Source organism: Acrocarpospora catenulata, from assembly GCF_018476525.1.
Classification (GTDB): Bacteria; Actinomycetota; Actinomycetes; order Streptosporangiales; family Streptosporangiaceae; genus Acrocarpospora; species Acrocarpospora catenulata.
Genome location: NZ_JAHCST010000060.1, coordinates 1 through 46,726, shown reverse-complemented (window position 1 = coordinate 46,726; position 46,726 = coordinate 1). Strand labels below are relative to the sequence as shown.

Annotated in this window: 55 protein-coding genes and 1 tRNA gene; 15 read left to right on the top strand and 41 right to left on the bottom strand. The window is 68.2% G+C overall.

Going from position 1 to position 46,726, the window contains the following annotated elements:
• Positions 1–100 precede the first annotated feature (100 nt).
• Complete coding sequence (locus tag KIP79_RS37615) at positions 101–436, top strand: DUF2516 family protein (protein WP_250214473.1); 336 nt, start codon at positions 101–103, stop codon at positions 434–436.
• On the opposite strand, the gene KIP79_RS37610 is transcribed toward KIP79_RS37615, so the two are convergent.
• Together KIP79_RS37610 and KIP79_RS37605 are read right to left on the bottom strand one after the other, a co-directional pair.
• Complete coding sequence (locus KIP79_RS37610; RefSeq protein ID WP_214109770.1) at positions 421–1,131, bottom strand: SGNH/GDSL hydrolase family protein; 711 nt, start codon at positions 1,129–1,131, stop codon at positions 421–423. The two genes, KIP79_RS37615 and KIP79_RS37610, sit on opposite strands and share 16 nt — an antisense overlap.
• A 17-nt stretch (positions 1,132–1,148) precedes the next feature.
• Positions 1,149–2,135, bottom strand: a complete 987-nt coding sequence (locus tag KIP79_RS37605; RefSeq protein WP_214109769.1) for a magnesium transporter CorA family protein — start codon at positions 2,133–2,135, stop codon at positions 1,149–1,151.
• Between the two features lie 36 nt (positions 2,136–2,171).
• Between KIP79_RS37605 and KIP79_RS37600 the strand changes: the two genes are divergently transcribed.
• Positions 2,172–3,746: a DUF2207 domain-containing protein gene (locus tag KIP79_RS37600; protein ID WP_250214472.1), complete on the top strand. Its 1,575-nt coding sequence runs from the start codon at positions 2,172–2,174 to the stop codon at positions 3,744–3,746.
• On the opposite strand, the gene KIP79_RS37595 is transcribed toward KIP79_RS37600, so the two are convergent.
• Positions 3,733–4,650, bottom strand: a complete 918-nt coding sequence (locus tag KIP79_RS37595) for an asparaginase (protein WP_214109768.1) — start codon at positions 4,648–4,650, stop codon at positions 3,733–3,735. The genes KIP79_RS37600 and KIP79_RS37595 overlap by 14 nt on opposite strands.
• Before the next feature lie 80 nt (positions 4,651–4,730).
• On the opposite strand from KIP79_RS37595, the gene dtd reads away from it, so the two are divergent.
• Positions 4,731–5,156, top strand: a complete 426-nt coding sequence (gene dtd, locus KIP79_RS37590; protein WP_214109767.1) for a D-aminoacyl-tRNA deacylase — start codon at positions 4,731–4,733, stop codon at positions 5,154–5,156.
• 8 nt (positions 5,157–5,164) lie between these two features.
• Here the strand turns inward: dtd and ygfZ are convergent, their stop codons facing one another.
• From ygfZ to KIP79_RS37565, 5 genes are all read right to left on the bottom strand, one after another.
• Complete coding sequence (gene ygfZ, locus KIP79_RS37585; RefSeq protein ID WP_214109766.1) at positions 5,165–6,241, bottom strand: CAF17-like 4Fe-4S cluster assembly/insertion protein YgfZ; 1,077 nt, start codon at positions 6,239–6,241, stop codon at positions 5,165–5,167.
• Between the two features lie 31 nt (positions 6,242–6,272).
• Entirely contained in the window at positions 6,273–6,683 is a 411-nt protein-coding gene (locus KIP79_RS37580) for a Fur family transcriptional regulator (RefSeq protein WP_214109765.1), read from the bottom strand.
• A 284-nt stretch (positions 6,684–6,967) separates the two neighbouring features.
• Entirely contained in the window at positions 6,968–8,134 is a 1,167-nt protein-coding gene (locus tag KIP79_RS37575; protein ID WP_214109764.1) for a hypothetical protein, read from the bottom strand.
• A 29-nt stretch (positions 8,135–8,163) separates the two neighbouring features.
• Positions 8,164–8,448, bottom strand: a complete 285-nt coding sequence (locus KIP79_RS37570; RefSeq protein WP_214109763.1) for a DUF2470 domain-containing protein — start codon at positions 8,446–8,448, stop codon at positions 8,164–8,166.
• 11 nt (positions 8,449–8,459) lie between these two features.
• A complete protein-coding gene (locus KIP79_RS37565) occupies positions 8,460–8,954 on the bottom strand; it encodes a heme-binding beta-barrel domain-containing protein (RefSeq protein ID WP_214109762.1) in 495 nt (164 codons plus the stop codon).
• Between the two features lie 50 nt (positions 8,955–9,004).
• Between KIP79_RS37565 and KIP79_RS37560 the strand changes: the two genes are divergently transcribed.
• Positions 9,005–9,367 (top strand): DsrE family protein, encoded by a 363-nt coding sequence (locus KIP79_RS37560; RefSeq protein ID WP_214109761.1) that lies wholly within the window; start codon positions 9,005–9,007, stop codon positions 9,365–9,367.
• Positions 9,368–9,484: 117 nt separating this feature from the next.
• On the top strand, positions 9,485–9,889 hold the full coding sequence (locus KIP79_RS37555; RefSeq protein WP_214109760.1) for a hypothetical protein: 405 nt from the start codon (positions 9,485–9,487) through the stop codon (positions 9,887–9,889).
• A 63-nt stretch (positions 9,890–9,952) separates the two neighbouring features.
• On the opposite strand, the gene KIP79_RS37550 is transcribed toward KIP79_RS37555, so the two are convergent.
• The 4 genes from KIP79_RS37550 to KIP79_RS37535 form a co-directional block, all read right to left on the bottom strand.
• Positions 9,953–10,654: a type 1 glutamine amidotransferase gene (locus KIP79_RS37550; protein ID WP_214109759.1), complete on the bottom strand. Its 702-nt coding sequence runs from the start codon at positions 10,652–10,654 to the stop codon at positions 9,953–9,955.
• Positions 10,644–11,873, bottom strand: a complete 1,230-nt coding sequence (locus KIP79_RS37545; RefSeq protein WP_214109758.1) for a Mur ligase family protein — start codon at positions 11,871–11,873, stop codon at positions 10,644–10,646. Before KIP79_RS37545 ends, KIP79_RS37550 begins: the two co-directional genes overlap by 11 nt.
• Positions 11,874–11,928: 55 nt before the next feature.
• Positions 11,929–14,967 (bottom strand): ATP-binding protein, encoded by a 3,039-nt coding sequence (locus KIP79_RS37540; protein WP_214109757.1) that lies wholly within the window; start codon positions 14,965–14,967, stop codon positions 11,929–11,931.
• Positions 14,968–15,058: 91 nt separating this feature from the next.
• Positions 15,059–16,981 (bottom strand): hypothetical protein, encoded by a 1,923-nt coding sequence (locus KIP79_RS37535; RefSeq protein ID WP_214109756.1) that lies wholly within the window; start codon positions 16,979–16,981, stop codon positions 15,059–15,061.
• Between the two features lie 146 nt (positions 16,982–17,127).
• Here KIP79_RS37535 and KIP79_RS37530 point away from each other — a divergent pair, with 146 nt between their 5' ends.
• Genes KIP79_RS37530 through KIP79_RS37520 form a run of 3 tightly spaced genes read left to right on the top strand, consistent with a single transcriptional unit; the run spans position 17,128 to position 19,345 of the window.
• On the top strand, positions 17,128–17,793 hold the full coding sequence (locus KIP79_RS37530) for a hypothetical protein (RefSeq protein ID WP_214109755.1): 666 nt from the start codon (positions 17,128–17,130) through the stop codon (positions 17,791–17,793).
• Positions 17,793–18,452 (top strand): DUF4352 domain-containing protein, encoded by a 660-nt coding sequence (locus KIP79_RS37525; protein WP_214109754.1) that lies wholly within the window; start codon positions 17,793–17,795, stop codon positions 18,450–18,452. The genes KIP79_RS37530 and KIP79_RS37525 overlap by 1 nt, the downstream gene beginning before the upstream one ends.
• Positions 18,453–18,463: 11 nt before the next feature.
• On the top strand, positions 18,464–19,345 hold the full coding sequence (locus KIP79_RS37520; protein WP_214109753.1) for a hypothetical protein: 882 nt from the start codon (positions 18,464–18,466) through the stop codon (positions 19,343–19,345).
• On the opposite strand, the gene KIP79_RS37515 is transcribed toward KIP79_RS37520, so the two are convergent.
• Positions 19,342–20,604, bottom strand: coding sequence for a hypothetical protein (locus KIP79_RS37515; RefSeq protein WP_214109752.1), 1,263 nt, complete (start codon positions 20,602–20,604; stop codon positions 19,342–19,344). The two genes, KIP79_RS37520 and KIP79_RS37515, sit on opposite strands and share 4 nt — an antisense overlap.
• A gap of 109 nt (positions 20,605–20,713) precedes the next feature.
• Here KIP79_RS37515 and KIP79_RS37510 point away from each other — a divergent pair, with 109 nt between their 5' ends.
• Positions 20,714–21,196 carry a MarR family winged helix-turn-helix transcriptional regulator gene (locus KIP79_RS37510; RefSeq protein WP_308170082.1) on the top strand — a complete coding sequence of 161 codons (483 nt, stop codon included), beginning with the start codon at positions 20,714–20,716 and terminating at the stop codon, positions 21,194–21,196.
• Here the strand turns inward: KIP79_RS37510 and KIP79_RS37505 are convergent.
• The 9 genes from KIP79_RS37505 to KIP79_RS37470 all read right to left on the bottom strand — a co-directional run bounded on the left by KIP79_RS37505 (position 21,179) and on the right by KIP79_RS37470 (position 25,751).
• Positions 21,179–21,478, bottom strand: a complete 300-nt coding sequence (locus KIP79_RS37505; RefSeq protein ID WP_214109750.1) for a DUF1416 domain-containing protein — start codon at positions 21,476–21,478, stop codon at positions 21,179–21,181. The two genes, KIP79_RS37510 and KIP79_RS37505, sit on opposite strands and share 18 nt — an antisense overlap.
• A complete protein-coding gene (locus tag KIP79_RS37500) occupies positions 21,475–22,314 on the bottom strand; it encodes a sulfurtransferase (RefSeq protein ID WP_214109749.1) in 840 nt (279 codons plus the stop codon). Before KIP79_RS37500 ends, KIP79_RS37505 begins: the two co-directional genes overlap by 4 nt.
• A complete protein-coding gene (locus KIP79_RS37495; RefSeq protein ID WP_214109748.1) occupies positions 22,311–22,721 on the bottom strand; it encodes a DUF4395 domain-containing protein in 411 nt (136 codons plus the stop codon). The genes KIP79_RS37500 and KIP79_RS37495 overlap by 4 nt, the downstream gene beginning before the upstream one ends.
• 61 nt (positions 22,722–22,782) lie before the next feature.
• Positions 22,783–22,848 (bottom strand): putative leader peptide, encoded by a 66-nt coding sequence (locus KIP79_RS50270; protein ID WP_372453743.1) that lies wholly within the window; start codon positions 22,846–22,848, stop codon positions 22,783–22,785.
• Positions 22,849–22,899: 51 nt separating this feature from the next.
• The gene (locus KIP79_RS37490) at positions 22,900–23,334 is read right to left on the bottom strand and encodes a TlpA family protein disulfide reductase (RefSeq protein WP_214109747.1); all 435 of its coding nucleotides are present in this window, start codon (positions 23,332–23,334) and stop codon (positions 22,900–22,902) included.
• Positions 23,335–23,414: 80 nt separating this feature from the next.
• Positions 23,415–24,251 (bottom strand): anti-sigma factor family protein, encoded by an 837-nt coding sequence (locus KIP79_RS37485; protein WP_214109746.1) that lies wholly within the window; start codon positions 24,249–24,251, stop codon positions 23,415–23,417.
• On the bottom strand, positions 24,248–24,805 hold the full coding sequence (locus KIP79_RS37480) for a sigma-70 family RNA polymerase sigma factor (protein WP_214109745.1): 558 nt from the start codon (positions 24,803–24,805) through the stop codon (positions 24,248–24,250). Before KIP79_RS37480 ends, KIP79_RS37485 begins: the two co-directional genes overlap by 4 nt.
• Positions 24,786–25,466 carry an LmeA family phospholipid-binding protein gene (locus tag KIP79_RS37475; protein WP_214109744.1) on the bottom strand — a complete coding sequence of 227 codons (681 nt, stop codon included), beginning with the start codon at positions 25,464–25,466 and terminating at the stop codon, positions 24,786–24,788. The genes KIP79_RS37480 and KIP79_RS37475 overlap by 20 nt, the downstream gene beginning before the upstream one ends.
• 36 nt (positions 25,467–25,502) lie before the next feature.
• Complete coding sequence (locus KIP79_RS37470) at positions 25,503–25,751, bottom strand: MoaD/ThiS family protein (RefSeq protein ID WP_214109743.1); 249 nt, start codon at positions 25,749–25,751, stop codon at positions 25,503–25,505.
• A gap of 289 nt (positions 25,752–26,040) precedes the next feature.
• On the opposite strand from KIP79_RS37470, the gene KIP79_RS37465 reads away from it, so the two are divergent.
• Positions 26,041–26,754 (top strand): winged helix-turn-helix transcriptional regulator, encoded by a 714-nt coding sequence (locus tag KIP79_RS37465; protein WP_214109742.1) that lies wholly within the window; start codon positions 26,041–26,043, stop codon positions 26,752–26,754.
• Positions 26,755–26,816: 62 nt separating this feature from the next.
• On the opposite strand, the gene KIP79_RS37460 is transcribed toward KIP79_RS37465, so the two are convergent.
• Positions 26,817–28,580, bottom strand: coding sequence for a bifunctional metallophosphatase/5'-nucleotidase (locus tag KIP79_RS37460; RefSeq protein ID WP_214109741.1), 1,764 nt, complete (start codon positions 28,578–28,580; stop codon positions 26,817–26,819).
• A gap of 110 nt (positions 28,581–28,690) precedes the next feature.
• On the opposite strand from KIP79_RS37460, the gene mshD reads away from it, so the two are divergent.
• Positions 28,691–29,605, top strand: a complete 915-nt coding sequence (mshD, locus tag KIP79_RS37455) for a mycothiol synthase (RefSeq protein ID WP_214109740.1) — start codon at positions 28,691–28,693, stop codon at positions 29,603–29,605.
• A gap of 13 nt (positions 29,606–29,618) precedes the next feature.
• On the opposite strand, the gene KIP79_RS37450 is transcribed toward mshD, so the two are convergent.
• From KIP79_RS37450 to dcd, 3 genes are all read right to left on the bottom strand, one after another.
• A complete protein-coding gene (locus tag KIP79_RS37450; RefSeq protein WP_214109739.1) occupies positions 29,619–30,617 on the bottom strand; it encodes an inorganic phosphate transporter in 999 nt (332 codons plus the stop codon).
• Positions 30,618–31,235, bottom strand: coding sequence for a DUF47 domain-containing protein (locus KIP79_RS37445; protein WP_214109738.1), 618 nt, complete (start codon positions 31,233–31,235; stop codon positions 30,618–30,620). It lies immediately after the preceding gene.
• Between the two features lie 143 nt (positions 31,236–31,378).
• The gene (dcd, locus tag KIP79_RS37440) at positions 31,379–31,954 is read right to left on the bottom strand and encodes a dCTP deaminase (protein WP_214109737.1); all 576 of its coding nucleotides are present in this window, start codon (positions 31,952–31,954) and stop codon (positions 31,379–31,381) included.
• 137 nt (positions 31,955–32,091) lie between these two features.
• Between dcd and KIP79_RS37435 the strand changes: the two genes are divergently transcribed.
• Positions 32,092–32,165 (top strand) — tRNA-Gly (locus KIP79_RS37435).
• A 202-nt stretch (positions 32,166–32,367) separates the two neighbouring features.
• Here KIP79_RS37435 and KIP79_RS37430 read toward each other — a convergent pair.
• The 10 genes from KIP79_RS37430 to KIP79_RS37385 all read right to left on the bottom strand — a co-directional run bounded on the left by KIP79_RS37430 (position 32,368) and on the right by KIP79_RS37385 (position 39,050).
• The gene (locus KIP79_RS37430) at positions 32,368–32,535 is read right to left on the bottom strand and encodes a hypothetical protein (RefSeq protein ID WP_214109736.1); all 168 of its coding nucleotides are present in this window, start codon (positions 32,533–32,535) and stop codon (positions 32,368–32,370) included.
• Between the two features lie 356 nt (positions 32,536–32,891).
• Complete coding sequence (locus tag KIP79_RS37425) at positions 32,892–34,193, bottom strand: tyrosine-type recombinase/integrase (RefSeq protein ID WP_250214477.1); 1,302 nt, start codon at positions 34,191–34,193, stop codon at positions 32,892–32,894.
• Positions 34,193–34,399 (bottom strand): helix-turn-helix domain-containing protein, encoded by a 207-nt coding sequence (locus KIP79_RS37420; RefSeq protein WP_214109783.1) that lies wholly within the window; start codon positions 34,397–34,399, stop codon positions 34,193–34,195. Before KIP79_RS37420 ends, KIP79_RS37425 begins: the two co-directional genes overlap by 1 nt.
• A complete protein-coding gene (locus KIP79_RS37415) occupies positions 34,399–35,973 on the bottom strand; it encodes a replication initiator (RefSeq protein WP_250214476.1) in 1,575 nt (524 codons plus the stop codon). The genes KIP79_RS37420 and KIP79_RS37415 overlap by 1 nt, the downstream gene beginning before the upstream one ends.
• A gap of 38 nt (positions 35,974–36,011) precedes the next feature.
• Complete coding sequence (locus KIP79_RS37410) at positions 36,012–36,167, bottom strand: hypothetical protein (RefSeq protein ID WP_214109733.1); 156 nt, start codon at positions 36,165–36,167, stop codon at positions 36,012–36,014.
• Positions 36,160–36,444, bottom strand: a complete 285-nt coding sequence (locus tag KIP79_RS37405; RefSeq protein ID WP_214109732.1) for a hypothetical protein — start codon at positions 36,442–36,444, stop codon at positions 36,160–36,162. The genes KIP79_RS37410 and KIP79_RS37405 overlap by 8 nt, the downstream gene beginning before the upstream one ends.
• Positions 36,441–37,862 (bottom strand): FtsK/SpoIIIE domain-containing protein, encoded by a 1,422-nt coding sequence (locus KIP79_RS37400; RefSeq protein WP_214109731.1) that lies wholly within the window; start codon positions 37,860–37,862, stop codon positions 36,441–36,443. The genes KIP79_RS37405 and KIP79_RS37400 overlap by 4 nt, the downstream gene beginning before the upstream one ends.
• A 113-nt stretch (positions 37,863–37,975) precedes the next feature.
• Positions 37,976–38,347 (bottom strand): hypothetical protein, encoded by a 372-nt coding sequence (locus tag KIP79_RS37395; RefSeq protein ID WP_214109730.1) that lies wholly within the window; start codon positions 38,345–38,347, stop codon positions 37,976–37,978.
• Entirely contained in the window at positions 38,344–38,598 is a 255-nt protein-coding gene (locus KIP79_RS37390; RefSeq protein WP_214109729.1) for a hypothetical protein, read from the bottom strand. The genes KIP79_RS37395 and KIP79_RS37390 overlap by 4 nt, the downstream gene beginning before the upstream one ends.
• Positions 38,598–39,050, bottom strand: coding sequence for a plasmid replication, integration and excision activator (locus tag KIP79_RS37385; RefSeq protein ID WP_250214471.1), 453 nt, complete (start codon positions 39,048–39,050; stop codon positions 38,598–38,600). The genes KIP79_RS37390 and KIP79_RS37385 overlap by 1 nt, the downstream gene beginning before the upstream one ends.
• A gap of 237 nt (positions 39,051–39,287) precedes the next feature.
• Here KIP79_RS37385 and KIP79_RS37380 point away from each other — a divergent pair.
• Positions 39,288–40,081 (top strand): IS5 family transposase gene (locus KIP79_RS37380; protein WP_308170084.1). Its coding sequence is split into 2 segments (ribosomal slippage): positions 39,288–39,621 and positions 39,621–40,081, totalling 795 coding nucleotides; the frame shifts between segments, so codons are not numbered across the junction.
• A gap of 18 nt (positions 40,082–40,099) precedes the next feature.
• Here the strand turns inward: KIP79_RS37380 and KIP79_RS37375 are convergent.
• From KIP79_RS37375 to KIP79_RS37365, 3 genes are all read right to left on the bottom strand, one after another.
• A complete protein-coding gene (locus tag KIP79_RS37375) occupies positions 40,100–40,828 on the bottom strand; it encodes a GntR family transcriptional regulator (RefSeq protein WP_214109728.1) in 729 nt (242 codons plus the stop codon).
• 122 nt (positions 40,829–40,950) lie between these two features.
• On the bottom strand, positions 40,951–41,493 hold the full coding sequence (locus KIP79_RS37370) for a GntR family transcriptional regulator (RefSeq protein ID WP_214109727.1): 543 nt from the start codon (positions 41,491–41,493) through the stop codon (positions 40,951–40,953).
• Positions 41,494–41,642: 149 nt separating this feature from the next.
• Positions 41,643–41,897, bottom strand: coding sequence for a hypothetical protein (locus KIP79_RS37365; protein WP_214109726.1), 255 nt, complete (start codon positions 41,895–41,897; stop codon positions 41,643–41,645).
• 414 nt (positions 41,898–42,311) lie between these two features.
• On the opposite strand from KIP79_RS37365, the gene KIP79_RS37360 reads away from it, so the two are divergent.
• Both KIP79_RS37360 and KIP79_RS37355 read left to right on the top strand, forming a co-directional pair.
• On the top strand, positions 42,312–43,181 hold the full coding sequence (locus tag KIP79_RS37360) for a DUF5919 domain-containing protein (RefSeq protein ID WP_214109725.1): 870 nt from the start codon (positions 42,312–42,314) through the stop codon (positions 43,179–43,181).
• Positions 43,178–43,984 (top strand): inositol monophosphatase family protein, encoded by an 807-nt coding sequence (locus KIP79_RS37355; protein ID WP_214109724.1) that lies wholly within the window; start codon positions 43,178–43,180, stop codon positions 43,982–43,984. The genes KIP79_RS37360 and KIP79_RS37355 overlap by 4 nt, the downstream gene beginning before the upstream one ends.
• Before the next feature lie 163 nt (positions 43,985–44,147).
• Here KIP79_RS37355 and KIP79_RS37350 read toward each other — a convergent pair whose 3' ends face one another.
• Positions 44,148–45,143: a RelA/SpoT-related domain-containing protein gene (locus KIP79_RS37350; RefSeq protein ID WP_214109723.1), complete on the bottom strand. Its 996-nt coding sequence runs from the start codon at positions 45,141–45,143 to the stop codon at positions 44,148–44,150.
• Positions 45,144–46,181 (bottom strand): DUF262 domain-containing protein, encoded by a 1,038-nt coding sequence (locus KIP79_RS37345; RefSeq protein ID WP_214109722.1) that lies wholly within the window; start codon positions 46,179–46,181, stop codon positions 45,144–45,146. It lies immediately after the preceding gene.
• Positions 46,182–46,726 lie beyond the last annotated feature (545 nt).

Here is a 46,726-nt window from a genome sequence, read left to right as displayed (position 1 = left end):
CGGCCCGCGGCGGCGCCGCGGGCCGTTTCTTGCTGCTGTACGCCTTCCGCCCACGCATTAGGCTGGACAGCGTCCCGCCCGTGACAACGCTGGAGTGACCATGCTCTACAGCCTCCTGGACTACATCTTCTGGGGCCTGGCCATCGCGGCGTTCGGCATGTCCGTGTGGGCGCTGGTCCACGCGATCCGGACCCCGGCCCGCGCCTTCCCAGCAGCGGGCAAGCTGTCCAAGAACCTCTGGCTCGTCTTCACCGGCCTGGCCACCATCTTCACCCTCGCCTCGGCCAGCGGCTACCTCGGCGTGGGGTTCGCGATGCTGAACATCTTCACCATCGCCTCGGTGATCGCCTCCGGCATCTATCTGGCCGACGTGAAGCCGGCCGTCAACGAGTACCGGGGCGGCGGCAGCAGCCAGGGCCCCTACGGCCCCTGGTAGGCCCCGTAGAGCGGCGCAGGCTCCGGCACCTCGGGGACCACGCTCCGGGCCCGCAGCGTGCTCACCAGCCAGGCGGCCAGTTTCCGGTGTCCCGCCTCGGTGGGGTGGGTGCCGTCCGGGAGCAGCAGCCGGTCGCCGGCCCATTTCTCGGTGAGCGGGTCCAGGAACGGCACCCCGGCCAGCCAGGCGGCCCGGGCGATCGCGTCCCTGGTCCGGTAGACCGCCTTGGGCGGGTGGCGTAGCCAGATCGGCCCGACCACGACCAGCTTGGCCCGGGGCCAGCGCTGCCGCACCCGATGGATCAACTGGGTGGCGGCGTCGCGCACCTTGGTGGCGGATCTGCCCCGGTCGTTGTGGCCACCGGAGAGCAGCACCAGGTCGGGCTCGGGGCGCCAGGACAGTTCCTGGACGAAGGACTGCTGGAAGCTCCGGTTCACCTTGCCGTCGGCCACGAAGCCGATGCCCTTGGCCCCGGCCGTGATCAGCTGCCAGCCGAGGGTGCGGGCGGCCAGGGCCGGATAGGTCTGCCAGGCCGGGACGGGCCCGGAGCCCACCGCGAAGCTGTCCCCCACCACCATCACCACGGCCGGCCGCTCCGGGGGCGGCACCGGCCAGGCCGGGTCGGGCACGTCGGCGGCGGCGCCCGCGCAGCCGGTGAGCAGGATCGCCGCCATCAGAATTCCCGCCGCGCGCATGCCGTGAAGTCTAGCGATTACAGCCAGTCACGTTTGCGGAACTGCCAGTAGAGCGCGCCCGCGGCGGCCGCCCAGATCAGGGTGGACGCCCAGAATCCCCAGATCTGCTGCGCCCCCGGGTAGGGCACGTTCTGCCCGTAGAAGCCGGTGATCGCGGTGGGCACCGCGATGATCGCCGCCCAGCTGGTCACCCGCTTCATGATCAGGTTCATCCGGTTGTTCTGCATGGTCATATGGGCCTCCCGGATGTTGCCCACCAGGTCGCGGAGCGAGTCCGTCCACTCCGCGACGCGGAGCGCGTGGTCGTACACATCCTGGAAGTACGGCGCGAGGGTGCTGTCTCTGACCAGGTCGTTGCGCCGGAACAGGCTGGTCACGATCTCCCGCATCGGCATCGCCACCCGGCGGAAGGTGACCAGGCTCCGGCGCAGCTCGAAGGTGCGGCGCACTTCGGCCTGGTCGGGGACCTGCTCGTCGAAGAGCTTGTCCTCCAGGCGCTCGATCTTCTCGTCCATGGCCTGCACCACGTCGAACTGGTTGTCCACCACGTAGTCGAGCAGGCCGTGCAGCAGGAACATGACCCCGTGCTCGGCGAGACCGGCCGAGGCGTCCCACCGCCGGGCGATCTCCTCGATCGAGAACCGGTCCGAGTCGCGGACGGTGACCAGGGCGTTGGAGGTGATGAAGGCCGAGCCCTGGACCATGTCCAGGCCGCCGGTTTCGGGGTCGAAGAACGTGGCGTACACGTTGAGGAACATGTGCGAGTCGTACATGTCCAGCTTGGGGCGCTGGTTGGGGGTGAGCACACTGCGGATGGCCAGCTCGTGCAGGCCGAGCTCCTCGCTGATCATGTCCAGTTCGTGCTCGTCCGGGCTGCACAGGTCGAACCAGACCACCGCGTCCCGCTCGGCCAGATGGTCGGAGATCTCGGCGATGGGGAAGCCCTCGGCCTCCAGCTTCCCATTCCGGTAGAGCCGGGTCAGGGGGACGGTGCTCGGCGCCATCCGCTCAGCGTACTCCGGCCGCTATCGTGGCGGCCCATGGGGAAAATCGCCCGGTTACTGGGGCCGATGCTACTTCTGCTGGTCTTCGCCCGCCCGGCCGCCGCGGACACCGCCGCCGTGACCCTCACGCTGGGCCGGGACGGCGTGCTGCACGTGCGCGAGGAGGTGACGCTGGCGGGCGGCGCGGTGACCAGGACGCCGCCGCTGCGGGCGCGGCTGGACGACAGCAACGACCGCGTCTACCGGATCAGCAACGTCAAGGGCGCCACCTTCGACGGGACCACGCTCACCATCGCCGCCAGCGGGACCGTGGAGTACGACGTGACCGGCGCGGTCACCCCCGTGGCCGGGGGCGAGGAACTGCGCTGGTTCGCCGCCTCGGGGCCGCTGGAGACGGTCACCGTCCGGGTGACCGGACCGGCCCAGGTGCGCAGCCTGGCCTGCTTCGCCGGGGACCTGACCGGCGCCATCGGCTGCACCGCCGCCGCCATGGACGAGGCCGCCGAGTACGCCGAGTTCGAGCAGCAGGGGCTGGCCGCCGGTCAGCTGCTCACCGTCGTGGTCGGCTTCCCCGCCGGGACCACCGGCGCCACCCCGCTGCTGGAGCACCGTTTCTCGCTGGCCACCGCGTTCACCCTCGACGTGGTCACCGGCGGGTCGCTGGTGCTGCTGCTGGTGCTGCTGCTCGGCGGGCTCTGGCTGGTCTACTGGACGCGCGGCCGGGACGCCCGGGTGATCGGCGCCGAGTCCGGGTCGCACGCCGCGCGGGAGGGCGGCAGGTTCACCCCGCCCGACGGGGTACGGCCGGGGCAGATCGGCACCCTCATCGACGAGCAGGCCGACGTGATCGACGTCACGGCCACCGTCGTGGACCTGGCGGTGCGCGGGTACCTGCGCGTCGACGAGCAGCCCAGGCAGGCCTACGACGCGCCGGACTGGCTGCTGGTGAAGCTGCCGAAGGCGCCGGTGGCGGAGCTCCTGCCGTACGAGCGGGAGCTGTACGAGGCGATCTTCGACCTGCGGGACGCGGTGCTCCTCTCCCAGCTGGCCGGCGGGTTCAGCGCCGGTCTCGGACGGGTAAGGGACGCCCTCTACCGGGATGTCGTCAAGCAGGGCTGGTTCGCGCGGCGGCCGGACGCGGTGCGGTCGCGGTGGACGGTGCTCGGCATCCTGGTGACCGTGCTCGGCCTGGCGGGGACGGTGGCGCTCGCCCTCTTCACCACCTACGGCCTGCTGGGGCTCGCCGTGATCATCGCGGGTGCGGCGATCACCGTGGGCGGCCAGTACATGCCCGCCAAGACCGCGCTCGGGGCCACCGCGCTCGCGCACACCCTGGGCTTCCGGGAGTACCTGGCCTCCGGCGACGTCGGGGACGTACCCGCCGCCGAACGTACCGAACTGTTCTCCCGCTACCTGCCGTACGCGGTGATCTTCGACAGCGTGGACCGGTGGGCGCGGGTGGTGGCGTCGATCACCACCGAGGGCGACAACCTGTACTGGTACCACGGGCCCGCCGAGTGGGACCTGTCCAAGTTCGCCGCTTCGATGCGGACCTTCGTCATGACCACCTCGGGAGCGATCTCCCCCGCCCGTCAGTTCAGGACGTTCTGACCCGGATCTCGCCCACGGGCAGGCCCCCGCCGAGCACGGGCGGGCGTTCCAGCTCGGCGAGCTCCGGGGCGTCGAAGCCCAGGGCGCGGAGCGCGGCGATCGTGACGGGGACGCGGGCCCGGTAGGCGCCGTCCACGACCTTGACGACCGCCGCCCGGCCGTCCTCGTGCGCCAGCGCGTGGTACGCCTCCGCGCCCTCCTTGACCATCAGGCCGGGCACGGCGCGCATCAGGCGGGTCTCGGGGCTGGCGGTGCCGCTGGTGTACTCGGGGTGGGCGCGTACCGCGTCGGCCACGCGGCGCTCCAGGGAGCCGGGACTGGCCAGGGTGAGGCGGCGGAAGGCGCGGGCCAGGCCGGTCATCGAGCAGAAGAACAGGGGCGCGCCGCAGCCGTCCACGCCGGTGGCGGGCACCCGCTCGGAGGTGAACTCCTCCACGACGGCTCTGATCGTCTTCTGCAGGGGGTGCGTCGGGTCGCGGTAGTCGTCCAGCGGCCAGTCGTTGGCGGCGCAGGTGGCGAGCATGGCGGCGTGCTTGCCTGAGCAGTTCATCGCCACTCTGGACCGTTGCTGGACCGCCCGGTCGTGGGGGAAGTCCTCCGGGCAGCGCAGCGCCGACTCCTCCAGGCCGGCGTCGGCCAGGATCTTCCGTGTCCCCTGGAGGTGGAAGTCCTCCCCGTAGTGGCTGCCGCAGGCCAGCGCCAGCAGTTCGGGTTCCAGGCTGAGGCCCGCGCTCAGCATGCCCAGGGCCTGGAGCGGCTTCATGGAGGACCTTGGGGAGGAGGGGGTGTCCACCTCGCCGTGTACCCGTACCGGCCTGCCGTCGGCGTCCACGGCGATCATCCGCGCCCGGTGCACCGACTCGACGAAGCCGGAGCGGACCACCTCCACGATCAGTTCTGACATGCCCGAAAGTCTACGGAGTCCGAATTGGCCCCACGCCCGGGAACCTGTGGGAGTGCGCTGGGCCGGATATCATCCGGCCCATGCGTGCGGTGGTTCAGCGGGTGAGTTCGGCGTCGGTGACGGTGGACGGGGCTACGGTCGGCGCGATCGACTCCCCCGGTCTCCTGGTTCTCGTCGGGGTCACCCACACCGACACGCCGGCCGAAGCCGTCAAGCTGGCGGGCAAACTCTGGGGTCTGCGCATCCTGGACGGCGAGAAGTCCTGCTCGGACATCGCGGCGCCGCTCCTGGTCATCAGCCAGTTCACCCTCTACGGCGACACCCGCAAGGGCCGCCGCCCGACCTGGCAGGCAGCAGCCCCCGGCCCGGTCGCCGAACCCCTGGTGGAGGCGGTCGTCGCCGCGTTGCGCTCGCTCGGCGCGCACGTCGAGACCGGCAGGTTCGGGGCCGACATGAAGGTCAGCCTCGTCAACGACGGCCCCATCACCCTCGTGCTCGACGTCTGACCCGCCGCCTATTTGATCCTTCTGCGCAGCGCGGGATCGATGGTGACATTGCGGCCCGCGTCCGGCGGCACGATGACCTCCTGGGTGGCCGGCACGCCGCCCGCCACCAGTTCGGCGTCGACCGGGACCGTGCGCTTGACCAGGGCCAGGGCGATGGGGCCGAGCTCGTAGTGGCGGGCCGAGCTGCCGATGAAGCCGATCTGGCCGGGCGTGGCGGAGCCTTCGGTGGCGCCTTCCATCGCGGTGGCCGGATCCGCCTCCGCCGGGCTGCTCACGCCGAGGGTGACCGGGGTTCCGTGCGGCGGGAGGGTGTCGGCGCTGCCGTCGAGGTGGAGGAAGACCAGGCGGCGGGGCGGATGGCCGAGGTTGTGCACCCGGGCCACCGTTTCCTGGCCGCGGTAGCAGCCCTTGGACAGGTGCACGGCGCTGTCGATCCAGCCGACCTCGTGCGGAATCGCCTTGTGGTCGGTGTCGAAGCCGAGCCGGGGAATGTGGGCCTCGATCCGCAGCGCCTCGTACGCCCAGAGGCCGGCAGGCCGGCTGACGACGTTCGCCAGTTCGGCGCGGGGCACGAGGACGTCGGCGCCCATCAGGATGGAGCCCTCCGGGAAGGCGACGTCCCCCTTGTCCGTGGGGGCCGCGCTGACCTTGCCGTTGGGCGCGCCGGAAACGACCGCGTACGCCTCGGTGAGATCGTCGATCTCAACCCGAAGCATGAAGCGCATCTTCTCCAGGTACGCCACGAGCTGCGCGGCGGTGCCGGGTTCGACATGCATCCAGACCGCGTCACCGTCATCCACCAGGGTGAGGTGATGTTCGACCCGCCCCTGCGGGTCAAGGATCAGCGACTGGGTGACCGTGCCCGGGGGGAGATTGTCCAGCTTCTGCGAGCTCAGATTGTTGAGCCAGCTCAGCCGGTCGACCCCCGACACCCGGACGACTTCCCGGTTACTCCGGTCGACCAGCGCCGCACCCCGCAGCAGCGCCCGCTGCTCCCCATAAAGATCACCATAATGAGCGGCCACCGCCTCGTCGGGCGCCTGCCCGGCCACCGCTCCGGCCACATCCAGCAAAGGGCTACGCATGCCTCAAGGCTATGCCCTGTGCCATGCGCACTCAGCGGCAGCGGGTGCAGCGGCCGAAGATGGTCAGGTGGTGGACGTCGGTGGCGAAGCCGAGCTGGGTGTCGAGGGCGTCGACCATGGTCTGCACCAGGTGGGGCGGGGCTTCGACGATGTCGCCGCAGCCTCGGCAGACGAGGTGGATGTGGTCGGCGTCGGCGGCCAGGTGGTAGGTGGGGGCGCCGTGGGACAGGTGGGTGTGGGTGACCAGGCCCAGCTCTTCCAGGAGTTCCAGGGTGCGGTAGACCGTGGAGATGTTCACGCCTCTGGCGGTCTGCTGGACCTTGGCGCTGATGTCCTCCGGCGTGGCGTGACCGAGCTCGCCGACCGCCTCCAGGACCAGTTGCCGCTGGGGGGTGACGCGATATCCCTTTGCCCTCAGTTCTTCATGCCACGTCTCCGTCATGACCGGATTTTATTCGCTTGCCCGCCCCGGAGAGCTCGCATAACGTGTGGATCACGCAGAGAGGAGGTGGTCCAGACAATGGTTGATCATGAATGGGCTAGCGAGGTGGCTGCCCGCTAGGGCCTCATGAACCCGGACCAGCTCCGGATTCACGCGGTCCAGCGTAAATCCAGCAGACACCGGAACCCCGGGCAGTCGGCGGCGGAGGATGTGTTCCTCGGCCATTGGTCCAGCCGACCCGCGTGACGGCTCCAGCCGATATCCGCGGAGAACGCCCGGGGTTCTCACATGTGCAACGTGTATCCGCGGGTGTCGAGGTCGAGCGCGAGCGTCTCCCGGCGGTCGAAGCCGGCGAAGACCACCTCCGGCCAGTCTTCGAACCGCGCCGGAGTTCCCGCCGGAATGCCGTGACCGGGAACGATGATCTGCTCCAGGTGGGCCAGGTCCCCCCGATGCCGCAGCAGTCCGGAGAAATCGAACCGATCAGCGCCGTTGACCTTCCACAGGTCAAGCGTGGCCAACTGCCCGACGATCGGGGACCCACTCAGCTCTGCCGGATCCACCTCCGTCTCCCATAGCGCGAGATGACGAAGGGCAGGCAGGGAGAGACCCGCCAGCAGGCCGTCCGAGCCGGCCCCGTACGTCACGAGTGTGCGCAACCGCGGCGCCCCATCCCGGAGAAGTCCGGCGACCTCCCCCGCCTGGCACTCCAACGCCCGCAGACCGGGATACCGCCCCGCCACCGGCGCCTCGGCGACATCGTCCCGCTGGGTCCACAGACACAGATGGGTGAGCCGGTCGGCGGCGGAGTACTCCCGCAGAACCGGGTCGAGATGCCCCGTACCGCTCCAGGTACGAACCCGCAGCGACCGCAACCGACTCATGTGCCCACTCGCCAGCAGGCTCCGCAGCCGGTGCCGTCCCATGAGATCGGCCCGCCACGGCTCCCGCCTCGCGTCGAAACCCAGACGGCTCGGCGACATGCCCTTGGCGGTGGCCAGACCATCCACGATCGAGACCACGTCGTGGCCCTCAACGTAGGCGTGCACCGCCGGCCCATCCGGAACCAGCAGAAGATGTTCGTCGAAGAGGGTGTGCCGAGCCACCTGCACTTGCCGGTCCTCGCCCGGCGCCGCCTGATCGAACCCCCACAGCCGCAGCGCCTGCTCCTCGATCACCGCGCCGCTCACGCCCCCCACCATCGCGGCGAACGCGAACGCGAACCCGGAGTCATCCACCGGAGTACCGAGCACACTGCGCGCGGCCGCCCGCGTACGCGGCGCGTACCCGTCGGCGACATGCCTCTCCAGCGCCAACTCGAAGTGCACGGCCGCGACGTCCTGATCCACCTCGTCGATCAGGACGTCAACCCGGCTCCCCCACCGCTCACTGACCCGCGCCCCCTGCCGGCGTAACTCCAGACGGCCACCATCCGGCCCAACCAGCGGCACCGTCACATCGGGGGGAATCACGACCGCGGTCAGTGGCCTCTGGCGGGGATTCCGAGGAGGTCGCAGGACTCTTTGTAGAGGCGGACGACCTCCTGGCGGACCTGGGCGCGTTCGGTCAGCGTGGTGCTCCAGGGGATGCGGATCTCCTCGCCGTCCGCCTCGAAGTAGATGGCCTCGGCGTCGATGTCGCTGGTACGGGCGGAAGTGGCGTCGGGACGCCCGCCGAGCGCCCGGACGATGAGGAGACCGTCCTCGGCATGGTCCTCATTCATATGACGTTTGATGGCTTCGACGACTTCAGCACTGAATGTCATGAAAAATCACCTTATTCGCCGGTGAACTCGGCGACCTTCTTGAGCTCGGCGGAAGCGTGGGACTGCAACGGCTGGCCCACCGCCGCCATGTCGTAGGCGTACATGAGGTTGCCGTTGACCAGGCCGTACAACCGCCGCCCTGCGGAGTACTCCTTGGCCGTCGCGGTCCGCGCCACCACGTCCGTCTGAAGCTCGATCTTGTGGAACACCACCTCCCCGACGTAGATCTCCACGATCCCGGTCGGATGCGCCAGGCACACCTCAAGCTGCCGCCCCGGCTGGATCCGCCAGAACCCGGTCTCCCGCGACAACGGCCGCACCTTGCCGCCGTCCGTGTCCAGCAGCCAGGTCCGGCTCTGGTACGTCAGGAACGGCTTGCCGTTGTGCCCGAAGACGATCTCCTGCCCGAAGTTGGCGCTCTCGATGGTGGGGTAACCGATGACCCCGGCGCCCTCCCAGTGCCCGAGCAGGAAGGCGATCGGTTCAAGATCAGGGTGCACGTCCATAACAAATAACCCTAGTTCTCCCCTGACGTACCCGGCGTTAGGCTGCCAGCATGGCACGCCAACTAGTGATCAAGGTGACAGCGGGCGCGGACGCGCCCGAGAGGTGTAACCAGGCGTTCACGGTGGCCACCGCGGCCCTGGTCAGCGGTGTCCCGGTATCGCTCTGGCTGACCGGAGAGTCGGCCTGGTTCGCCCTGCCCGGGCGGGCCAAGGAGTTCGACCTGGCCGAGGCCGCCCCGCTGGAGGATCTCCTCAGCGCGGTCCTGGCAGGTGGCAGGGTGACCCTCTGCACCCAGTGCGCCGCCCGTCGCGGCATCACGGTGGACGACGTGATCGAGGGCGTCCGCATCGCCGGCGCTCCCACCTTCGTGGAGGAGATCCTCCAAGAAGGCGCCCAAGCGCTCGTCTACTAGCCGCACCCCCTCAAACGGGGGGATCTCCTCGTCCGACCGCACCCCTGCTCAAGGGATACCTTCCTTCGTTCCCCGGCCCGAAAGTTAACGGCATCGGCAAGAACGAAGGAGAGAGAAATGAAGGAAAAGATCGGGCGGGGAATCCTCGCGGGCGCGGCAGTGATCGTCGCCATGACGGCCGCGCTGCTCGTGCCCGCCGCGGCCGCGAACGCCGCCGCGCCCTGCAACCTGCTGGAGGGCTGGTGCGACAAGGAGAGCTACGTCAACCTGGACCCGAAGAAGGCGCTGGAACCCACGCTCGCGTGCCCGAGCCGAGCCCCGTACATCACGAGCCTGAGCTACCAGAACACCGCTGGGTTCGGGCAGGTCGATCCCGTCCGGATTCTCGAGCTGTCGGCCGACCACACGCGCCTGAACCTGCGGCTGGAGAACCCGCTGGAGCGCCAGAAGGTCATCGGCACGCTCTACTGGACCTGCAGGAACGTGGCCACCGCGGATGTCCCCTACAGCTTCCTGGGCTAGAAAACCCGCCCGGACGACGAAGACCGGCGGCAACCGCCGCCGGTCTCTCCGCTGCCACCGCGGTCACAACACGGCTGCGAGGCGTTCCTGCCGCAGGCGTTCGTACCAGGTGTCGTCGATCGGGGGCAGCGGCCCCATCGCCCAGGTCAGCAGGAGGTCGGCGAGTGCGGGGTTGCGCGCCAGGGCCGGCCCGTGCAGGTACGTGCCGACCACCTTGCCGGCGTAGCAGCCCTCGGTGCCGTCGCCGTTTCCGGTGCCCACCACGGTCCGGGAGAGCGGCCGGACGCCCGGCCCAAGCCGGGTGACGCCCATGTGGTTCTCGAAGCCGGTCAGCGTCGGCAGCCCCAGGCCGGGGTCCACCTCGGCCGCGAGTTCGCCCACCGCGCGCCGCTCGCCACGGCCGGAGCTGATGTCAATCAGTTCGATTCCGGCCACCGGCTGGCCTTCCTCGCCGCCGAACACCGAGCCCATGATCTGGTAGCCGGCGCAGACGGCCAGCAGCGCCGCCCCGCGCTCGATGGCCCGGTGCAGGCCACCGTCCCGGCGCAACCGCTCGGCGCCCAGGATCTGCGGCCGGTCCTCGCCGCCGCCGATCAGGTAGATGTCGCCCTGCTCCGGCACCGGGTCGGAGGAGCGGACGTGCACGGTCTCCACGGGGATGCCCCGCCGCCTGGCCCGCTGCTCCAGCACGAGCACGTTGCCCTGGTCCCCGTACGTGCTCAACAAGTCCGGATAAATCCAGACGATTCGCAGGTTACTCTGCACGGCCGAACTCCGTCCGGATCGCCTGGAAGGCGGTGTAGTTGGCAATCACGTCGATGTCCCCGGGCGGCAGCGCGGCCACCGCCTGCGCGAACGACTCGGCCAGCGTGAACGGCACCTCGGCCACGTCCAGCCGGAGCGCCAGGTCCAGCCGCCGCTCCCCGGTCACGTAGACCGGGCGCCCGCCCAGGATGCGGTAGTCCACGTCCCAGAGCCAGGAGGTGTCCCGCCCGTCCGGGCCCTGCGCGTTCACCGACAGGATGATCGGCCGCTCGGCGCTGGACACGTCGAACGCCTCCAGCCAACCGGCCGGGTTCTTGGCCAGCAGCAGCCGCAGCGAGCGCCCGTCGCGCGCCACCGTGGTGTAACGCCCGGCCACCGAGGTGACCTCGCGCAGCCGGGGCAGCGCCTGGTGCGGCAGCAGGCCGAACGCCTCGGCGGTGGCCAGCGCGATGACCGCGTTGGACCGGTTGGCCTGGCCGGGCAGCTTCAGGTTGAGCCGCCAGCGCTCGCCGCGCGGGTCGATCGCGTCCTCGTCGTCCAGCACCCAGTTGGGCTCGGGGCGGTGGAAGGTGCACTCCCGGCAGGCCCAGTCGGCGCCCTTGCGGTCCAGCGGGCCACCGCACTCGGGGCAGCACCAGGAGTCCTCCCGCCAGCGCTGCCCCCCGGCCACCCAGGTCACCCGCGCGGCGGTGGAGGCCCCCCAGGTCACCAGCGGATCGTCGCAGTTGGCGATCACGTGCGCGGGCTTGCCGGCCAGGGCGCGGCGCCACTTCTGGGCCAGCAGCCAGATCTCGGCCGCCCGGTCCATCTGGTCCCGGCTCAGGTTCATCAGCACGACCACGCCGGCCCCGGTGTTGTCCAGCACCTCCGGCAGGTACTTCTCGTCCACCTCGAGCACCGCGTACGGCGCGTCCTTGGCGGCCGACAGAGCCGAGACGTGACCGGCGGGCATGTTGGCGCCGAACGCGTTGCTGGCCACATCGCCCAGCTCGCGGAGCGCCGCCGTGATCAACCGGGTGGTGGTGGTCTTGCCGTTGGTGGCGCTGACCAGGGCCAGGCGGCGGTCGGCCGCCAGTTTGCGGAGCAGGTCGGGTTCCAGCAACAGGCTGACCCGCCCGCCGATCACCGATCCGTCGCCCCGCCCGGTGGCCCGGGAGAGCGTCGCGGCCGTCCGGCCGAGGGCACTGGCGAGCTGCGCCCGCAGCGGCAACTGGCTCACGCGGCCCTCATCTCATCACGCTGCCTCATGCCGAGATCCTAGCCGCGTCAGAAGGTCAGGAAACGGGCGCCTCGATGAAGGACAGCTCAGCGGGGGTGTCTCCGTCGAACGGCAGCACGAACCGGCGCGGCCAGGACAGCACCGTCTCCAGCCAGCCCGCGCCCATGGTCTGCGCCACGTGACGCACCCGGTCCCGAGGCTCCACCCCGATGGCCACGGTGGCGATGTCCCGCTCGAAGCCCTCGTGCTCGTCGTCGCCGAGGATGACCCGCCAGGCCAGCGCCCGGTTCCGGTCCACCTCCATGGACAGCGGGTGGTGCCGCAGCGCCTTGGCCCGGTGCCCGAGCAGTTCGGTCCGCGCCGTGCCCTCCCCGCCGCCGTTCACCCCTTGGTGCGGGTACGGCCGGCCCGCCGCGTCCGTCCCGAACAGCGCGTACTCCATGGTCGGCGCCGGGCTGCGCAGGTTCGGCGCCGGATGCCCGAACGGGAACAGCCGGTCCACCTCGTGCAGCCACCGCATCTGCGGGATCACCCAGGCCGGGCCCGGCCGCTCCCCCGCCTGGAGCGGCGGGTCCTCGCCGCCGAGCAGCCCGGCCGCCACCTCGGCGGCCTTCTCGGTGAGCAGCGCCGGGTCGAACCAGGTCCGCAGCGACCAGGAGCGGCGCGCCACGCTCCGCTCCACCAGCGTGGCCAGCAGGCACTCCCGCCGCCGTGGCGGCAGCTCCGACCAGATGTCGGCCAGGATGCGCGGCACCCCGGGCAGCGACCGGTTGCTCACGAACGCCAGCACCACGGTGTCGGTCCAGATCCGCAGCCAGGCCCACTCCGGCGCCGCCGCCAGCAGGTCGGCCTCGCGTACCTCGAAGAGCGTGCACGCCTTCCCCGTGCGGCACTCGTGTCCGCAGGCGGCCGACCGCCGCGCGCAGATCGGCGGGGTGGGCCCGAGCAGCACGTGCTCCCGGTCCTCCCCCAGCGGCACCTGGACCCGGAGCGGCCGGTCCATGCCGTCGGCGAAGACCGCCGCGAACCCGGGCTGCAACGAGACCACCTGCCGGGACTGCTCCTCGCTGAGGTTCATCGCCGCCCCGACCAGCCGCCGGTCGTCCTCGGCTGGCAGCCGGTGCATGACCTTGAGCGCGGTGTTCTTGACCACGTCGGAGACCAGCTTGGTGGGGATCTGCTCGGCCACCACGATGCCGGTGCCGTACGCGCGGATCTCGGCGAGCATGCCGGCCAGCAGCTCCACCGCGTGCGTGGAGGCGCGCTGGGCGCCCCGGTCGCGGAGCAGCCGGTGCGCCTCCTCGATGACGATCACGTGCTGCAGGCCGGTGGAGCGCTCCTGCCTGGCCCGCATCCGCAGGTGCTCCACGATCCGGATGATCAGCGTGCCCATCAGGAACGCCTTGTCCTCGTCGTTGGCCACGTCCTCGATGGCCAGCACCACGTTCCGCTGGAGCAGGCCGCCGATGTCGGCCGGGTGGCCGCCCTCGAAGAACCGCCCGGCCGAGCCGACCCGCAGCGAGCGCAGCCGGAGCGTGATGAAGCCCTCCACGTCGGCCTGGACCTCGTTGCCGTACCCGATCTCCTGGATCACCTCCAGGGCGTGCTGCTGGAGCTGCTCCAGGGTGGGGATGGCGGGTTGCACGGCCGCGCCGGGGATGCCGCCGCCGGTCACCACGTCCCAGCCGTTGGCCTCGTAGACGCGTTGCAGGGCCAGCGACATGATCTGCGGGAACGGCTCCTCGGCGTCGAAGGCGGCCATGAACAGCGCCCTGACCATGTCGATGTGCGCCTGTACGGGATACCCCGGCTCTGGCGCCAGCGGGTTGACGCTGAACGGCACATTGTCCGGCGCGGACGGATTGATCACCGTGAGCGGGGCCAGTTGCTCCACCCGCCCGGCCATGGCCGCGTACTCCGACTTGGCCGGCTCGATGGCCAGCCACGGGATGCCCGCCCGGGTGAGCTGCTCAAGCAGGTGCCGTACGGTCTGCGACTTGCCGGACCCGGTGGCGCCGGTGACGAAGGCGTGCCGGTTGAGGGTGGCCAGCGGGACCCGGAAGGTGCCGACCGCGCGCTCCTGGCCGTCCATGATGGAACCCAGGTCGATCACCTCGCCGGTGCTGCTGTCGGCCTCGCTGGTGACGTCGAAGAACCCGGTGTCCAGCACCCGCACCCCGGGCACCTCCCGGCGGGGCAGCCCGGCCAGCGCGGCCAGCGCCCCGGCGGTGGCGGCGAACGGCGCGGCGGCCCCGTCGGTGGCGTCGGCGAAGTTCACGCTGAGCGCCTCGCCGAAGCCGTACACGGGCTCCACGGCGGCCGGGCGGGCGGGGCCCGACATGGCGCTGCGCAGCCGGTACGGATGGTGGCTCATCTCCACCGAGCCGACCAGCACGGGGGCGATCTGCCGCAGTTCCTCAGGACCGGCGGCCCCGGCCAGCACCCGCACGTTCCAGAGCCCGGCCTCGCGGAAGGCGTCCAGCTCCTGCATGCGCCGTTCGGCCCGTTCGGCGTCGAAGCGGGAGCGCTCCGAGGCGTCGCCGTACTGGCGCAGCACGTTGAGCTGGGTGCGCAGGTGGGAGACCTCGGCGTCGAGCAGGTCGGTGGGCTCGGCCACCACCACCCAGCCGAACGGGCGGGACATCAGGGTGGTCAGGGTCGACTCGAAGAGGGTCGGCTGCTTGGCGTCGTCCGGCTCGGGTTCCCGCCGTCCGGCCAGCGGCGGGGCCTGCCGTCCCGGGCAGGGCGTCCAGACCAGGTCGGCCAGGTCGGCCAGCCAGTCGGCGCCGATCTCGATGCCGCGGGCGCCGCCGGGGAACAGCAGCGGCTGCGGTCCGGTGGTCACCACCTCGGGGACGGCGGCGGCCCGGCGCGGCGAGCGGGGCGGGGTGAGCGGCCCGGCGTTGGTGATCAGCTCCAGGGGAGCGCCGGAGCCCCGGGAGAGCCAGCCGATCACGAAGGCCCGGTCCCGCTGCGCGGCGGAGAGCACGGCGGGCAGCACGGTGACGAAGTCCCACTCCGCCGAGGAGGTCCGCGACGGCGCGGTGATCGCCTGGATCCGGTACCACGGCCCGCTCAGGGGGAACGGTTGCATGAGCCCTCTCTCTCCACAGGCTCTCAAGGTCCTTTGACGATCATGGTCGCATGTTCGGGTTGGTGAACCTCTTACCAACCGCAGACCGAAGTCAGCGCTGGGGTTTCCGCCAGTCCAACCGGGCCGGTGGGGGCCCCAGGTTGGGCGGCGGGGCGTCCTGGTCGGGCAGCTCCGGCTGCGGCGGCGCGGGGGTGGCGGAACGGATGGCCTTCACCTCCTGAAGGGTGGTTCTGGGGAAGGTGAGGATGGCGGGGTTGGCGTCGGCCAGCCGCACCTCCCGGCCTTCGGCCGTGGCGTGGGTGACGATCACCGACGTGGTCGGCAGCTGCTGGAGCTGGTGCGGCTCGACCAGGAACTCCCTGGAGCGCTGCATGACGCCCTCGGTGACGGTGCCGGCGCTGCGACCCCACTCGGTGGACTCGGTGATCCCCTCCTTCAGGTCGCCCTCGTCCATAGGCCCCGGTTCGGCGCGGCCGGCCCCCACCGTCGAGGTGTACTGCCCGCCGCCGCCGTTCACCGCCGAGCTGACCGACTCGGTGAGCTGGGCCAGCTCCAGCCGGTGCTCGGTGCCCACGTGCTCGCTGGCCACCCGGGCGTCCTCGGCGTTGCCCAGGCGCATGAAGGCCACCGCCGCGTGCCCCCGGCCGAGGCGCTCCCGCACGGTGGGGGTCAGGCTCCGGTAGGTCAGCACCAGGCCGGTCTGCGAGGTCTCGCAGGCGTCCATCAACCGGTCCAGCACGTCGCCGCGGAGCTTGTCCGCCCCGGCGACGATGATCGTGTGGTACCACGGGCGCTCGGAGGCGGGCGACTGGCGCAGGATGTGGGTGAGCGCGGTCGCCACGTACGTGCCAAGCACCCGGTTGCCGAAGACCCCGGCCTGGCGGTCCATGCTGACCACGCGGAGCCGGGCGGGCGGCAGCCGTACCGCCTCGGTGCCGAGGGCCTCCAGCTTCCGTAACTGGGACTCCAGGGCCCAGGCGCGCTCGATCACCACCCGGTCGGCCACGCCCCGGCCGAACAGGGTGCCGATGCGCTCAAGCTGGGTGGCGGTGAGCAGGCCGAACCGCAGGTCGTCGCGGGGGTCGCCGACCTGGGCCAGAGCGCGCAGCGCGGCGGTCACCTGGCTGATCGTGGCGGTCTCGCCGAGCACTTCGAGGACCCGCTCCAGGATGGCGTTGTCGAAGCCGATGTCCCGGCTGGTCTCCTCGCTCACGCTGACCACGTGGGCCAGCACGTCGGCGAACGCCTCCGGCTTGAGGGTGGCGCCCAGATCGAGCCGGGGCAGGTCCACCGGGAGCACCCAGACCAGCGGGTCGTCGCCGCCGCGCCGGGCCAGCTCGATCAGGTCCTTGGCGATGGCGCCCTCGGACAGGTCCAGCACGGTCAGGTGGCCGCCGCTGTAGAGCCGGGTGGCGCCGATCAGGGTGATCAGCGCGGACCAGCCGGGGAGGGTGCCCCCGGCCACGTCGATCCGGTCGATGTCGTCGGGCACGGCCACCGCGTACCAGCTGATCTGCTTGTCGAAGCGGGCCTTGCGTTCGGCCCACTCCTGGTACTTCTCGGCGTGCTCGCGCTGCGCCTCGGCGATCTCCCGCTCCCGGCGGGCCCGTTCTCTGTCGGCCCTGTCCTGGCGATCCTGGACCCGCTGGCGGACCGCGCGGGTGCCCTGGTGGATGGCGTAGGTGCAGATCCCGGCCACGCCACCGGCCGCCAGCAGGCCGAGTCCGGCGAACACCCAGTCGATCATCTCGGCCAGGCCGAACACCACCAGCACCACGGCCAGACCGACCATGAAGATGCGGAAGATGCGCACCGGGCGGTTGAGCAGATCCTCCTGGAGGCGCTCCTTGCGGGCCCAGTCCGGCGCGGGGGCGGCGGTCTCCGGGGGTTCTGCGTCCTCGCGGGCGGGGCGTTTCGGCGGGGGCCCCGGGTCTGGGTGCAGCAGAGCGTACTGCCAGCCCAGGTAGATGCGATCCGCCTGAAGCTGGGCATGCTCCGGGTGCGCCTCGCCCACGAGCCCTCCATGTCCGCCCTGCGTCAAAGCGTAGGAGCTGGAATGCCTATCAGGGCAGGGTTCTCGCTATTCGGACGGCTTTCCGGCCGAAGATAGGGACGAATGCGGCGGATGGTTCTGATGTGTGCGTACTACCATCCTTACCCATGACGTCATCCTCCCGTGGCGGCACCCGGCGCCGACGCCCGGTCCTGGTACCGGTCATGGCCTTGATCTCGGTGTCCGGCCTGGGAGCGACAGCGGGTTTCGGCGGCCTTTCCGCGGCAGCGCAGGACCCGCCACCCAAGATCGCGCCAGGTGCGGCGGTGGATCAGACGCTGTTCCGGACAGAGTTCATCAAGGCCGTGGACAAGACCGAAAACGGCGAGCGGGTCGTGGAGCTGGTGCTCAAGGTCCGCAACATGGGCGAGGAGACCAAGAACGTCGGGGTGGTCCCCGAGCCAGGACCCAAGGTGAACAGGCACGGGAGCTTCGCCACCTCCCTGCTCAAGGTCACCCCGCCGCTGAAGTCCGGCAATCCTCCCGAGGTCTACGTGCTCGCCTACGGCGTGCGCAGCCACCAGCTCCAGCCCGGCATCACCCACACCGTGGTGGTCCGCTACGACCTCGAACGCGGCACGGCGCCCCCACCCGAGATCACCCTGGACGTGGGCGGCTTCGTGCTGGCCACGGTCAGCCGCCGCGACCAGCGGGAGCTCTGGCAGGTCGCGCCCAAGAAGGAGCTGCCGCAGGGCGCCGGCCAGGAGGACGATCCCATCGAGCCCGCCGTGATCGCCCAGGTGACCCTGCCGGTCCGCCCGGAGGTGGCCTGATGGTGGCCGTGCAAGCCCCGCCCGCGACGGCCGCCCCGCCCGCCGCGAAGCCGTCCTTCTGGGGGCGGGCCGGGCGGTTCACCCTGGGGGTGGCGCTGGCCGCCGCCGCCGTGTACGCGCAGAGCCTGGCCATGCCCTTCGACCAGAAGGGATCGTTCCTCACCCACCACGGCAGCCTGGGCGAGGAGGTCTCCGCCGACCGGTTCATCGCCAAGGTGACCAAGGTGAGCGCGGCCAAGTCCGTGGACACCCGGGACTACAGCGGCCAGACCGGCAAGGTGCAGACCAGCCATCTCTTCCTGGTCCTCGACGTGTCAGGCACCGTCGAGCGCGAACCGGTCCAGCTGCGCGGCTCCGACGTCTGGCTGCACGCGGGCGACGGGCGGCGCTACCAGCGCACCGACAAGGTGGACGAGAGCATCACCCTGGTGGGCAAGTACCTCCAGCCCGGCTGGTGGACCAGCGCGCCGCTGGTCTTCGAGGTGCCGGAGGATGCGGTGCCGGGGGCCAAACTGGTCATCAACGCCCCGACGTCGGCGTTCGTGGTCGACTCCTTCGCCCCGGAGGCGGAGATCGACCTCAAGCTCTCCGAACCGGCGGCCGCCCGGCTGATCGAGGCGGCGGAGCCGTTCCACCCGCTGGTGCCCGCGAATTCGTGAACGGAAGAGCGATGGACGAGCAGAACGGCGGCGACGACACGCGAGGCTGGTTCGTGCCGCCGCCCAGCCAGCCGACGGACGTGGACATCACCTACGCGGGGCCGCTGCCCTCGCTGCGCCCGCCCCGGCGTCCGGTCCCGCCCGACGTGCGCGTCTGGCCACCGCCCCCGCCTCCGGAGGAGGACGACGAGGGCTACTCGACCCAGCCGTTCCCGGTCATCGCCGCCGAGCGCCGGCCCCTCCCACGGCCTGCTCCCCCGGCCGTTCCATCACCGCCCCCGGCCACATCGCCGCCCCCTGCCGCGCCCGAGCCCCCCGCTCGCGCGCGCAAGCCGAACCGCGCCCTGCGCGGCGCGGGCGCGGTGCTCGCGGTGCTGCTCGCCGTCGGCATCCCCAGCTACGTCGGCTACCGCGCCTACCTGTACGGCGCCGGCGAGCCCGACATCGTCCACGTCGTCCAGCCGGGCGCCACCGGCGAGTTCCGGCACGTGGCCTGGCAGGCCAGCGTGGCGCTGATCCCCAACCCCGCCGGGGACGCGGAGCGGCCGGGCCGCCAGTGGGTCAAGCTCACCGTGACCCGGACCGCCCAGGACGCCGAGGGCGCCATCCGGCACGGCGCGCCCGCCGTGGAACTGCGCGACAACGCGGGGCGGTCCTGGCGCACCGAGACGCTCCGCGACGAGACCCCGCCGGACACCACCGAGAACCGGGTCGGCCAGCCGTACCGGATGGAGCTGGTGGCCGTGGTGCCCACCGACGTGGCCGAGACCGTCGAAGTGCACCTGCGGCCGAGCAACTACCGGAGTGTGCCCGGCCAGTCGGTGGAGGACATGCTCAACGAGTCCGAGCAGCGGAACGAGCGGGACGTGGACGTGCTGCGCTTCCTCCGCTAGGCGGAGGAGGTGGCCCTGTCCCGGGTGGCGGCCAGGTCGAAGGTGGCCGCGACCAGGCACATCGAGATCAGGGTGACCAGCAGGTCCACCACGAAGGAGATGGGCACGTCGGTGACCATCCAGAAGTAGGGGTCCCCGGCCGCCAGGTAGGCCCCCGCCCGGGCCAGGTAGTCGCCGCCGATGTGCAGGCCCACGTACAGCAGGGCGTAGAGGCCGAACAGCGCCGCGCCGCCGCGCGCGGTCAGCCGGAGCGAGTTGATCAGCGGGATCCAGCGAGAGGTGAAACCCCCGGTCAGTTTGCCCAGGGCCGCCCGGGTCAGACTGTGGGTGCGCTCCACCCTGGCCGCCGCCGACTCCAGCCGGGTGCCCCTGATCGTGGTCTGGGTGTCCTCGGCGTACGCGCCGTACACGAGGATGCCGACGGTGAGCCAGGCCAGCGGGAGCGCGAGCGCGCTCAGGATCAGCGGCCAGACGTCGGTCCAGAAGGTCTCCCAGCCGGGGATGAGCTTCCTGGCCTCCTCCAGCCACCCTTTCGAGATGGTCACCGCCTCCCGGCTGCCGATCCAGTCGGCCCGCGCCTTCACCAGGGCCACCGTGGCGGTCAACCCGTAGAAGACGAAGGCCAACTCGCCGAAGGTGGCGACCATGCCGGAGAAACGACCTTCCCCGGCCTCGTGCCGCCGCCCGAAGTACCACTTCAGCAGGTACGCCACCACCATCGCGGCCAGCGAGATCCGCACGTCCAGCGCGGTCAGGCCCTCACCGAGCTGGCTGTCCCGCCCGAGCAGCCGGTCGTTGATCTCCCGGTCCGGCATCAGCGAGCGGTCGATGTTCTCGAAGTCACGCAGGTCCTGGTCGACGAAACCCCAGGTCATGTAGAGACCGGCGAAAACCAGCGCGGTCCGGTTGAGCGCGCCGAAAAGGCTCTCCCTACCCTCCCCCGCGGCCCGGCGGGCGCGGGTCTCGGCCAGCGCCTCGCGCAGCGTGTACAGCATGCCGACCACGGTGGCCAGCGACACCATGACCACCAGCGTGAACAGGAAGAGCACGGCCACCAGGCGGGCCTGGTACCAGGAGCCGTAGGACAGGTTGGCCGCCGCCAGCAGCAGGCCCCAGCGCACCAGGCGGCCCAGTGCGAACCAGAGCACCAGCGTGGGCAGGCAGCGGACGAGGAGCGTCAACGTGTGCCACGGCAGCGCGAAAGGGGAGCGCGCCACGGGCCTCGCGGCCACCGATTCGACCACCGACGTTTCGGACATCCGGAGCATGGTATCGGAACGGCGGGTCTGGACAACGGCGGGTCAAGACTTGGCTGGATACGCCGCTCCCCCTGCTACTGCGCCGTCCGGACTGGCACACTCGGGGAGCGTGAGCGCTGATCGGAGTCCCGGCTTTCTGCTGTGGCGGGCCACCCAGAGATGGCAGCGCGAGATCAGCGTGGCGCTCCAGGTCGTGGGGCTGAGCCACACCCAGTTCGCGCTGCTGGTCGACCTGTGGTGGTTCGACCATCAGGGCCGGCCGCCGACACCCCGCGAGCTGGCCGACCACGCCACCGTGGACGAGATGATGACCAGCCAGGTGATCCGGGTCCTGGAGGTCAAGGGCCTGGTGACCCGGGAGGACGGCCCGGGCGAGGAACGGCGCCGGGTGCTGGCCATCACCGACGAGGGGCGGCTGCTGGCCGAACGCGCGGCCGCGCTGGTGGAGGCGGTGGACGAGCGCATCTTCGGCATGGCCGGGGAGCACAGCGCGCTGCTGGACGTGCTCGCCGAGCTGGCGGGGCAGACAGGCGAAGAGCCCGGCCCCCACCGGGACCGGGCTCTGCACGCCGAGTCAGACGCTGACGGCTAGCTGGGCGACCTCGCCCACCTTGGCCTCGACCGGGATGTCCTTGCTGACCCCGCCACCGGCGATGATCCGCACGGTCCACGAGCCGGGCGCCGCGAAGAAGCGGAAGACGCCCTCCTCGGAGACCACGACCTCACCGGTGAACTCGCCGGAGTGGTCGAGCAGCCGCGCGTACGCGGTGCCGGCGCCGGTGACGACGCCCTGGATGACGGCCTGCGAGGCCAGATCGATGCCAGCCGGCAGAGCCACGGTCTGCTCCGGAGCGGCGCAACCCTGGATGCTCATCGGGCCTCCCCCAGTTCCACGGGCACGCCCACCAGCGAGCCGTACTCGGTCCACGAACCGTCGTAGTTCTTCACGTTGGCCTGGTCGAGCAGCTCGTGCAGCACGAACCAGGTGTGCGCGGAGCGCTCGCCGATGCGGCAGTAGGCGATGGTGTCCTTGCTGAAGTCCACCCCGGCCTCGCCGTAGAGCGTGCGCAGCTCCTCGTCGGAACGGAAGGTGCCGTCGTCGTTGGCCGCCTTGGACCAGGGGATGTTCCTGGCCGTCGGGATGTGGCCGGCCCGCTGCGCCTGCTCCTGCGGCAGGTGGGCGGGGGCCAGCAGGCGGCCGGTGAACTCGTCGGGCGAACGCACGTCCACCAGGTTGAGCTTGCCGATCGCGGCGACGGCCTCGTCGCGGAAGGCGCGCAGGCTCAGGTCCTGCTCGGTCGCGGTGTAGGCGGTGGCCGGCCGGTCCGGCACCTCCTCCACCAGCTCGCGGGAGTCCAGCTCCCACTTCTTGCGGCCACCGTCCAGGAGCTTGACGTCCTGGTGGCCGTAGAGCTTGAAGTACCAGTACGCGTACGCCGCGAACCAGTTGTTGTTGCCCCCGTAGAGGACCACGGTGTCGTCGTTGCCGATGCCGCGCGCGGAGAGCAGGGCCTCGAAGCCCGCCTTGTCCACGAAGTCGCGGCGGACCGGGTCCTGCAGGTCCTTCTTCCAGTCGACCTTCACAGCGCCCCGGATGTGGCCCTTGTCGTAGGCGCTGGCGTCCTCGTCGACCTCGACGAGGACGACGTTCGGGGTGTCCAGGTTGGCTTCGACCCAGTCGGCGTCCACCAGTGCGGCGGAGCGGCTCATTGGATTCTCCCAGGTTGTAGACGGCGGATGATCAGGTAGAGCTCGCAGCCCAGGCAGAGGCCGAAGGCGGCGTTGAGGAAGGCGGCCAGCAGTGCCGCTGCTGTCGCACCCAGGGCCAGAGGAGTGACCCCGGCCGCGAAACCGATCAGGCCGAGCACAGCGAAGACGATGCCCACACCCTGCGCGAATCGGGGCGGCGTCGCGTCCTCCAGTTCACCCGGCGGGCCGAGCCTGGGCCGTACGAACCGTTTGAAGAACAGCACGTACGGCGCCTGGCCGGCGGCGCCGAGCAGGAACATCAGCGCCTGAGCGGCGAGCAGCCAGGGGTTGCCCGTGATCAGGACGAGTGCGAGAACCAGAGTCGTGACGGCCGCGCCGAAGCGAGGGCCTCGGGGATCGATCTGCATCGTGGGATGCTCCTGACGGGTTTCGCGACTGCGGCTTGGGTAAAAGCCGCGGGAATCACCCTCAGGCCCAGCGACAAAGGGCGGTCGCGACGCGGCAGAAATCAACCGCCCGCCGCTTCGTCAGCATCTCTGTCGTGGGAGTCACGTGCACGACAGTACCCTTTCGTCTCGCCATCTGTCATGCCCCGTCCGGTTGATGAGACGGACTGTCCACTGCGTGACCAAGTGCGGCGATGACGTCGGCCTTCCTCGGCTGACCAGACGCCCTTTTCACGATATTTCCGGACTTGTCGAGGACGAAGACGGTGGGCGTGCGGAGCACGCCGTACGCGCGGACCAGGTCCAGGCGGGACTCGGCGTCGATCTCGATGTGCCGCACCCCGGGCACCATCGCGGCCACCTCGCCGAGCACCCGGCGGGTGGCCCGGCACGGCTGGCAGAACGCGGTGGAGAACTGCACCAGCGTGGCCCGCTCGCCGAGCGGCTCCCCGACGTCCATCCCCGCCCGCCCCTTCCCCTTCTGGGCGCGCAGCCGCCCGGCCCGGCCACGCAAGATCAGCCCCAGCACCGTCGCCAGGGCCAGCGTCACACCGAGCACGATCAGTCCGGCCATCACCGCTGAAGAACCAGCAACCCCCGGGAGGAATTCCCGGGACCTTTCACGACGCGGGACTTTTCACGACGCGGAACTTTTCACGGCCCGGACGAACGCGGCACCGGACTGGGCCCGATCGGGACGGCGACCAGTTGCCGGCCCGCCGAGGTGATCAGCTCGAACCGGTCGATCTGCTCGATGGTGTACTCCGAGGAGCCCGACGGCAGCCTGGCCCGGGTGCCCTGGTAGTCCTGGGCCTTCACGGTCCAGCTGGAGACCGGCGAGACGGTGCCGTTCCGGTCCACCGCGATCAGGCGGCAGGCCGTGCCCGCCGGGACGCCGGACAGCTCGATGTCCACCCGGGTGCCGCCCTCCTCCGGGACCAGACCCAGGGCGAGATTGACCGGGCCCGAGCTGCCCTCGTACCAGACCTGCTCGGTCTTGAGCTGGCTCTCGGCCATGGGACTGTCCTTGGCGGCCGTCTCCACCGGCGCGGAGAACGCGGTGTCGCCCGCGCCATCGCCGGGTGAACGCGCCTCGGGGGCCGCCGCCTCCGGGGCTGCCCCCGCGACCGTGGCGGCCGTCTCCTGGCGGGCCTGCATGGTGGAGACCACCACCGAGCCGCCGACCGCCATCAGCACCACCGAGGCGGCCAGCGTGAGCAGCAGGCGGGAGCGCTTGTGGCGCTTGGCCGAGTCGGCCAGCAGCCGGTCCAGCACCGCCCGGGGCGGCGCGGCGGCCAACTGGATGTCGGCCACGCTCACCCGGCTCAGCAGCGGCGGCAGACCGGACAGCTCGGCCAGTTCGTCCTGGCAGGCCGGGCAGGTGTCCAGGTGGGCCTCCACCAGCGCGCTCTCCCGCTCGTCCAGCGCGCCGAGCACGTAGACGCCGAGCGAGAGCCGTACCTCGTCGCAGGGGGTGGTGTGCCGCGTCATGGTGCCAGCCCCCGCTCCTCCAGCGCCAGCTTGAGTGCGCGGAGCGCGTAGTACGTCCGCGACTTGACCGTACCTTGCGGAATCCCCAGGGACTCCGACGCCTCCTTCACGGACTGGCCTCCGTAGTACACGGCCAGCAGCACCTCTCGATGGTCGGCCCGGAGCGAGGCGAGCGCCTCGGCGATCGCCCACGACTCGACGGCCTTTTCCAGTTCGTCCTCGGCCGGCAGGACCGCCAGCGCGTCGTCGCCGGTCTCCGGGGGCCGCGACTTGCGGGCCCGGTGCTGGTCCACGACGAGGTTGCGGGCCACGGTGAACAGCCACGCCCGCACCGGCCGGTCGGCGACCGGATTGCGCCAGGCTCGCAGGATGGTCTCCTGCACGATGTCCTCCGCCCTGCCCGGGTCACCCGTCAGGCGCACCACGTAGCCGTAGAGTGGCCCGGCGTGGTCGTCGAACAGCGCTCGCACGAGTTCCTCGTCCGCGGTGCCAGCTGGGCTCACATCTACCTGACGGACGGGCTGCCCGTCCGGTTCAGCTCCGGAGCGGAACATCGGTCGCACTGCCCTGAACGGCCAGGCCTTCCGGCGTGGTACGGACGCTGGTGATCCGCAGGTTGAACGGCAGCTCCCCGATCGGCACGGTGAAGGTCATGAGGCGGTTGGCGTTGGGCACCGGCACGCCGCCGGCGAGCTTCACGTTGGTCGGCGTGAGCCGTACCGCGCCGCGGTTGACCTCGACCTTCAGGTCGGCGGTGACCGGGACCTGCTGGCCGAGCACGTTGAGGTTGCCGGAGACACGCAGGGCGTCGCCCGTACCCTCGACCTTGATGCCGCGCGGGGCGCGGGCGTCCAAGGTCTCCCTGGAGATGACGATGGTGGCGGTGACGCGCTCGGCGCGCAGATCCACCGCGGCGGCGTTCTGGATGAGGTCCATCAGGGGGGCGTTGACTCCGTTGAGGGTGGCGTCGATACCCGAGAGTTTCACGCCATGCTGAGTGATGCCGCCTATTTGGATGGAGATCTCCTCATACCGGCCGGCCAGCGCCTGGGTGAGGAAGGGGATGCCCTCGATGGTGACGGTGGGGGTGGCCTCCAGCTTGTACTTGGCCTCGATCTGACGGGCGATCTCGCGCTGCACACCCACGACCGCGACCCGGTCGAGGATCACGAGCAGGATGCCGAGCACGAGGATCGACACCATCAGTTTGCGCACCGCATTCCTCCGGTTTTGCGTACTTTGTGATCCAGCCTAGCCGCCGGCAAATGGCGGCAAAACCTCGACAACGGAACCTTCGGGAAGGTCGATCGTGTACGGGTCGCGGGTGCCGGCCGGAGCTCCGTCGATCAAGAAAGAACACCGTCTCACCACCCTCGCCAAATCAGGATTTACTGTGATTTTGGCTACAAGATCCCCGAGGGTTTCGGCCACGAACGGTTGTTCGGCGACACCAGCCGCTTCCTTTGCCGCAGCCCAGAAACGAACCGTTCCCGTTGCCATACGCCTCACCTGCCCCAGATTTCGACACACAGGGTAACCACAAGATTACGGTGATTCTCCACGTGAAGCGGTGTTCACACGGGGGACTCACATTGGACGCAAACATGCTGTGGGCTAATCTACGAACAACGGGACCTGGGCGACGTAGCCCCCGGGTCCTTACGTGTTTAGGACGGTGATCGGCCGGACCGGACCGATCCACCGTGAACGCGGATGAAGGAGGCGAGCCTGTGATCGTGCACAGCGCGGTGCTCTCCCGGCGCGCCCTGCCGTTAGGCGAGGAGGCCCCTTGAGCAATCTGCTCCTGCTTACCAATGCCCTGGAACCGTCCGCGGAAGTGCTGCCCGCGCTCGGCCTGTTGTTGCACTCGGTCCGGGTCGCCCCGGCCGAGGCCTCGGCCCTGATCGACGCGCCCCCCGCGGACGCCATCCTGGTGGACGCCCGGCGCGAGCTGGTCCAGGCCAAGAGCCTGTGCCGGCTGCTCCGCACGACGGGAATCGACTGCCCGCTGATGGTCGTGGTGACCGAAGGCGGGCTGGCGGCGATGACCGCCGAATGGGGTGCCGACGACGTCATCCTGGACACCGCCGGCCCCGCCGAGGTGGAGGCCCGGCTGCGGATGGCCGTCGGGAAGCTCTCCCTGGCCGCCGCCGAGGAGGTGCCCGACGAGATCCGCAGCGGCGACCTGGCCATCGACGAGGCCACGTACACGGCCCGCCTGCGCGGTCGTGCGCTCGACCTCACCTTCAAGGAGTTCGAGCTGCTGAAGTACCTGGCCCAGCACCCCGGGCGGGTGTTCACCCGGGCTCAGCTGCTCCAGGAGGTCTGGGGTTACGACTACTTCGGCGGCACCCGGACGGTGGACGTGCACGTCCGGCGCCTGCGCGCCAAGCTGGGCGCCGAGTACGAGTCGCTGATCGGGACCGTGCGGAACGTCGGCTACCGGTTCGTCCCCGACCGTGGGAACGAGCACGCCGAGGTGCCCGAGGTCGTGCGGCGTTAGCCGTACCTGAGATGTGAGAAGGCCCTCCGGGTGTTCACCCGGAGGGCCTTTCGCTTACCTGATTACGGGATGACCGTGATGTGGTTGGCCACCGGAGGCGCCACCGGCGAGTGCGCGCCCAGGTAGGCGGCGAACGCGTCGATGTCCAGCGGGCCGCTCCACAGGTCGGTGCCGCTCGTGAAGGCGGCGAACGCGTCGCCACCGCCGACCAGGAAGTTGTTGGCCGCGACCCGGATGGTCTGGGCGTCGGTCACCGGCTGACCGTCGATCTTGATGTTGCTCACCTTCGTGCCCCAGGCGGCGCTGGTGCTGTAGGTGTAGGTGAAGTTCGACGACGGCTGCAGGATCTTGGTGAACGCCTGGTTGTTCGGGCCGCCCACCCACTGCTGCTCAAGCAGCAGCTTCAGCTGGGCGCCGGTCAGCGTGACCACCTGCATCAGGTTGTTGAACGGCTGGACCGTGAACGCCTCGCCGTAGGTCACCACGCCGTCGCCCTCACCGGCCGAGGAGCCGGCGTAGGTGAGGCCGGCCCGGATGCCGCCCGGGTTCATCAGCGCGATCTGCGCGTTGCCGCCGGTCTTGGTGCCCTCCAGCTGGGCGTCCGCGATCAGGTTGCCCAGCGGGACCTCACCGGACGCCGAGGCCGTGTTGGGCATGTCGGCGGTGATGCGGCCGATCGGCTTGTTGGCCACCGCGGAGGTGCGCGACTTCCACAGGTCGATGAAGGCGACGGTCTGCGCGTCGGGGGTCACCGTACGGCGCACCACGTGGTTGTCCGCCACGACCGAGGAGCGCACGATGTCGCCGGTGTTCTTGTCGATCTGGAAGTCGATCTGGGTCAGCACCCGGCCGAACGAGGAGCCCTGCGTGAAGACGCGGGGGTTGCCCTTGGGGTCGTTGACCTTGCAGATGTACGCCTGGTGCGAGTGGCCGCTGATGACCAGGTCAACCTCGGCGTCGAGGCCGTTGGCGATGCGGGAGCCGAGGCCGGGAACGACCGGGCAGGCGTCCGGGCTCTGGTTCGGGGTGACCTGGTCACCCTCGTGCACCAGGACCACCTGGGCCTTGACGCCGCGCTTGGCGAGGAACTTGGAGGTCCGGTTGGCCGCGGCGACCTCCTCGGTGAACTTCAGGCCGGCGATGCCGGAGGCGGTCACGATGCTCGGGGTGGTCGCGGTGACCAGACCGATGAAGGCGACCTTCTCGCCGTTGATCTTCTCCAGGTAGAACGGTGCCAGGGCGTGCTTGTTCTTCTTGTCCAGCACGTTGGCGGCGATGAAGTCGAACTTCGAGCCCTTCCACTTGCCGGCCGGGGAGCACCCGTCGACCGGGTGGCAGCCGCCCTTCATGATGCGCTTGAGCTCGGTGTAGCCCTCGTCGAACTCGTGGTTGCCGGCGCTGGAGGTGGACAGGCCGAGCATGTCCAGGAACTCGACGGTCGGCTCGTCGTGGTAGGCGGCCGACAGCAGCGGGCTGGCGCCGATCAGGTCACCGGCCGCGACCAGCACGGTGTCCTTGTTCTTGTACTGCTTGACGTAGGTGGCGAGGTAGGCGGCACCGCCCACCCCGTCGACGACGGTGCCGGTCTCGTCGGCGATCCGGCCGCTCGACCCGGTCGGGGGCTCCAGGTTGCCGTGCAGGTCGTTGATGGACAGGAGCCGGACCGGAACGGTCTTCTCCTTCTCCTTGCCTTTGCCGATGACTTCGGCCTTGTCCTTGACATTGTCGCGCGCGGGTGTCGCACTCGCGGTGGGCATCGCGAGGGCAAACGCACCCGCCGCGGCGACCACGGCCACGGCGAGTCGTTTGAGGGAAGCTGAGCTCATGCTCACCGAGCGTAGAGAACCCGTCTGGCCATCTAATGTCTCAAAGGTAACGATTCCACAGAGGCGTGCATGGCGGGATTTGCCAATAGCCGGGTCGTAGAGTGCGTTCCATGAACGCGCACGTGATGATACGGGAACGGTTGGGCGACGACCAGGTAACTTCGGTGCTGGCGCTGGTGGAAGCGGCTACCGAGACCGACGGGGTGCGGCCGCTGAACGAGCACGTGATGCTCCATCTGCGGTACGGCGGGGACACCGGCGCCCGGTCCCTCCTCCTCCACCATTCCGGAAATCTCGTGGGATTTGCCCATTTGGATCCTACGGATCTGGTGGCGGGGCCGAGTGGGGAGCTGGTGGTGCACCCCGAGTACCGGCGGCGGGGGTTCGGGCGGGAGTTGCTCGATGCCGTGCTGGCGGAGAGTCCCGGGGGGCGGCTGCGGTTGTGGGCGCACGGGGATCATCCGGGGGCCGCGCGGCTGGCGGCTTCCGCGGGGTTCGCCCGGGTTCGGTCGTTGTGGCAGATGCGGCGGTCGTTGTTCGCGCCGTTGCCGGCGGCTGCGGTCCCCCCAGGCGTACAGATCCGGATATTTCGCCCGGGGGAGGATGAGTCGGATTGGCTCGCGCTCAACGCGCGGGCGTTCGCCCACCATCCCGAGCAGGGGTCCTGGAGCCCCGCCGACCTCTCCCAGCGGGAGAAGGAGCCGTGGTTCGACCCCGCCGGGTTCTTTCTCGCCGTACGGGACGGGCGGGTGACCGGCTTCCACTGGACCAAGGTGCACGGGGCGGACGACCACGGCCACGAGGCCATCGGCGAGGTCTACGTGGTCGGCGTGGACCCCGCCGAGCAGGGCACCGGCCTGGGCCGGGCGCTCACCCTGACCGGCCTGGCCCACCTGCGCGGCCGCGGCCTCTCCCAGGTCATGCTCTACGTGGACGAGGACAACACGGCCGCCATCCGCCTCTACACGGCGCTCGGCTTCAGCCGGTGGGACACCGACGTGATGTACGCCTACCCGGCTGATTGATGAGCCCGTACAGCTACTCGATGAGCCCGTGCAGCGCGAAGTAGGACACCGCGGCCACCAGCGCGGCGGCCGGGATGGTCAGCACCCAGGCCGTCACGATGTTGCCCGCCACTCCCCAGCGCACGGCTGACAGCCGCTTGGTGGCGCCCACACCCATGATCGCGCTGGTGATGGTGTGCGTGGTGGAGATGGGCGCGCCGAACCCGATGGCCGCCGTGTACAGCACGGTCGCGGCGGCCGACTCGGCGGCGAACCCGCGCGGCGGGTCCAGCGCGATGATCCGGCGCCCGAGGGTGCGCATGATGCGCCAGCCACCCGCGTACGTGCCGAGCGAGATGGCCCCCGCCGCGGCCAGGATCACCCACTGCGGGATGTCCTCCCCGGGGACCGCGTACCCGCCAACGACCAGGGCCAGGAAGATGACGCCCATGGTCTTCTGCGCGTCCTGCAGGCCGTGCCCGAGCGCCATCGCGGCGGCCGAGACCGTCTGCGCGTACCGGAACCCCTTGCCGGTGCGGTGGGGGTTGCTGTTGCGGAAGATCCACAAAATCGCGATCATGATGAGCGCGGCCAGCGAGAAGCCGACCAGCGGGGAGAGCACCATCGGGATGACCACTTTCTCCAGCACGCCGTCCCAGTGCACGGTGGTGGTGGCGGCCAGCGCCGAACCGACCAGGCCGCCGATCAGCGCGTGACTGCTGGAGGAGGGCAGCCCGAAGTACCAGGTGATCATGTTCCAGGTGATCGCGCCGACCAGGCCGGACCCCACGATGACCAGCCCGTGCGCCCCCTGCGGCGGATCGATGATCCCCTTGCCCACGGTGGCGGCCACCTGGGTCCCCAGATGGGCGCCGATGAAGTTCATCACCGCCGCCATCAGCAGCGCCGCGCGTGGTGTCAGCGCGCGGGTGGAGACGGAGGTGGCGATGGCGTTGGCAGCGTCGTGAAAGCCGTTGGTGTAGTCGAACACCAGGGCGATGACGACCACCCCGATGACGAGGGCGAGTTCCACTTAGCTTTCCTTGACCGCGATCGACTCGACCGTGTTGGCGACCCGCTCGAACGCGTCCGCCGCCGACTCCAGCTGGTCGATGATCTCTTTCATCTTCAGCACGGTCAGCGCGTCGTACTCCCCGCCGAAGAGCTTGGCCAGCAGCCGCCGGTAGACCTGGTCGGCCTGGTTCTCCAGCCGGTTGATCTCGATCCAGTACTCGTTGAGGTTCTTCATCGACCGCAGCCGCGGCATCGCCTCCGCGGTCAGCTCGGCCGCCCGCTCCAACACCTCGACCTGCCGGACGACCTCCTTGGGTAGATGATCGACCTGATAGAGCACGATCAGGTCGGCCGCCGCCTCCATGAAGTCCATGACATCGTCAAGACTGGACGCGAGCCGGTAGATGTCCTCCCGGTCGAACGGGGTGATGAAGCTCTCGTTCAGCCGATTCATGATCGCATGAGTGCGCTCGTCACCTGCGTGTTCGCAGGCGCGCATTTTCTCGGCCAGGGCTTCCCGATCCGAGCCGTCACTGATGATCTCCACCAGCAGGCGCGAAGCGGTCACGAGGTTGTTCGCGGAATCGGCGAACAGGTCGTAGTAACTGTCCTCACGGGGTGTGAGACGCAGGCGCACGACGATCTCCAGAGGTGCAGGGGCGTTCCGCAGAGAAGAGTACGGGCAACGATGTGAAATGCGAACTTAAGCCCAAGCATGCCCAGATGTCGCCTGTTCTTCTTCTTAGGGTTGCCTGGTGTTCCAGTCGTTTCTGCCCTGGATCACGTTTTCGTACGGTGGAAATTGAGGAAGGAACGGCTTGGGGTGGGGCCACGCTGGCCCTGATACCGGGAACCGTACCGCGCGGAGCCGTACGGGAAGTCGGCGGGGGAGCTCAGCCGGAACATGCACAACTGACCGATCTTCATCCCCGGCCACAGCTTGATCGGCAACGTGGCGACGTTGGACAGTTCCAGCGTGACATGACCCTCGAACCCCGGGTCGATGAACCCCGCCGTGGAGTGCGTCAACAGCCCCAGCCTGCCCAGGCTGCTCTTCCCCTCCAGACGGCTGGCGATGTCGTCCGGGAGGCTGATCACCTCGTACGTACTGGCCAGGACGAACTCCCCCGGATGCAGGATGAACGGCTCATCCCCCTCCGGTTCGACCTCCCTGGTCAGATCGGGCTGCTCGATCGCGGGATCGATATGCGGATACCTGTGGTTCTCGAACACCCGGAAGTACCGATCCAGCCGCACATCGACACTTGACGGCTGGATCATCTCCGGGTCGTACGGATCCAGCTTGACCCGCCCCGCCTCGATCTCCACCCGAAGATCCCGATCAGAAAGCAACACCCGCCCGACTCTAGCCGCCCACCTGCTCCAACACCCACCCCACCCAGATCCGATCACACTCTCCGCACACTTGAATGCGGCACCCGCTCCAAAATCCGCTACAGTGGACCACGCAGCCGACCTCCGGGTCACGCCTCGCGGGTGTAGTTCAATGGCAGAACATCAGCTTCCCAAGCTGACAGCGCGGGTTCGATTCCCGTCACCCGCTCCACATGCGAAAGCCCAGGTCATCCGGTGGATTCGGAGCCTGGGCTTTGATCTTGTTGGGACTATTTGATCTCCGCGTGCCATTAACGTGCCATTAGGCACCGGAGGCGATCCGACGGGTCGGCGCGCGGGCGAAGCCAACCGGGGCAACTCGGTGAGTTCTTCGAATTGCCCCGGCAGCCTCAACGGGTCCTAGCCTGCAGGAGCTACGCGTAGCTCTTCAGCCGCCAGGTGACCGCCTGGTTGCGGTAGGGGGGCATGACGTTCGTCTTTGCGATGGGGGCCGTGGTCGACGGGTTGGTCGTGACCTCCCACGTACCACTCTCGGGACACTTCTCCCCGGTCTTGGCGGTGGTACCGATGGGCTTCTTCAAGGAGTTCTCCTAACTCGTTGGCGGGACTCCCCCGCCACAGAGCACTGAGGTTCTTGATCACAGCCCGATCAAATGTTGCCCCGGAAAACCGATAGGCAGCACTCAAATGCTAGGGTCGCTAACTGTCACGATTAACAGGCCCCGGCTGCAGGCATGGATCAGGCACCAGCCCCGACCGTCTGTGGCCGGGGTTTTCGTGCTTCCCAGAAGTCTAGTGGTACCACGAGTGGCGTGTGATGCGAGAAAGCCGAACATAGTCTCGGATCAGCACTCGGCCCTTTCGACCTGCGGCTACCCTTTCGAGCCCAATACGTCCCGGCGTGTCGCATGGGAAAGCATGTAATCCATGTAGGAATTTAGAATACCTGTTCTTGTTCGGCCTGTCCGTGCAAGTGCTTGTTGATCGCCTCGGTGATGGTCTTGTCTGCGCCTCGTACCGCGTGCTGATAGATCATCGCTGCTCGTACGTTGTCGTGCCCCATCCGCGCCATCAGATCCTTGAGCCCGGCCCCCGACTCCGCCGCGATCATGTTTCCCGTGTGACGCAGATCATGCAGGTGAAGACCCACGGCACCGATCGCTCGAACGGCCTCCATCCAGGCACTCACCTTGTTGAAGCCGCTACGCCGCATCGGACCGCCCTTGATGCCCGCGAACACCAGAGCTTCGGGCTCGGGCTTCACATAGGTCTGAAGGTGTTCGCGCAGTGCGGGAAGAACCGCCTGTGGGATGCCGACGATGCGCTTGCCGGCCTTTGACTTGGGCGGACCGAGGATGATCTCACCCGTGGAGCGCTCGACGAACGCCTGACGTACCCTGACGGTCCCCTCGTCCAAGTCGATGTCAGCGCGAGTCAGCGCGGTGATCTCACCCCAACGCAGGCTGGCGAAGGTCATCAGCAGGACAAAGGCCCTGAACCTGCGATCGTGCGTGAAGTCGGCCTGTTCCCGGTCCACGAGTGCCCACAGGGCGCGCTCGGCCTCGCCCCGGCTTGTGAACACCTCGGGGTGGCCTCGCATCTCCCCGTGACGCCGATAGCGAAGCCGGTAACCCTGCTTCACCGCCCTGACGTTGCCGATAGGGCGCCGTCCGATCACATCGGCCAACTCGAAGACCTTGGACACGCTGAGGACCGGCCGTTCCGGGGCGTGCTCGTCACCGGCCCCTCGGATCCGGCACGGGTTGCGCTGAAGGACCCGGTCATCTTCAACCGCCGTCATCAGCACCGCCCGCAGTAAGCGATACGCCTTGGCCGCCATCGACACGGAGACACCGCTACCGAGGAGCTGCGTCCGCCACTGCCGAATCATGGGAGTCGACAGTTTGCCGAGCGATACCCCGCCCAAGTACGGCGTGATGTGCTTGGCGAGCGTCCACGTGTACAGGTCCACTGTTCGCGGACGCAGTCCGGGACGCTCCTTGATCCATGTCTCGGCGTAGTCCTTGAGCTTGATCTTGGCGCGCTCGGGATCCGTCCACTCCCCCGCGATGATTTGACTCTCGATCAGGGTCAGAGCCCGGTCAGCGTCGCCCTTCCGCTCGAAGGTCTCTTCTCCGTTGCGCATCCGCCCATCGGGGCCCGGGTAGCGAATCTGGAACCGGCCAGAGGGCAGCTTACGGATACTGCCAAACCGCCGGTGGTTGTCCTTGTTGGCCATCACGCAGCCCTCCCAGTGACGTCGTAGGTCGTCAGCGGGGCGACCGTGCCCGCGACGACGAAGGCGACAAGGGCCGACTCACGGATGCGCACGTGGCGGCCGACTTTGACGAATTCGATGCGTCGTTCGGCGATCAGGCGACGAACGAAGCGCTCGGAGGTGTGCAAGATCTCGGCGGCTTCAGGGACGGAGTACAGGGGCTCCATCACGCCGCCATCCCTTGAGTTGCCGAAGGATCTTGGTCGTCTGCTCGGGTTTGGAGTTCGGTCATGTGGTTGCGCCAGCGCTGGCGTTCGTGGACCGCGCGTAGCAGCCGGACGGAGATGGGTGGGAGGTTGGCGTCTCCGTTGGGGATGGGCCGCCAGGTGTAGCGGTGCGGGTCGGCGGGATCCTCGGGGATGCCCAGGGCCTGCATTGCCCAGGTGCGCCGGTCCTGCTTGTGTTCGGTGAGGGTCTTGTTGGACCACTTGCGGGAGACCAGGACGCGACGGCCGGCGTAGCCAAGGTGCTCGGGCCGGTGGGCTTTGGCGGTGCATCGGCCGGGGGTCATGCCGGGTTTGGCGTTCTTGGGCTGGACGCCGTAGCGGAGCCAGTTCGCGCACGACGCCGAGCAGGGTTCCAGCCGTACAGCCTCGCCGAGGCGTTCGGCATGACGCCGTTGCCCCTCGTGATCCGGATCGGGGATGCGTCCGAGGGATTTGGTCAGGTACTTGGACAGGTAGCGGATGCATTGGTCGGCATCCTTGGTGCCGGCGAGCACGCCTTGCAGGTCGAGCTGTTGCCCGAAGCGCACGACATGGACCGGTTCAGCGTCGGGGTCACGGTCGAGTTGGTCAAGTGCTTCATCCCAGGTGGGCAGGACTTCGCCGGTGTCGGGGTCGAGGTAGCCGGCCCCGTCCTCCCATACCGGCAGGTGGCTCGCCTCGAATCGGACGGTGTCCAGGGGGGGCCACCACACTTGGTGGTAGGTGGCGGCCACGATCTGCCGCAGTTCGGCGCGGGGGAGGGTCCCGCGGATTGCCATGTGCAGGTGCGGCGCGAGCCGTTTCTGTGGTTCGACGGTGGCGAAGTACTGCACGTCGAACCCGGCCACGCGGCGCAGGTTCTGCACGAAGCGGTCGACGAGCTTGGAGAAGTGCAGGGCGTCCCGGGCCGCCGCCGTGTAGTCGTAGCGGTCCGGATCGACCGGTACTCCGTCCTTGACCTTGCCGTAGGAGGGCAGGGTGAGGGTCAGGAACATCGACGGCCGGAACACCTTGCCATGCGGAGACCGGAAGACCCGGCCGAGCGTCGTCCTGGCCATCGTGCGCTTGGGCAGATCCGGTGCGTCCTGCCGCCGTCTGGTCGACCGCGCCCGTTTGGTCACCGGGGAGCCGATCACGTTCCCGCGCACCCCGGCCGCGTTGATCTCCTCGTCCAGCTCGACGATCGCCAGGTCGATGTCAGCCGTGTCGTGGCCGTCGCGTGCGGCCTGGTCGCGTGCGGCCTGGAAGTCGGCCCGCTGTTCGATGAGGTGGGTTTGGTAGTCGTCGGCGGGTCCGGGGGTGATGGCGGGTTCCTCGGTCAGATGCCAGCCTTCCCGGCATTGGGCCACCCGCAGGTGCCGGTTGCGCTTGGCGCAGGAAGGGCACTTGGCTTCCAGGGTGGCCCCGCACGGGACATCGATGATCTCGGAGGCGCCGGTGTGGGTGTCGATCCGGCGTAGCGGGACCGGGCGGATGCACACCTCGTTCTGCACCGCGATGGACTCCACCACTTCCCGCGCTATCGGCAGGCCCATCCGGACCGCGCGGGGGATGCGCCGGTCATTGGCGTTGATCACGACTCACCTCCGGTCTGTTCGGTGATCGCCGATGCTCTGGCTCCGCATTCGCGGCACTCGACCACGCCCCGGACCGGGAACAGCCACAGCGCGTCGGAGGCGCCGCAGGCCGAGCAACGCAGGTCATCAAGGAACTCGGCCAGGTCAGCCACGCTCGCCCCTGTCCGTCGTCCCCGTCGTCTCGGCCCTGCTCGGCACGTCGTCGTCGTCCTGGTGGGCGCCCTGTTCAATGCCGTTCGTCGGGATTTCGGTGCGGGTGATCAGGTTGGCGTCCAGGCGGGCCAGGTCGCTGTAGGGGTCGGCGAAGACGCGCGGGTCGGCCAGGGCCATCACCCGGAGGTCACCGCCCGAGGTGGGCAGAATGATCAGCAGGCCGTGTGCGGCAGCGGTGTCGATCTCGGCGGGAGTGCCGCGCAGAGTGATCCTCATCGGTCACCGCCCGCGTACTCGGTGACCATGTCCTTGATGTCGGTGTCGGAGACGTACGCGGCCCGGACTCGGACCGGTTCAGGGCTGGTCTCCAGGCGGATGTAGCCGACGCCCGCACCGCGTTCGGGGATGGGTGAGATGTGGTCGGCAAGGGCGCCGTTGTCCCGGGTGCCGTCGCCGAGAACCATGTCGACCTGTTCGGACTCATCCAGCCGCAGCGCGATCCGGTCCGGGAACAGGTTCCGGATGCTGATCACGTTCTTACGCGGATCCTGAAGCGCGGCCAGCACGCCGACCCCGACCGCCCGGCCCTGGGTGGTCAGTGTCGCCAGCGCGGCCAGGGTGCGGTAGCGGAGCTGTTTGTCGGTTTGGTAGGCGGTCAGGAACGCCACCTCATCGACGATCACGAGAACGAACGGATCCTCGGTCGTGGGCACGTGGGTACGGCGGACACCGGCGAACCGGTCGGCCCGCTCCTGCATCACCGCCACGGCCGCTTCCAACAGGTCCGCGCACTGCGCAGGGTCGGCGGCGTAGCGTTCCCCGAACAGGGCCCGCCCGTAGGACAGTTCCATACGTTTGGGATCCAGGGCCCACAGTTGAGCCACCCCCGCTCGGGCCGCCGGCAGCAGCGCCCGGACCGTCCCCCACAGGATCGAGCCCTTCCCGGCCCCGGTCGCCCCGGCCACCAGGACATGCGTGCCGTGGACCTTGAGTCGGAACGGGCCGCCGTCCTCGCGCCGTCCGATCTCCACCGGCCCCACCGACACCTCATCCGGGATGGGCAAGGCCGGGATCGGGGCGGCCAAGGGGTCGCGGCGGGGGAAGGTGAGGGTGAGCCGTCCGGCCGCCGTCACCGTGATACGGCAGGATGGGGCGGCGAAGCCGTGGGCCAGGTGGTCGATGCGGTCGGTCCAGTCCTTGACCGCCTGCCCGGCCAGCATTCCCACCGTGACGTGGTCGGCCCAGCCGTCACAGCGGACCTTGAGTAAGCGGGGGAGGTAGTCGCGTCCGCGTAGGTGACGGCCGAGCCCGGAGACGGTCATGACGGGTTGCCAGTGCCGCCGGTAGATCCACAGCCAGCGGCCGAAGGCCAGCACCCGCCAGCCCACCAGCCGCCGGAAGGAATCCCAGTCGAGCGCCGCCCAGACCAGCGCGGTGGTGAGGACGGCATCGGCGGTGATGAGCGCCACCAGGTGGCCGTAGCGGGCCCAGCAGACGGTGAACGCCGACAGCAGCCCGGCCAGGATCGGGTGACGCCAGACGATCCGGATCACGGAGGCCAGCAGCCGCCATATCCAGATGGCCAGGGTGAGCAGGGCCGGGGTTTTGACCACGGCCGGGCGGAAGACGATCGCGGTGTCGGGGGTGGTGGTGACGAGGTTCCTCGCCTCGTCACCGGGGAGCTTTCGAAACATTAGACTTCAGGTCCTCTCCGAGCATTCGCGTGCGGTGGGAGACTCGGGGGCCGCCGGAAGTTGCCGCTTCCAGCGGCCCCGCCTTGCCGTTCAGATAGAGCTGTCCAGGGCGTTCAGGCAGCCGCCTCGCCCGACACCGCCACCGGCGTGGAGGTGAGCTGAGGCATCGCGGTCGTAGGGGTTCCGTCGCCGGAGGTTCCGGTCTCGCCCTGCTCCTGGTGGATGCGCTCGCAGTCGGCCAGGTAGGTGGCCGCCGCGTTGACGATCTGCCGGGCGATCTCGATGTCGGCCGCCGTGACGGGCCCGGCCCCGGTGGTGGAGACGCACACATCGGCCTCGGCGGACCGCAGGGCCAGGTAGGGGCGTCCGGTGGTGAGCACTCCCGCCCGGCACGCCAGGTCCGGGGTGTAGAAGGAGATGCTCACCTGGGGCGTCTCACCCCGGGGCATGTAAATCGTGGCGTAGGTGTAGGGGGCGTGGCTCATGCCGAGGCCCTTTCGTTGAACTGCTGCTCCAGGGCGGCGGCGAAGGCGGCGGCCTGCTCGGCCAGGCAGGCGGCGAAGTCCAGGTCCGCGCGGGTGACCTGGTCACCGCTGGTGGTGGACACCAGGACCTGGAGGCCGGGGAAGACCAGCCGCAGGACCGGCGTGCGCTGCGGGTAGGGGTGGTGAGCAGCCCAGGCGCCGGGACCGGCCTTCAGGGCGATCGTGCTCACCGCGTAGGGGCGCTGTCCCATCAGGCCGCCTCTCCGGAACGAGCACCGGCGCTGGCTGCGCCGGAAGTGGTGGCGCCGGTGGTGGTGTGCTTGCTGGCGGGACGAGCCGGGCGCATCTCGCGTGCCTTGACCGAGTAGGCCAGGCGACCGACCGGGTTGACCCAGGGAGTGACGGTCATGCCGTCGAACTCCACCGGCGTGAACGGCAGCCCCGGCACCATCGGCGGCGGAACCGGCTCGGTGACCGAGGCGATCTTGACCGAGACGGTCTTGGCGGCGGCCTTGACGGTCGGGTCGCCGTCCATGACGGCGATCTGCCACACCGGCTCTCCGGTCTGCTTGTCACGGGACTGCACGAACCGGTCGGGGGTGGATGCGTCGAAGTCCCTGACCTTCTCGACCTCGCCGACGATGTAGCAGCCGTGCGGGAACACCTGGTGGAAGTGCACAGGGATGGGTCCCTGTAAGGCCATGTCCTTACTCCTTCGTCCAGTCGACAACTTGTATTGTCGAGCTACTAAGGAAGATTACCACTCAATGCCGACAACTCGACAAGTCGAGTCGTATCAAGCGGTCGAAGTAAGGGACTTCTGTCCAAACAGACAAGCCCGGTCCAAGCCGAGAGACACAGCAATGGCTTGTCAGGGCCGATGCCCCTAAGACCGTGTCTTGATTGGTGGTGAATCGTTGAGTCAGCCGTGACGACGTTCGTGGATCGGCTGGTTCCTGAGGAGCTGTGGGAGTTGTTCGAGCGGGTGGTGCCGCCCTCTCCGACCAGGCCGCAGGGCGGCGGGCGTAGGCGGGCCGATGACCGGCTGATCCTGGCGGCGATCGTGTTCGTGGCCACCACCGGCTGCACCTGGCGGCAGCTGCCGCCGATCTTCGGCGCCTCCTGGCAGACCGTCCACCGCCGCTTCGCCGAATCGAGCGCCGCCCGCGTGTGGGCCAAGCTCTACCGGATCCTGCTCGATGAACTGGGCTCGCGCGGCGAACTGGACTGGTCGCGATGCGCCATCGACTCCGTCAGCGTGCGAGCGGCCAAAGGGGGGATCTGACAGGCCCGAATCCTGTCGATCGCGGCAAGAACGGATCGAAGATCCACCTCATCACCGAACGGAGCGGTCTGCCCATCTCCGTCGGGATCAGCGCCGCCAACACCCACGACAGCCTCGCCTTGGAGCCGCTGGTGCGCGGCATCCCGCCGATCCGCTCCCGCCGCGGCCCTCGCCGCCGCAAGCCCGCAAAGCTGCACGGCGACAAGGGCTACGACTACGCGCATCTGCGGGCATTCCTGCGCGGGCGCGGGATCGTCCCGCGCATCGCCCGCCGGAGTATCGAGTCCAGCCAGCGACTGGGCCGTCACCGCTGGGTGGTCGAGAGGACCGTTTCCTGGTTGGCCGGCTGCCGCCGATTACACCGCCGCTACGAGCGCCGGGCCGACCACTTCGGGTCCTTCGTCGCCATCGCCGCAGCCCTCATCTGCTACCGCCGACTCACCAAATGAGACTTCTTCTAAAGAGCGCTAAAGGGCGTAGGAGTCTTCCAACTCGTGCAGGTCCCCCGGCAGCACGATGTCCACGATCAGGACCGGCCGCCCGCCCCCGTTGAACACACTGGCCAACACCCCCAACACCGGCGCCGTCTTCCGCACCCCCAGATGCGCGGCTTCCTCCGTGGAGGGGTGACGAGCGCTCAGCCGTTCGGCGACATGAGCCAGCTTCACGCCCTTACTCGCACGCAGATGCTGGCGGATGCTCACGCTCAACGGCTGATCACGCCCCAGGTCGGTGCCGTCCGCCAGATCGAGCGGGCACCACACCGTCACCAGCTCTGTCGTACGCTCGCCGTCGCCGAACAGCAGGCGCCGCATCATCACCGGCGTCTTCTCGGCCACGCCCAGGAGCTTGGCGACGCTCGGCGGCGCCGGATGCTCCCCCACCGCGACGAGCGAGCCGTTCTCATCGGCTTCCGCACGGTCCAGCACGGCGCGCCCGGCCCGGGAGGTGTCCTCCTCCGGCCGGGCGGTCTTCACGAACGAGCCCTTACCGTGCTCACGGTCGATCGTGCCCCGCAACTGGAGGACCTGAAGGGCCCGGACCACGGTCGGCCGGCTGACCCCGAACTCCCGCACCAGCTGCGTTTCGGAGGGAAGGAGCGACCCGGGGGGATAGGTGCCGTCGGCGATCCGCCGGCGGATGGCCTGCACGATCTGCGCGTACTTCGGCGGCGCGTATTCCTCATCGGGCGACATGACGACTTCCCTACAACTCGACTTGTCGTGAAGTCTAACCATGCTGTTTCGCTATGTCACCAGCGCCCAGGGAACCCGGCCTTCAACCCAGACGTTCCGCCCCACCCCCGCTCGTACGAGGCTTATGGCCACGCTTCCTCATCCACTGGGAAGGACCCGATCTGGGGCACCGTGTACACCCACCCCAGGTGACGGAGGAACCCCACTGCACGGCGAACGGTACTCCTGCTCACCTGGTGCGTCCGCATCATCCTGATCTCACTGGGCAACGCCTCATGAGGCAGATAGCTCCCCTCACGGATGTTCTCCACTACCTCATCAGCGATCATCCGATAGAGGGTCATCCGGTGCGGATGACGGGTCCGGGGAAGCGGCCGGCCCGGATACCACCGGCCGACGAAGGTCCCGCACCCGCGCGCCAGATACGCCACATCCTCCTGACGGAGAACCCGCAACGCCTTAACCGCCGTCTTCTTGGCCACCCCGAACCACTTCACCAGTTCCGGCACGCTCGGAAGCGCGTCATCCTCCACCAGCTCACCCCGGGCGATCCGCTCCCGGAGAATCCGCGCGATCTGCCGATAAAGCGGAACCGGTCCCACACGATTCAGCTCGTACGCCCCCGGAGGGACCTCCCCTTGAACACGCCCGAACAACGCGGACATGATCAGTCCAATCCCCGGCCCGCCCCCACAGCCCGGAATCACGAAATCCGACAAGATGAGAAGTGATGCCGCCTGTGCGCCCTCGCGCCCACCCAGCTGGACGCCAGCGCCCGCAGCCAGACCGCTGAGGTGCTGGGCGGCAAACCGGATCAATGAGCCCCGGAACGCGGGAGTTGTAGCGCCTCAACCCGAAGGGCCACCCGCCGCGCCGCCGTCACGATGTCCCGGGCGTCATGAAAGGCGTAGGCGGGATCCCACGGCTTGCACGGCCGCCCCGACGCCCACCAGAAGCTGTAACCGTCGCTCCAGACCAGCAGGCCCGCCCCCACTGACACGAACGCGACCCCGAACCCCGCGCACACCTCACCGGCGATCCCGTACCGCTCGAACAGTTCAGCCCGCAACGCTCCCGCCGCTTCCCCGGCAGCGTCCCAACCGGCACCGGTCAGCTGGGCCGGCCAGACTCGCTGATCCCGTCGGCGACCGTCCATCACGACGCGCCGCCGGTTGATTCAGTGGCGTTGCCGCCCTGGCATCCGAGACATTCGACCGTCACGCGAGACGGAGAGGAGATCTCGGGGGAGCCTTGAGCAGCGACGACGCTACGCCGAGGGGTCGCGTACTTCCAACCACGGCCTGAACACCAGGAGCAGTCAACCGACATGGTTGGAGAATTCCGCGAACGCCTGTTTCTTCTCGACTTCCTCTATGTCTCACCTATTCGGTTCATGTCTCATCTAGTCTCGTCTATGGCTCCTCTCTTTGATCAGGACTGATTTGACCAGGCCATCGCAGGTCCCTTCATCGAGGCGTAGACCATGACCGAGCAGGTGATCAGGTTAAAGACGCTGCTACAACAGCGTCATTGGCAGAGCTACAGCACCTTCTGCCGGGAGTACGACAAAGCCGCCCAACGGGTAGACCCCTGCCTCCTGGGCAAATGGCCAAGCCGCGCCCAGCTCAACCGCTGGGTGTCCGGCGAACTCAAGGGCCTGCCCTACGCCGATCACTGCCGCGTCCTGGAGGAGATGTTCCCCGGCAGCACGGCCGCCGAGCTTTTCTCACCCGGCCCCCTCCCGGTGCCCGCCCAGAGAACCAGCCAAGACGACACGCCGGCACCGGTGCACACGAGCCTTCTGCCATCCCCGACCGCCGACGTGACGGCCGTGTTCACCAGCCGTTCGGCGTTCACCGCCGCGCACCCACCGTCAACCCTGTTCGACAACGCCAGCGAGATCAACGCCGCCGGCCTGTCGCTCAACGTCATCTGTCAGAGCTACCCCGACCACCAGCTCAGACGACTACTCGAAAGCGGCACCCGGATCAGGTGCCTGTTCCTCGACCCAACCGGCGACGCGATCCGGGCCCGCGAAGCCGAGGAGAACTACACCGACCAAACCTTGCAATCCCTCACCGCGCTGAATATCAGCATCCTGACCAGGCTCCGAGCACGCCTGGACGAGGAGTCCGCGGCACGCCTGGAGATCCGCGTCTACGACGAGACCATCCGCTTCAATATCCTCATCGTTGACGGAACCACCTGCGTCGTCCAGCCCTACCTTCCCGCCGCCCGGGGAGTCGACTCGCCCACCCTCGTCATGACCCACGACGAAAGCACCGAAGCCGGGCTGTTCCCCGTCTTCGCCCAGGTCTTCACCTCACTGTGGGAGCGGAGCACCCCCGTATGATCCTGGACGCCCGCGCACTCCTGCCCCTGGCAGAGCAGGCCGTCACCATCGCCCGAGCCATCCTCACCACCCGCATGCCCGGCCTCGTCATCGCCAAGGGAGACCGCGACATGGTCACCGAGGTGGACTACGCCATCGAAGCCGCCGTCCGCGAGTTCCTCGCCCGCGAAACCCCGGACATCGGCCTGCTCGGCGAAGAGGAAGGCATCACCGGGAACCCCGACGACCCGATGTGGGCACTGGACCCGTTGGACGGGACCGCCAACTTCACCCACGGCATCCCCCTGTGCGGCACCTCTCTGGGGCTTATCGACGGCGACCGGTCCGTTCTGGGAGTGATCGACCTGCCGTTTCTCGGGACGATGTACAGCGCTGCCGAGGGCACCGGTGCTACTCGCAACGGGGCGCCAATCCAGGCCGGCGACACCGACGCTCTCAACGCCGCGATCGTGTCCGTCGGTGACTACGCCGTGGGTGCCAACGCGGAAGAGAAGAATCGCCTCCGCATCCCTCTCAACTACCAGCTGGCAACCCGCGTCCAGCGCGTCCGCATGTTCGGGTCGGCCGCTATCGACCTCGCCTGGGTTGCCGACGGCAAGACCGACGCCTGCATCATGCTCTCCAACAACCCCTGGGACACCGCCGCAGGAGTCGCCATCGCCCGCGAAGCCGGAGCCGCCGTCATCGATATCGACGGCACCGCACACACCACAACCGCGACCGCCACCATCGCCGCAGCCCCGAAACTGATCACCGAACTACTTACGGTTATCGACCGGGCGCGCGACGACATGAACGCATAGTTGCCGAATTGCGCTCATAGAGGATCAAGGCGGCAGCGCGTTGCGCCGCCGCACCGCCCAGCGCCGCGCGGCCCCGGCCGCGCATGCGGCCTGGGGGCCGGTCACGGCCGGGGCCACGCTTGGGCCGTTGCCGTACCACGACCACGCCGCACTTGATGCAAGTTTATAGAGCTCCAGGGAAGTCAAAGGAGAACTCTTGAGGAATATCGGTAAGCCCGTAGAGTGTTTCAAGCTCTTCAGATCTTACAACTATGTATTTAGAAAGTGAGCCAACGTTTTTACTTTTCCCCACATGCCCAACTATCAACTGGAAAAGGCTTCCACTTGTTGGACAAGTAGGCGTACGAGGGTCTCTAAGATACGCAGAAATTTCGTCGAGAAGTTTTCTAATTGCCGCAGGTCTAGCATTCCGATTGCCGGTATAGCTCTCCACCAGAGCAAAAACATTATCCGCTAGCTTGGTCCAGCTTATCGGTTCGAGCTCTTGCCTGACGGTGCCATCCTCTATCAATTCCTTAAATTGCGCTACGATCTGTGCGCGTGCTTCTATTTCCGGCCAGGACGATTCGGGGACTGCCGCCGCGATATGATCGAATGCCTCTAGTGTTAGCTCGATGGTTTCAACAGCAGCTTTTAACTGGGCGGCAATACGCTGCTTTCTCCAGTTGGCAGCGTCACCCTTGTACACGAGATCGTGAGTAGCCTTTGCCCAGGCGTACTGAAATACGGTTGGCAATTGGATCTCAAAAACGATATCGGCAACTCCGGCCGGTCGGCCTGATGCAGCTTCCTGCTTCAGCCTCCCATAATATCGCGTTGTGTCGAACCGGAATACATCAGGAGCCTTCTTCGCTGTCATTCGCGATCTAATGGCGTGTCGATCAAATACGCTATCTAGCTTCTCGAGAACAGCTACTTCATGTCTTACTGTTGGAATAACTACCGAGCACGCGTAAATATCGTCTATCTCGCTCCATGCCTTGTAGCGCCCGCTTTCGATCTTCTCTGCAAGAGATTCGAGTCCTTTGATTCGATCGAAAAATAGATAATCATTCGATCTGCAGTATGATTGAAGCGTTTGGCTCACATACAGCTGCACGCTTTCAAACAAGGGCCGCACTTGTTGATAGGCCCGACGGACACTTTCGGGCGCAGGCATTTAGAGATCTCCTCCGAGAACTTCGCTCATAATATCAATTCGCGCGCGCCGCTGAGCAAGATCGTTTGACGCAGAACGAGCCGCCTCGTAGTATCGCTTAGCCTTCGGATAGTCCTCCCTAGTGTCATCGCTAACGATCTCCATGAACGCTTTCAGGCGGTCTTGGAGGTCTTCCACGGGCGGAACTTTCTGAGCCCTCCACATACCTAGAATGGCACCATAAAGAGAGTAGAAATCCGCCTGGTTTCTAAGTCGACGGCAAGCTGGAATATTGAATAGCTCGCCCGGGATCTGGCCGATTTCTCTGATTACCTGTCTGAACTCTTCTTCTACCCTTTGTTTATCTTCCCACTCGGTTTCGCGGGCACTGTAGGCGGCGTCTAGATCTTCTTGAGAGTAAGTGTCGACACCCCTTTCTGTCAGTAGTAGTAGCTGTGCTGTAAGCTCCACGTCCTTCATTTGCCTACGGGATGCGGCGTTAATCCTAGGGAGGTTTTCGGGAAGACTTATTGTCATGAACTCACTGAGCGACTCTGCCGTCGTAATGAAATCCCCACTAAATCGAGCGTGACGAAGTTCCTGGGGAGTAAGGCGAGCCACATTGCGATTGATGCGATCGAAGATGTTGTTAAGCGTATTCTCGTCTGTTGTGGGCAAATACTCGACAGAAAACTGATAGGTCCAGAGGCTCTTTCGTACTTCATCTGGGAGCTGATTGAAGTACATTCCCTGAAAGCGCTTGAGTGCAGATTTCTCGCTTACGGCAAAGGTGTTATCGGTAAAATCGAATACGGTCTGAAGTCGTTGTTTTCCGTCTACGACATGGTAGCGAGCTATGCCGTCCGGTGACATCTCCTCATATAGGAATACGGCGGGCGCAGGATAGTCGAGCAAGAGTGTCTCGATAAAATAGTCTTTGTAGTCCTGATTCCAGACGCTGCGACGCTGATATGGTGGATCAAGATCCAGGAGTTCTCGCTTATAAAGGTCCCGGAACCAGGCAATAGTCTGAGATGTCTGACGCCTCTCTCTGGACATATGTTCTGCTGCCTTTCATGCGCGTTCACTGATCAGTCTACGACCCTATGGCTGGTCACGTACTACGACATTCCGTGCATAAACGTGATTATAGGTACTTGCTGGTAGATACTGCCCAGGTCTTCATTGGGCCAGTTGGTTTCCGTGTAGGCGATGCTCACCTGAGCCTTGCGTGCTGGCGATGGCTGGATTGCCAAGCATCTGAGTCACAAGCACCGTCCTCCCCTGGAGACGCGCCGAGCACAACACAGGATCGCTCGTATTTGATCTCGGATCAAGACGGAGAGCCCCTCTTGGGCTTGACTGCGTCCGGACACGGTCGAAGATCTCACGGAGCCTACCCAGAACGCATGTCCCTGTCGTCGCAGCCCTTCTGATCAAGCTGCCAAGAGCCCTATTTCGGGAGCCAACCGGTTGTCTAACCTCGATGTTTCGTGAGTCTGGTCGGGTCGCGTAGCGAGCCGACCAACTGATGCTTTTCAGTTACGGGTCAGCCCGGCGGCCCGACTCTCGCGTCGGGTGAGCGGGGTTCCACGAGCCCGGGC

Excerpts from the sequence above, each read along its gene's own strand:
- KIP79_RS37615 (WP_250214473.1), top strand. The coding sequence starts at position 101 with ATGCTCTACAGCCTCCTGGACTACATCTTCTGGGGCCTGGCCATCGCG.
- KIP79_RS37610 (WP_214109770.1), bottom strand. The coding sequence starts at position 1,131 with ATGCGCGCGGCGGGAATTCTGATGGCGGCGATCCTGCTCACCGGCTGC.
- KIP79_RS37605 (WP_214109769.1), bottom strand. The coding sequence starts at position 2,135 with ATGGCGCCGAGCACCGTCCCCCTGACCCGGCTCTACCGGAATGGGAAG.
- KIP79_RS37600 (WP_250214472.1), top strand. The coding sequence starts at position 2,172 with ATGGGGAAAATCGCCCGGTTACTGGGGCCGATGCTACTTCTGCTGGTC.
- KIP79_RS37595 (WP_214109768.1), bottom strand. The coding sequence starts at position 4,650 with ATGTCAGAACTGATCGTGGAGGTGGTCCGCTCCGGCTTCGTCGAGTCG.
- dtd (WP_214109767.1), top strand. The coding sequence starts at position 4,731 with ATGCGTGCGGTGGTTCAGCGGGTGAGTTCGGCGTCGGTGACGGTGGAC.
- ygfZ (WP_214109766.1), bottom strand. The coding sequence starts at position 6,241 with ATGCGTAGCCCTTTGCTGGATGTGGCCGGAGCGGTGGCCGGGCAGGCG.
- KIP79_RS37580 (WP_214109765.1), bottom strand. The coding sequence starts at position 6,683 with ATGACGGAGACGTGGCATGAAGAACTGAGGGCAAAGGGATATCGCGTC.
- KIP79_RS37570 (WP_214109763.1), bottom strand. The coding sequence starts at position 8,448 with ATGACATTCAGTGCTGAAGTCGTCGAAGCCATCAAACGTCATATGAAT.
- KIP79_RS37565 (WP_214109762.1), bottom strand. The coding sequence starts at position 8,954 with ATGGACGTGCACCCTGATCTTGAACCGATCGCCTTCCTGCTCGGGCAC.
- KIP79_RS37560 (WP_214109761.1), top strand. The coding sequence starts at position 9,005 with ATGGCACGCCAACTAGTGATCAAGGTGACAGCGGGCGCGGACGCGCCC.
- KIP79_RS37555 (WP_214109760.1), top strand. The coding sequence starts at position 9,485 with ATGAAGGAAAAGATCGGGCGGGGAATCCTCGCGGGCGCGGCAGTGATC.
- KIP79_RS37540 (WP_214109757.1), bottom strand. The coding sequence starts at position 14,967 with ATGCAACCGTTCCCCCTGAGCGGGCCGTGGTACCGGATCCAGGCGATC.
- KIP79_RS37530 (WP_214109755.1), top strand. The coding sequence starts at position 17,128 with ATGACGTCATCCTCCCGTGGCGGCACCCGGCGCCGACGCCCGGTCCTG.
- KIP79_RS37525 (WP_214109754.1), top strand. The coding sequence starts at position 17,793 with ATGGTGGCCGTGCAAGCCCCGCCCGCGACGGCCGCCCCGCCCGCCGCG.
- KIP79_RS37520 (WP_214109753.1), top strand. The coding sequence starts at position 18,464 with ATGGACGAGCAGAACGGCGGCGACGACACGCGAGGCTGGTTCGTGCCG.
- KIP79_RS37515 (WP_214109752.1), bottom strand. The coding sequence starts at position 20,604 with ATGTCCGAAACGTCGGTGGTCGAATCGGTGGCCGCGAGGCCCGTGGCG.
- KIP79_RS37505 (WP_214109750.1), bottom strand. The coding sequence starts at position 21,478 with ATGAGCATCCAGGGTTGCGCCGCTCCGGAGCAGACCGTGGCTCTGCCG.
- KIP79_RS37500 (WP_214109749.1), bottom strand. The coding sequence starts at position 22,314 with ATGAGCCGCTCCGCCGCACTGGTGGACGCCGACTGGGTCGAAGCCAAC.
- KIP79_RS37495 (WP_214109748.1), bottom strand. The coding sequence starts at position 22,721 with ATGCAGATCGATCCCCGAGGCCCTCGCTTCGGCGCGGCCGTCACGACT.
- KIP79_RS37490 (WP_214109747.1), bottom strand. The coding sequence starts at position 23,334 with ATGGCCGGACTGATCGTGCTCGGTGTGACGCTGGCCCTGGCGACGGTG.
- KIP79_RS37485 (WP_214109746.1), bottom strand. The coding sequence starts at position 24,251 with ATGACGCGGCACACCACCCCCTGCGACGAGGTACGGCTCTCGCTCGGC.
- KIP79_RS37480 (WP_214109745.1), bottom strand. The coding sequence starts at position 24,805 with ATGTTCCGCTCCGGAGCTGAACCGGACGGGCAGCCCGTCCGTCAGGTA.
- KIP79_RS37470 (WP_214109743.1), bottom strand. The coding sequence starts at position 25,751 with ATGGCAACGGGAACGGTTCGTTTCTGGGCTGCGGCAAAGGAAGCGGCT.
- KIP79_RS37460 (WP_214109741.1), bottom strand. The coding sequence starts at position 28,580 with ATGAGCTCAGCTTCCCTCAAACGACTCGCCGTGGCCGTGGTCGCCGCG.
- mshD (WP_214109740.1), top strand. The coding sequence starts at position 28,691 with ATGAACGCGCACGTGATGATACGGGAACGGTTGGGCGACGACCAGGTA.
- KIP79_RS37425 (WP_250214477.1), bottom strand. The coding sequence starts at position 34,193 with ATGGCCAACAAGGACAACCACCGGCGGTTTGGCAGTATCCGTAAGCTG.
- KIP79_RS37420 (WP_214109783.1), bottom strand. The coding sequence starts at position 34,399 with ATGGAGCCCCTGTACTCCGTCCCTGAAGCCGCCGAGATCTTGCACACC.
- KIP79_RS37415 (WP_250214476.1), bottom strand. The coding sequence starts at position 35,973 with ATGGGCCTGCCGATAGCGCGGGAAGTGGTGGAGTCCATCGCGGTGCAG.
- KIP79_RS37405 (WP_214109732.1), bottom strand. The coding sequence starts at position 36,444 with ATGAGGATCACTCTGCGCGGCACTCCCGCCGAGATCGACACCGCTGCC.
- KIP79_RS37400 (WP_214109731.1), bottom strand. The coding sequence starts at position 37,862 with ATGTTTCGAAAGCTCCCCGGTGACGAGGCGAGGAACCTCGTCACCACC.
- KIP79_RS37395 (WP_214109730.1), bottom strand. The coding sequence starts at position 38,347 with ATGAGCCACGCCCCCTACACCTACGCCACGATTTACATGCCCCGGGGT.
- KIP79_RS37390 (WP_214109729.1), bottom strand. The coding sequence starts at position 38,598 with ATGGGACAGCGCCCCTACGCGGTGAGCACGATCGCCCTGAAGGCCGGT.
- KIP79_RS37385 (WP_250214471.1), bottom strand. The coding sequence starts at position 39,050 with ATGGCCTTACAGGGACCCATCCCTGTGCACTTCCACCAGGTGTTCCCG.
- KIP79_RS37375 (WP_214109728.1), bottom strand. The coding sequence starts at position 40,828 with ATGTCGCCCGATGAGGAATACGCGCCGCCGAAGTACGCGCAGATCGTG.
- KIP79_RS37370 (WP_214109727.1), bottom strand. The coding sequence starts at position 41,493 with ATGTCCGCGTTGTTCGGGCGTGTTCAAGGGGAGGTCCCTCCGGGGGCG.
- KIP79_RS37360 (WP_214109725.1), top strand. The coding sequence starts at position 42,312 with ATGACCGAGCAGGTGATCAGGTTAAAGACGCTGCTACAACAGCGTCAT.
- KIP79_RS37355 (WP_214109724.1), top strand. The coding sequence starts at position 43,178 with ATGATCCTGGACGCCCGCGCACTCCTGCCCCTGGCAGAGCAGGCCGTC.
- KIP79_RS37350 (WP_214109723.1), bottom strand. The coding sequence starts at position 45,143 with ATGCCTGCGCCCGAAAGTGTCCGTCGGGCCTATCAACAAGTGCGGCCC.
- KIP79_RS37345 (WP_214109722.1), bottom strand. The coding sequence starts at position 46,181 with ATGTCCAGAGAGAGGCGTCAGACATCTCAGACTATTGCCTGGTTCCGG.